Here is a 57,671-nt window from a genome sequence, read left to right on the forward strand (position 1 = left end):
GCGCTGATTTACGTGTTTTTCAATAGATTGACTAATACCATTAGCTTCATTACCTAACACTAAAATACCTTGGTCTGGTAAATTAGAAGCGTATACATTTTCTCCATCCATAAAAGCACCAAAAACAGGCTGTTTGGTTTCTTCTAAATAATGATTTAAATCTATGTAAAACACGTTAACACGCGTTAAACTTCCCATAGTTGCTTGCACAACTTTTGGGTTAAAACAATCTACAGTTTCTTTACTACACAATAATTGTTTTACACCAAACCAATCGCAAAGTCTAATGATTGTTCCAAGATTTCCTGGGTCTCTTACAGCATCTAAAGCGACTATCAATCCTTTGTTTTCTATTAAGGAAAGTTTAGGGATTTCAAAAACCGCTAAAGCTGTGTTTGGTGTTTTTAAAGCACTTATTTTTTTTAGTTCTGCTTCTGAAACTAGTGTTTCGTTTTCAACATTAAAAGTTTCGGTAGTAAATAAATCGACTAACTTAAATGTCGAATTTAAAAACTCATTAATCACTTTTACACCTTCAGCAATAAATAATCCATCTTGCTGTCTACATTTTTTTTGCTGTAAACGCGTTATATTTTTAATCTGATTTTTAGAAATCACTTTTATCTTAATTTTTTTATAAAGTAACAGAAAAAAAAGGAGTTTAGGGATTTACACCTAAGCTTTATTCAATATTTAATGTATTTTTGAATTAGCTTTAAATAAGAGGCACAACTTTTGATCAAAATTGCTTAGCTTTTTAAAACATCATTGAAAACATTTCAACCAAAAATAGTCGTTTTTTTATTAATTGTTACGCTGTTTAACAGCTGTAATTCGGTTAAACGTGTTAGCGAAAATCAACATCTTTTAACCGAAAACAATTTAATTGTCAATGATGAGAAAGTTGTAAACGACACCATTTCTAACACTATCGTACAAAAACCAAACACGCGTATTCCTTTTATAAAAATGCCTTTACGCTTGTTTATTTATAACATTGCTAGACCTAATATAGATTCTATTTTAATGGAGAAGTATTACAACAATCCAGAAAAAATGGAACGCAAATCAAAACTACTTTCTAGAAAACAATTAGATAAACTTATAGAAAGTAAATCTAATTTTAATAAGTGGATTAAAAAAACAGGAGAAGCACCTGTAATTATTGATGAAGAATTAACAAAAAAGTCTACAAAAAACCTTGAAAATTATTACAAATCTAACGGTTGGTTTAATGTAAAAACCGATTACGAAATAAACAGAAAAGACAATAAAAGAGGAACTATAGATTATAAAGTTGAAACAGGAAGTCCTTTTATTATTGATACAGTATCTGCAACAATAGCTTCACCTTCTGTTCAGAAAATTTACGAAGAACATAAAAACGAAAGCTTTATAAAAGCTGGCAAACAGTTTAAAGACAATGATCTTTACAACGAAGAAGACCGCATAACAAATCTTATGCGTAATAATGGTGTATATCATTTTTCTCAAGATTATGTACGCTATGTCTCTGATACTTTAAGAGGAAATAGCACAATGACACTAGAAACTGTTATAGACAACCGTTTAATTAGAGAAGAAGACGAATCTAGGCGTGAACCTTTTAAAGTGTTTACTATTAAAGACGTAAATATTTACACCAATAGCTCTTTTAAGAATAGAAATGCAACTTTAACAGATTCTACTAATTACGAAGGTTACAATATTTATAGCGTTGGTAAATTAAGATACAAGCCAAAAGCAATTACAAACGCGGTATTTATTTCGCCAAACACCATTTTTAAAGATCAAGCTAGACCATTAACATCAAGATTAATAAGCAATCTACGTACGTTTAAATACCCAAATATTGAATATGTAGAAAATCAAGACACTACGCTAACCGCCAATATTTATCTAACACCATTAAAAAAGTTTGAATTAGGTATTAGCGCAGAAACATTTCAAAGTAACATACAAACAGTCGGATTCTCTTTTAATCCAAGTCTATTAATTAGAAACGTATTTAGAGGAGCTGAAACCTTAGAACTTTCTGGGTTTGCCTCTATCGGTGCTTCAAAAGATGCTAATAATGGCAACGATCAGTTTTTTGATATTAATGAACTTGGTGCTAATTTAAAACTAAGTTTCCCAAGGATTTTCTTCCCAATTAATACCGAAAAGATTATTCCTAAATCCATGTTTCCTAGCACAAAAATTTCTCTTTCGGCGTCAAGCCAAACAAATATTGGTCTAGATAGACAAACGTTTACAGGAATTTTTAATTACAAATGGTACCCTAGCAGAAAGGTGACAAACAGATTAGATTTTTTCAACATTCAATTTGTAAAAAACCTTAATACAGCTAATTATTTTAATGTGTATCAAAACTCTTTTGATGCTTTAAATGAAATTGCTCAAACCAGTGGTTTTATTGCGCCAAACCAAACCTTAGGTATTCCTACTCAAGCCGATAATTTTTTAAATGAAATTAGAAACGGAACTTACAATGGTGTTCTACCTGAAGACGATATAAGAGCCGCTAATGCAATTGCCGAAAGAAAGGTAAGACTAACCGAAGACAACTTAATTTTTTCTACAAATTTCAACTATGTTAAAGACCGAAGAGACAATTTATTAGATGAAGATTTCTCTATCCTAAGACTTAAGTTAGAATTAGCAGGTAACTTCTTATCAACCATATCTTCTTTAATTGGTGTAGAAAAAAATGATAGTGGTAAATACGAGCTTTTTAATGTTGCTTTTTCTCAATACGTAAAAACCGAATTTGATTACATTAAACATTGGCGCTTAGGTTACAAAAACGTGTTTGCGGTTAGAAGTTTTGTTGGTATTGCAATCCCATACGGTAACTCAACCAACATACCGTTTTCTAAAAGTTTTTTTGCTGGTGGTGCTAATGATAACAGAGCATGGACAGCTTATAATTTAGGTCCGGGTAGCTTAAACACGACTAACGAGTTTAATGAAGCTAACTTTAAAATTGCCCTTAGTGCAGAACAACGTTTTAATTTGTTTGGTGATTTAAATGGTGCTTTGTTTGTTGATGCAGGAAACATTTGGAATGTTTTTGATGACATTGAAGATGATCGCGCTACATTTTCAGGTTTTGATTCCTTAAGAGACATAGCTGTTGGTTCTGGATTTGGGCTAAGATATGATTTTGGTTTCTTCGTACTTCGAGGAGATATTGGATTTAAAACATATAATCCTGCTTATTCAGAAGGCAACCGATGGTTTAAAGATTATAACTTCTCTAACGCCGTTTATAATATTGGTATAAACTATCCATTTTAAGCGTAAAACACACAAAAACAACGATAACGTTTGCGTGTTTTTATTGCTATTTCTTAAAAAATACGGTCAATTTTCACTACTTTTGAAACATTACTAATACAACAAATTTTTATAAAAATGGCTCATAACATAAAACCTGGAGTTGCAACCGGAAAAGAAGTTCAAGAAATTTTCAAACTAGCTAAAGAAAAAGGCTTTGCATTACCTGCGGTTAACGTAATTGGTTCTAACACAATCAATGGTGTTTTAGAAACTGCAGCAGAATTAAACGCTCCTGTTATTATTCAATTTTCAAATGGAGGCGCACAATTTAACGCCGGAAAAGGTTTAAATAACGACGGACAAAAAGCTGCTATAGCTGGTAGTATTGCAGGTGCAAAACATGTACACCAAATGGCAGAAGCTTATGGTGTTCCTGTAATTTTACATACAGACCACTGCGCAAAAAAATTATTACCTTGGATTGATGGTTTATTAGACGCTAGCGAGCAACATTTTAAAGAAACAGGTAAACCTCTTTACAGCTCTCATATGATTGATTTAAGTGAAGAGCCTCTTGAAGAAAACATAGAAATCTGTAAAACTTACCTTGAGCGTATGAGCAAAATGGGTATGACTCTAGAAATAGAATTAGGTATAACAGGTGGTGAAGAAGATGGTGTAGATAATAGCGATGTAGATGAGTCTAAATTATACACACAACCAGAAGAAGTAGCTTATGCTTATGAAGAGTTAAGCAAAGTAAGTGACCAATTTACAATTGCAGCTGCTTTTGGTAACGTACATGGAGTTTACAAACCAGGAAATGTAAAGTTAACACCAAAAATCCTTAAAAACTCTCAAGAGTATATCACAAAAAAATATGGTGTAGATAATAACCATATTGATTTTGTATTCCACGGTGGATCAGGTTCTACTTTAGAAGAAATTAGAGAAGCTATTGGTTACGGTGTTATTAAAATGAATATCGATACAGATATGCAATACGCATTTATGTCTGGTATTAGAGATTATATGGGCGAAAAAGCAGATTATTTAAAATCTCAAATTGGTAGTCCAGATGGACCAGATTCACCTAACAAAAAATACTACGATCCACGTGTTTGGTTACGTAAAGGTGAACAAACTTTTGTAGAGCGTCTTAAAAAAGCATTTGAAGACTTAAATAACGTTAACACACTATAAACGTTAAATTTTAAAACTAATAAATCCTGCTTATTTACTATTATCATTTAGTTAAGCAGGATTTTTTATGCTTACAAGATTAAAATTAACAGTTAATCATTTCAATTTTTTGAGAATGAATAATAAATACTGTAATTTTGTACGCTTGATTACTTAAAAACTAACTAATAGCAAAAGCGGTTTTTCAAGCAAAAAACTTAAAACTGCAAACTAAAATCGTAAATCAATATGGCTTGGTTTAAAAGAAAGGAAAAAGGTATACAAACCTCTACAGAACAAAAAAAAGACACTCCTAAAGGCTTATGGTATAAGTCTCCAACTGGTAAAATAGTAGACTCTAAAGAATTAGAGAAAAATTTCTATGTAAGTCCAGAGGATGGATACCACGTAAGAATAGGAAGTAAAGAATATTTTGAAATTTTATTTGATGATAACAAGTTTAAAGAGCTAGATGCTAACCTAACATCTAAAGACCCTTTAAAATTTGAAGACACAAAAAAGTATCCAGACCGTTTAAAAGCTGCTGAAAAGAAAACAAATTTAAAAGACGCTGTACGTTGCGCTGTTGGTAAATCTAAAGGAAAAGATTTAGTAATTGCTTGTATGGATTTTGCTTTTATAGGTGGATCTATGGGTAGTGTTGTTGGAGAAAAAATTGCTCGTGCTGCAGATTATGCATTAAAGAAAAAACTTCCATTTATGATTATATCCAAATCTGGTGGTGCACGTATGATGGAAGCTGCTTTATCATTAATGCAGTTAGCAAAAACATCTGCTAAATTAGGACAACTTGCAGATGCAGGTTTACCTTACATCTCTTTATGTACAGACCCAACAACTGGAGGTACTACTGCTTCTTTTGCGATGTTAGGAGATATAAACATTGCAGAACCAGGTGCTTTAATAGGATTTGCTGGACCACGTGTTGTACGTGATACTACAGGACAAGAGTTACCTGAAGGCTTCCAAACCTCAGAGTTTTTATTAGAGCATGGTTTCTTAGATTTTATTACACATCGTAAAGATTTAAAAAACAAAGTTAATAAGTACATAGACTTAATAACTAATCAGCCTTTAAGAGCTTAATTAGAAAATAATTTTTAACACAAAAAAGTCCTTTAAATCTAGATTTAAAGGACTTTTTTAATTTATTCTGCATCTTTTACTTCTTGATTTAGATGATCTAGGTACAATATCCCATTTAAATGATCTATTTCATGTTGAAAAATTACAGCTGTAAAATCTGATATTGTATCGGTTTTATGCTCTTCTTTCATTGTATCATATTCAATTACAATAGTTTTAGACCTGCTATCTAAGACTTCTGTTCTATTGGGTATTGACAAACAACCTTCACGATAAGTTTGTTTTTCTGTTGAATAATCAATGATTTTCGGATTCAAATAAACTTCAAAAGGTAAATTTTCTTTATCAAATCTTTGCACCCAAATTATATTTTTTAAAATACCTACTTGTGGTGCTGCAATACCAACACCTAAAGACATACTATCTCTAACTGTTGCATACAATCTATTAACAAATCTTTGTAAAACTACATCTGTACTATCTGGTTTCACAAAAGTACTTTGTGTCCTTAAAAGAATAGAGTCTGTTTTATTGGTGATTTTGTATACACGCATAGGTGTATCATCTACATCTTTTAAAATAAGAGCAATCTGCTCCTTATTAAAATTAGACTTCTTTTTTGTTTTACCACTTGAGCAACTGTATAGACAAACTAGAAGTAATAAAAAGGTAACGCTATTTTTCATCTTTAATAATTTAAACAAGTTTCTAAATTAATCATTTGTTTTCAATAAAAATAACTATATTTGCCGCTCGAAAGAAAGGCTTTCGTGTACATAACAATCATTTACAATAATATTAGCATGTATTTATCAAAAGAAAAAAAAGAAGAAATCTTCTCAAAACACGGTAAAGGAGCAAACGATACTGGTTCTGCAGAAGGACAAATTGCGTTATTCACTTACAGAATTAACCACTTAACAGAACACTTAAAAAAGAATCGTAAAGATTTTAACTCAGAGCGTTCTCTTGTAAAAATGGTAGGTAAGCGTCGTGCGCTTTTAGACTATTTAACTAAGAAAGATATCATGAGATATCGTGCAATAGTGAAAGAATTAGGATTAAGAAAATAATTAAAAAGAGGCTTCGCGCCTCTTTTTTTCATTATATAACTCGCTTTCGAACGAGTATAACTATCGGAATTGAAGAAGCTAATTATAGTTTTTCATTGGTCACACAACAACTACACAACAACACAACGACCATTGTTTAATTAGAATTAAAAAATTTATGATTCCAAAAACTTACAAAGAGGTCATTGACCTTGGGGACGGTAGAGAAATATCTATCGAAACCGGAAAACTTGCAAAACAGGCTCATGGTTCTGTTGTTGTGCAATCAGGAAAATGTATGTTACTATGTACAGTTGTTTCCAACTATAAAGCTGCAGACGTAGACTTCTTACCATTAACAGTAGATTACCGTGAGAAATTTGCTGCTGCTGGTCGTTATCCTGGTGGTTTCTTTAAGAGAGAAGCAAGACCAAGCGACGGAGAAGTTTTAACTATGCGTCTTGTAGACCGTGTTTTACGTCCATTATTCCCAAAAGATTACCACAGCGAAACTCAGGTAATGATTCAATTAATGTCTCATGATCCAGAAGTTATGCCGGATGCTATGGCTGGTTTAGCTGCATCTGCTGCTATACAATTGTCAGACATTCCTTTTGAAACTCCAATCTCAGAAGTAAGAGTTGGACGTATTAATGGAGAATTTATCATTAACCCAACATTATCGCAATTAGCAGAATCTGATATCGACATGATGATTGGAGCATCTGCAGACTCAGTAATGATGGTTGAAGGTGAAATGGATGAGATTTCTGAAGAAGAAATGACAGAAGCTATCAAAGCTGCTCATGAAGCTATCAAAGTGCAATGTGAAGCGCAAGTAAAATTAGCTGAAGCTTTTGGTAAAAAAGAAACTAGAGAATACGAACCAGAAAGAGCAGATGAAGATTTAGCTAAAAAGATCCACGATATGGCATACGACAAAGTATATGCTGTAGCAAAAGCAGGATCTTCTAAGCACGAACGTGGTGCGGCATTTGCTGAAATTAAAGAAGAAATAATAGCATCTTTCTCTGAAGAAGAAGTTGAAGATTTTGGTGATTTAATTTCAAAATATTACAGTAAAGCAGAAAAAGCTGCTGTACGTGACTTAACTTTAAACGAAGGATTACGTTTAGATGGTCGTAAAACAACCGAGATTAGACCAATTTGGTGTGAGGTAGATTATTTACCATCAACACACGGTTCTTCTATCTTTACACGTGGAGAAACTCAAGCATTAGCAACCGTTACTTTAGGTACAAGTAGAGAAGCTAATCAAATAGACATGCCATCTTTTGAAGGTGAAGAGCGTTTCTATTTACACTATAACTTCCCTCCATTTTCAACAGGTGAAGCAAGACCAATTAGAGGTACTTCTAGACGTGAAGTTGGACATGGTAACTTAGCGCAACGTGCTTTAAAAGGTATGGTACCAGAAGATTGTCCTTATACAGTACGTGTAGTATCAGAAGTGTTAGAATCTAACGGTTCTTCTTCTATGGCAACAGTTTGTGCTGGTACTATGGCGCTTATGGATGCTGGTGTACAATTAAAAAAGCCTGTTTCTGGTATTGCAATGGGATTAATCACCGATACAGAATCTGGTAAATACGCTGTATTATCTGATATATTAGGTGATGAAGATCACTTAGGAGATATGGACTTTAAAGTAACTGGTACCGAAGATGGTATTACAGCTTGCCAAATGGATATTAAAGTAAAAGGATTATCATATGAGATTTTAGTAAATGCACTAAAACAAGCTCGTGAGGGTCGTTTACATATCTTAAGCAAATTAACAGATACTATTTCTGAACCAAATGCAGACGTTAAAGATCACGCACCAAAAATGGTAACAAGACGTATTCCTAACGAGTTTATCGGAGCACTTATTGGTCCTGGCGGAAAGAATATTCAAGAATTACAAAAAGAAACAGAAACAACCATCGTTATCAATGAAGATCCTGTTACTGAAGAAGGGATTGTTGAAATCTTAGGTGTTGGTTCACAAGGTATAGATGCCGTTTTAGCTCGTATTGACGCCATGTTATTCAAACCAGAAGTTGGTAGTATTTACGAAGTTAAAGTAATTAAAATGTTAGATTTTGGAGCTGTAGTAGAATATACTGAAGCACCAGGAAACGAAGTTCTATTACACGTAAGCGAATTAGCTTGGGAACGCACAGAAAACGTATCTGATGTTGTAAACATGGGAGATGTTTTTGATGTAAAATACTTTGGAGTAGACCCAAGAACTAAAAAAGATAAAGTGTCTAGAAAAGCACTTTTACCAAAACCTGAAGGTTGGCAAGACAGACCAAAACGTGATAATAATAAAGGTGGAAATCGTGATCGTAATAACAAACGAGATGACAGAAAACCTAGAAATGATAAAAGAGATTAATTCTTTTAATTAATAATTTTAGAAAAAGCCTATCTAACCGATAGGCTTTTTTTTGGCATAAACCATATTTTTAACTGACAAAACCTCACTTTTCCGACAGTCTGTCAGTTTTTATTTTTGTTGATTTTTCAAAATACACTAAGGATTTTATTCAATAATTGAGAAACCTTCAAACTTTATAAAGATAATTTTCATATATAACAATTCTCAAAATTAATTCCTTTTTTCGGGTGTTCCGTACAATCCTTGTGCAATAAAGAGTGTATAATATTTAAAACCAACACTTTAAAAAAACATGAAAGTATTAGTTATTGGAGCAGGAAATATGGGATTAACATACTCTGAAGGTATGGCAAGTTCGCCACTTTTAGGTAAGCATAATCTTAAGATATATGATACTGATCCAAAAAAAATCGAAACTTTAAGTAAAGAGCCTCATTTTGATGTGTATGATAATTTAGACGACTGTCTACCAAAAGCAGATATCGTTTTTGTAGCTGTAAAGCCATATCATAGTGAAGACTTATTTAAAGAAATGAAGTCGAAAATGAACAGCCAACAAATTGTTGTGTCGTTGATGGCTGGTGTAACTATAGACACTATTAAGGAACAATTAGACGCTAAAAAAGTAGTAAGAGCAATGCCCAACTTACCCGCAAAAGTTGGTAAAGGAGTAACTTCTTACACAGAATCTGAAGCTGTTTCTAAAATTGAGTTAATCATGGTTAGAAACCTTTTAGATACTACAGGTACTTCTATACATGTTAATACCGAAAAATTTATCGATGCTTCTACTGGTATTTCTGGTAGTGGACCAGCATATGTATTTTATTTTATGCAGTCTATGTTAGAAGCCGCATTAAAAATGGGCTTCTCTGATTACGATTCTAAAGTATTAGTAAGTAATACTTTTGAAGGCGCTATAGAACTTTTTAATCAATCTGATTTATCACCAAAATCTTGGATAAACAGAGTTGCTTCAAAAGGAGGAACAACACAAGCCGCTATAGATAGCATGGAAGATAATAATGTAAAACAGTTAATACAAGATGCTGCATATGCTGCTTTTGATAGAGCTGTAGAATTAGGAAAAGACAAATAAAATGGAAGACGATATTAAAAAGATTGTAGTTAAAGTAGGTACCAACGTACTTACCAATAAAGACAACAGAATTTTAGGTCCAGTATTAAGAGAATTGGTGCGTCAAATCTCTGTTTTAAATGAAAGAGATATAGATGTAGTTTTAGTATCATCAGGATCAGCAATTGCTGGTAAAGAGGTATTAGGAGAAATTAAAGCAACGGATAAATCTACACGACGTCAAATTTATTCTTCAGTTGGACAACCACGATTAATGCGTCATTACTATAGCATTTTTCATGATTATGGTATGCGTTGCGCTCAGGTTTTAGCAACCAAAAGAGATTTTGACGCTGGTAAACACCGCGAAAATATGATTAATTGTTATCAAGGCTTATTAGCCGAAGGTGTTACACCAATTGCTAATGAGGATGATGCTGTTTCACTAAGCATGTCTATGTTTTCAGATAATGATGAATTAGCAAGTTTAGTTGCAGAATTGATTGATGCTGATAGATTAATTATTTTATCAGATACCGATGGATTATATACTGGTCATCCAGATGATGAAGGTTCAGAAAAAATTACTGAAGTCACTGTCGATCAAAATGTAGAAAAATACGTAAAAGCTTCTGGTAAAAAAGAAGGTGAAGGTCGTGGTGGCATGGCTTCAAAATTAAAAATAGCCAAAGGAACCGCAAAAAAAGACATTCCTACATACATCGCCAATGGTAAAAGAGAAAATGTAATTGTAGATATAGTAGACGATAAAGAAATAGGAACAAAGTTTATTCACTAAAAAAATTGAAAATGAAATTATTAGATAAAAACATAAAAAATAAAGTTCTAGACTCAATGATTAATATTATTGATAAAGAACGACATCAAATTATAGCCGAAAATAAAAAAGATTTAGACGCTTTTGATAAAGAAGACCAAGCATTATATGACCGTTTAGTAGTTGATAATGCAAAGGTTGACGGAATGATAAAAGCTATAAAAGAAGTTAGAGATCAAGAAGATCCGGTTGGACAAACAATCTCTGATTTAACTTTAGATAGTGGACTAAAAGTCACCAACAAAACAGCGCCATTTGGTACTATTCTTATCATTTATGAGTCTAGACCAGATGTAACTATTGAAGCTGCAGTTTTAGCCTTTAAAGCCAACAATAAAATCTTATTAAAAGGTGGTAAAGAAGCTGTTAATAGTAATATTATTTTAGAAAAATGCTGGCACCAAGCTTTAGAAGAAAACGGATTATCAAAAGATTGGATTAAGCTTTTACATTTAAAAAGAGAAGAAACACAAGACTTCTTAAAAAATCCACCAGAAAAAATAGATCTAATCGTACCACGTGGTGGAGAACGCTTAATTAAATTTGTTAAAGACAATGCAACTTGCGCTGTGTTAATTAGCGGAAGAGGTAACAACTTTTTATACGTCGCAGAAGACGCAGATTGGTTAAAAGCAGTAAAAGTAATTGTTAATGCTAAAACCGATAAAATTTCAGGATGTAACGCACTTGATAAAGTATTAATTGACAAAAATATTCCTGAATACGAAAAGAAAGTACACGAACTAGAAATCATGTTGCACAAACTAGGCGTAGATATTTTAGTTGATAAAAATGTAAGTGAAATTCTTCCAAATGAAACCCAAGTAAAAGATAACAACGTATGGTTTGAAGAGTTTTTAGCAATGAAAATTATGCTAGCCGAAGTTAATAATGAAGACAGCGCTATCGAAATGATAAATACATATTCTGGTGGTCACTCGGCAGCAATTATAACAGAAGATAAAGAATTAGCCGAAAAATTTATGCAGCAAGTAGATAGTGCAGCCGTATACCATAATGCCTCTACCCGATTTACAGATGGCGGACAAATGGGTGTTGGTGCAGAACTTGCTATTAGTACAGATAAGCTACACCATCGTGGTCCATTAGGGTTAAAGCAATTAGTTACAAATAAGTACTATGTATTTGGTGATGGACATGTAAGAATTTAATTGAACATATTTTGATTAGACTCTTAATCATTATTATTAACAAGAATCAAAAAACAATTAAAAAGCCGTTTCTTTATTCTAAGAGACGGTTTTTTGGATTTTAGACGCAACCTTTTCATAGTTTAGAAGACTATAGGAAAAACAACATTTATGAAAACTAATATAACTTTACTCATTTCAGTCTTAATGATTCTATTATCATGTTCTACAGATTTAGATGACAATTTAAATTTAAAACCTAATATAAACACTGTTGATGTCATTAGAAGTGACTCTGATTTATTTGATAATTTATTAGAAATCACAAATAATGAAGATAGACCTGATAAAAGTATAGCGTGTATTGATTTTATATATCCTCTTACCATTTTCATTTTCGACAATAACGATGAGTATGTATCTACAAACTTAGTAAATAGTGATACTGAATTTAGTAATTTACTAAATAATTTAGATCTTGAATATTCAGTTAGTATAAGTTTTCCTATCACAAGTAATTTATCATCTGGAGAAACCTTCATTATAAACACAAAAGAAGAATTAAAAATTGCTATTGACAATTGTTTAGAGGAAGAGTTAATACTAGAGTGTACAGGTGTAATTCAAAATTGTGTTTTAAAAGTGGGATATAGTTACAATTATGACAATACTTATTTAGGCGGTATTTTTGAAGAATCAAATGGAATTACGACACTATTAATTGACGACAATTCACACAATGGTTCTTGGTCAGTTTTTTATATTGAAAATGAATTGCATATTAATATAAGCTTAAATGATGGTAATTCAGAAGTAACTGAGTTTTTTAACTATGATTGGAAAGTGGAATTCTTAGATGAAAACTCATTATTACTTACAAATGATGAAAGAGAATTAGTCTTAAACCAAAGATGTGATGATGATTTTACCGATTGTGGTAACTTTATTTTTGAAGAATGTGAAACAGAAATTGATAGCGGTATTTCAGAGTTTATTTTAGATGATTATTCTACTTGTATTTTTGAAACCTTAGAGCTTGACGATGAATTTCAAATTTTCTATTTTGAAACAGAAGAAGATGCAACAAATTTAGAAAACCCAATTACATCTAATGAACCTTTTAATAACACCGAAAATGAACAAACTATTTATGTCAAAATTATAGATGCTGATAATGATATGGAATATAATATTTTAATTACATTATCTTCCATAAGTTGTTAAAACATTAATCATAAAAATTTGACACTAAAACAGCTCATAAAAGCCTGTAAAAAAAACAATATACAAGCACAAAGAGATTTGTATTTGAAATATAAAGACGACTTATATGTACTATGTCTAAAGTACTGTAAGAATGTAGATGAAGCTCAAGATAATCTTCAGGATTCATTTATTGAAATTTTTAAAAACATCGACAAATACAATTATGATGGGTCTTTTGAAGGTTGGATGAAACGTATTACAATTAATAAAGCAATTGACAAATACAAAAGTGAGAGTTTTATAAATATTATAATCAATGATGATATTTTAGAGGACACATCTATTGACTCTAACGAGTTTCAATTACCATTACATATCCTTTTAGATTTGATTCAAAATTTACCTGATAGATATAGACTTGTATTTAATCTTTTTGAATTAGATAATTATTCTCATAAAGAAATTTCAAATTTACTATCTATATCTGAAGGTACTTCAAAATCTAATTTACACAGAGCAAAATTAATTTTGAAAGAAAAAATAAATGAGATTAATACGTCTCAAAATACATTAAAAAATCATGGATACTAGAAAAGATATAGGACAAGCATTTAAAGAACGTCTTTCTGAGTTTAAAGATTCTCCTAAAAATTTAGTTTGGGAAAATATTGAAACCGAGCTCAAAAAGGATAAAAATGATTCCAAAATTTTTCCTTTATGGTTTAACTACTCAAAAATTGGCATTTTACTTTTGTTGTTATTCTTTATAAATAAAGAATCCTTAATTAATTCAAGCGATGATGAAAAACAGTCATTTAATAAGCATAAAAATGATACTCTAATTAAAAATAGTGTAACTAAAAATAAAGAGTCTTACAATAATTATCAATTAAAATATGATTCAAAAAACAATGAAGATAATACAATAAACAAAGAAGAAAGTTATTCATTAAACTCTAAAAAAGACCAAACAAATAACAAACCTGTAAATACTATTAAAGCAAACAAAACATCCAAAAGAAACAGCAATACTTGGTCAAAAAACTCTAAAAAACACAGTAAAAATAGCATTACAAATTCAGAAGAAAATAGTAATAAAATTGAAAAAACCTCTAAAACAGATTCGAAACAAATTTCAGGTATAAATTCTGAAATAAATGATTCTATTCAAACTAATACTCTAGAAGAAAAAGTCTTAACACAAAACTTGCTTAAAGATAAAAACGAAGAAAAAACAAATGACTCTATTTTAAAAACCAAAGAGAAACGATGGAGCATATACCCTAACATTTCACTTATTCTTTATGGAGGATTCAACTCATCTTTAAGCAAACAAACATCAATTAACTATGGAATGTATTTAAATTTCATAGCTACAAAAAAAGCATCTATTAGACTTGGTGTAAACAAGCTTGATTTAAGCTACACCTTTAAAAAATCTAATAATGAAATTATCATCCAAAATGTAGAATATATAGAATTACCTTTAGAGATTAAATATACTTTAACAAATGCCAAAATAAAGACCTATGCCATCGGTGGTTTTAGCTACTTGATTTTAGATGAAAGCTCTAGGTCTACTCAAAACACATTTAACTCTTATAATCATCATCTAGAATCAACATTTTCATTAAATGCAGGAATAGGATTTCAAACTAAAATTATAAAAAACCTCTATTTTAATTTAGAACCTATGTTTAAATATCTCTTTACTCCCAAAAATAACTTACCAGAATTCAAGCCTTACACCATTTCAATTATAAGTGGTTTAGAATATCATTTTTAATACTATTTTACATTGCTATAATAAATATAAATTTCAAAAAACTAAAATTAATAAAATCAAAACAGCTCATTTATTAAAACACTTAACGTCTTAAAATCATATTGTTTCAAGCTTTAAAACTAATAATAATCATTACAAATTAAGCGATGAGATATCGGAATAAATTATCCTTAATGATAAAAAATTAATTATTTTTTTTATTTTTTTTGTAACAAAAAGTAATTGTCTTACGTATAACTATTGATAGCAAATTATTCACATTAAATAAATCACTCTATTTTTAGATGAGACAACTTAAAATTACGAAGCAGGTTACTAACAGAGAAACTGCTTCTTTAGACAAGTATCTTCAAGAAATTGGTAAGGTAGACCTTATTACAGCAGATGAAGAGGTAGAGTTAGCACAACGTATTAAAGCAGGAGACCAAGTAGCATTAGAAAAATTAACTAAAGCTAACTTACGTTTTGTTGTATCGGTTGCTAAACAATACCAAAACCAAGGTTTAACATTACCAGATTTAATAAACGAAGGTAACTTAGGTCTTATCAAAGCTGCGCAACGTTTTGACGAAACTCGTGGTTTTAAATTTATCTCTTACGCCGTTTGGTGGATTAGACAATCTATCTTACAAGCGTTAGCAGAGCAATCTAGAATTGTACGTTTACCATTAAACAAAATTGGTTCTATTAACAAGATTAATAAAACCTTTGCATTTTTAGAGCAAGCTCACGAGCGTCCACCAAGCGCAGAAGAAATTGCAAAAGAGTTAGACATGACTATTAACGATGTTAAAGAGTCTATGAAAAACTCTGGTCGTCACGTAAGTATGGATGCACCTTTAGTAGAAGGTGAAGATTCTAACTTATATGACGTATTAAACTCTGGTGAATCACCAAACCCAGATAGAGAATTATTACACGAATCTTTACGTACAGAAATTGAACGTGCTTTAGAAACGTTAACACCACGTGAAGCAGATGTAATAAGACTTTACTTTGGTTTAGGCAACCAACATCCAATGACATTAGAAGAAATTGGAGAAACTTTTGACCTTACCAGAGAACGTGTAAGACAAATTAAAGAAAAAGCTATACGTAGATTAAAACATACGTCTAGAAGTAAAATATTAAAAACTTACTTAGGATAATAAGTACGTTTTTTACCCCAACAAACAGTTAATCATAACTGTTCGTTTTTTGATTGATGAAAGAACCCGAAGCTGATTACTTCGGGTTCATTTTTTATACCTATTTTTGCCAAAACAACAACACAATAAAATAAAAAAATGTCTTCAAAACTAATTGCGCCATCATTGCTAGCAGCAGATTTTGGCAACTTACAACGTGATATAGAAATGGTTAATTCTAGTGATGCCGATTGGTTTCATATAGATATAATGGATGGTGTTTTTGTACCAAACATTTCTTACGGAATGCCTGTTTTAAAAACTATATCTAAACACGCCACAAAAACTATAGATGTACATTTAATGATTGTAGATCCTGATAGATATATAAAAACCTTTGCCGATTTAGGTAGCGATATCTTAACCGTTCACTACGAAGCTTGTACACATTTACACAGAACCATTCAAGCTATTAAAGCAGAAGGAATGAAAGCTGGTGTTGCTCTAAACCCGCATACCAACATAAATGTGTTAGAAGATATTATTAACGATATTGATTTAGTATTAATCATGAGTGTTAATCCTGGTTTTGGCGGACAAAGTTTTATAGAAAACACATACAACAAAGTAAAGCAACTAAAACAGCTTATAAACGATAAAAAAGCCAACGTCATTATTGAAATTGATGGAGGCGTAACTAATAAAAATGCAAAACAGTTAGTAGATGCTGGTGCAGATGCACTAGTAGCTGGTAGCTATGTATTTAAAAGTGATAATCAAATAGAAACAATTAAAGATTTAAAAGCTTTAGCTAACTCATAAAAACAGATAAAGGCTACCAAAAGGTAGCCTTTATCCTTTATTAACCCTCAAACAAATTTTAGTACTGATCAATTAGATATTTAATCAAATCAGTAGTGGTTACTATACCAACTAAAATTTCGTTATCTACTACTGGTAAGGCATGAAACTCTTTTTCTGCTAAAATTTCTGCAACCTCTTTAATGGTTGTATCACTAGAAACTGTAATCAATTTCTTAGCCATTACCTGTTCTATTGTAAACATATTATACACAACAGTATCTACTTCATCTGCAAAATCGTCTATTGCATCTGCAAAACTAATTCGTAATAAATCGGTATAACTAAGCATACCTATAACTTCTTTTCCTGATACTACCGGAATATGTCTAATATGGTGTTTTTTAAATAAGCCTTCTGCTTTTTCTAAATCATCGCTAGTTCTTAAAGCAATGACTTTTTTTGTCATTATATCTGAAACTGGAGTACGTTTTTTCATCTTTTAAGGGTTTTAAATTCTTTAATAAATTTAGAATTTTAAATCCTTAAAAATTATGACAAAAGTCAGCTAACTAATAATTTGCAAAATTGAAATTAAGCATTCGCTTTACAAGCGTGTACAACTCCGGAAATTGGCTTTTAAATTCATCTGGAGTTTCAATAAACGTTTCAATAATTACTGATAAAAACTCAAATTGATTAGTATAAGCATAGTCTCTAAAATATTTAGATGCTACCAAACGACTTTTGTAGTCTGGATGTGTTTCTAAAAAATGAGCAATATCTGAAAACCCATTAATAAAAATTGCAGCTTTTAATCCTTTTTGATTCAAACAATCTAAATGTATTGCATGCACAAACTCATGTATAGCCACATTAAAATTATCATTATCTATAGAATAGCCATGTAAAACATCTTCCCAAGATAATACAATAGCTTTATATGATGGATTAAATTCACCTTTATGCATGTTTTCGTTAAGCTTAGAATAAAATGCTTTAGGATATAACAAAACCTTATCCAGAAGTTTAATCCTATAGTTTCTAAATCCAAAATTAAGCAGTGTTGAAGTTGCTGCAATAATCACCTTCATTTGTTCTGTAACTTGCAGCTCTTGCTTTCCTATAAAAGTGGTTTCTTTTAAAAATGTAGCTACGCGATGCTCAAAATAAACTTGGTGTTTTGGTGATAGTTTTCTAAAAAAAGAATACTCGTTTTTTAAAATTGAAAGTTGTAATGGCGTTAACTTCTTTAATCTAAAATAAACATGATTAAACAACGGTTTTTTATAACGAGAAGCATAAAAAAACTGAAACGCTCTAACTACTTTATAAATCACAAAAATTGCAATTAAAACAACACCAATTGGTATGATGTATTCATAAATTAGTTGTCTTTCTAACTCTTCTTGTTGTTTAGTTTGTAGTAATAAGTACAACGACATTAATTAAATAGCGATTTTTTTAAATGAATTTGTGACTGCGACAGGAGTAATTACATTCGTCCTAACAACACTCCGTGTTGAACATCATAAAAAGCATCTTATTTTAACAGAAAAACAAAAGTAAACTTTGTTTTTCTTCATAAAAAAATCTGCACTTTTTTCTGATGTATTCGTGACTGCGACAGGAGTCGAACCTACAACCGCTGGAGCCGAAATCCAGTGCTCTATCCAATTGAGCTACGCAGCCTTTTTAGTTATGCTAATTTAGCTTTAACTATATTAGAAATGGTTTTACCATCTGCTCTACCAGCCAATTCTTTACTTGCCATACCCATAACTTTACCCATATCTTTCATGCCTTCAGCACCAGTTTTTGCAATAATATCTTCTACAACTTTAGCTATGTCTTCTTCACTCATTGCTTCTGGTAAAAATTGCTCGATAACCTTAGCTTCTGCTAATTCTGGTTCTGCTAAATCATCTCTTCCTTGATCTATGTAAACAGCTGCACTATCTTTACGTTGCTTAACTTGTTTTTGTAATAATTTAAGCTCTTGTTCTTCTGTTAATTCTTCTTTAGCACCACTTTCTGTTTGTGCTAAAAGAATAGCTGATTTTACTGCTCTCAAAGCCGTTAATGCCGTTTGATCTTTACTTTTCATTGCCTCTTTTAAGGCTGTCATTACTTTTGCTGATAAGCTCATTTTATTTTGTTTTTTAAGAGTACGAAGATACTAAAAAGTGACTATTAATACTGAAAAACAAAACCCGAAAAGCTTGAGGGAACTTTTCGGGTTGTAGTTTTAATTAATGGACTAATTAAAAATCTTAATCTACATTATCATGTAAAAATGAATTGTTATTTCTTAATTGAATATCATCATTTTCATCTACACCTAATGTAGTTCTTGAAATATTTGTATCTGAAGAGTGTTGTCTATCATCCAACTCTAAACCTTGACGCTTGTACGCTGGTACTTTTTCGATATCATCAATTTTAGAATTATTAAATTTATAGTTGAAGTTTTTCATCTTCTGTCTACGCTCTTCTGCTCTACTTTTTAATAGTTCAGAAATTGGCGTATTCATTGGGTCTACTTCTCCTTCTACTTCTTCAGGTTTAGCTTCGGTTTCAACAGTTTTCTTTTCAAAAACTATCTCTTCTTCCTGCTTTACTTCGGTTTCAGGATTCATTGCAGATTCCATCACTTCGTAATCGTCTAAAGCGTAACGTTTTTCGCCTGTTTCAGAGTTTTCTGTCACAGGTATAACTTCAACAAAATCATTTACTTCTAAATCTGTTACACTATCAGACAAGTCCATTACTATCGGTCCTTCGTCTTCTTCTGTAACTGGTGCTGCTGTTGGCTCTTTTTCAGAAATTGGCATATCAAAACTTAGCATAATTTGTTGTTTATCTTGCTCTTCTTCTATTGGCGCTGGCGCTTCTTCTTTTGCTGTTGATGTGATATTAAATTCTTGATTTTCATCTAAATTAACATCTACTTCGTAATAAGTTACGTTTAAGTTTTTGATAAACTCACTTGTCGGAATCATATCACGCTCATCTACCGATTGCTTTTTGATTTGATCCATTTCAAAAGAAGATAAAGTTTCATTGGTAACTTCTTCCTCTTCTTCAATCTCTAAAGTGTGTTTTACAATTGGTGTTTCTTTCTTCTCTTCTAACTCAATATTTGGTAAGATTATAGCAGGGTTTACTTGGTCACCGCTTAAATCTTGTTCCATATTTTGATCGTCTTCTAATGCATGAATTACTTTTTTAGCTTCAGTATTAGAAATTTCGTTTTGTTGCTCTACATCAAAACCTGTTGCAATTACAGTAACCGCAATAGATTCTTCTAAGCTTTCATCTTCACCAACACCCATAATGATGTTAGCGCCATGACCTGCTTCATTTTGAATGTGATCGTTGATTTCTCCAATCTCGTCAATAGTAATTTCTTGAGCTCCAGAAACGATAAGCAACAATACGTTTTTGGCTCCAGTAATCTTATTATCATTAAGTAATGGCGAATCTAATGCTTTTGAAATTGCCTCATGCGCACGGTTTTGCCCAGACGCAGCTGCAGATCCCATAATAGCGGTACCACTATTGCTTAACACGGTTTTTGCATCACGCAAGTCAATGTTTTGTGTATAGTGATGTGTTATAACCTCTGCAATACCACGTGCTGCAGTTGCTAAAACCTCGTCTGCTTTAGAAAAACCTGCTTTAAAGCCTAAATTACCGTAGACTTCGCGAAGCTTGTTGTTATTAATTACTACTAACGAGTCTACTTCTGAACGTAATTTTTCTATACCTATTTGAGCTTGCTCATTACGCATTTTTCCTTCAAACTGAAATGGCATGGTTACAATTCCAACGGTTAAAATATCTAAATCTTTAGCCATTTTTGCAATGATTGGTGCTGCTCCTGTACCGGTTCCTCCACCCATTCCTGCAGTGATAAATACCATTTTTGTATTGGTATCTAACATCATTTGGATGTCTTCAAAACTTTCTACAGCTGCTTGCTCACCAACGTTTGGATTTGCTCCTGCACCTAATCCTTCGGTTAGATTAACACCTAACTGAATTTTGTTTGGTACACCACTGTTTTGTAGTGCTTGCGCATCCGTATTACAAATGACAAAATCTACACCTTTAATACCTTGTTGAAACATGTGATTGATGGCATTACTACCACCGCCACCAACACCAATTACTTTAATGACGTTAGATTGGTTTTTTGGCAAATCAAATGCTATGCTTTCGAATTCGTTGTTGCTCATAAATTCTATTTTTACTGGATCAATTCTTATTTAATAGCGATTCTATACTTTCGCTGTATATTCTTTTTATTATTCTGCGTTATCTAAAAAGTCTTTTACTTTTTCAGTTAACTTATCTAAAAACGACTTGCGTTGTTTTTTTGGTACTTCTACTTGTTCTTCCTCTGGCTTTTCTTCGTTTTCTTCTATTACTGCTTGAATTTCTTCTTCAATAATAGCTTCTGCTTTTTTACGGTCTTGACGTTTTAATCCGTCCATAACTAAACCTACTGCTGTTGCAAATAATGGGCTCGTTATAACATCATCACTATCGCCAGCCAAATGCTCGTTAGGATAACCTATTCTGGTATCCATTCCTGTGATATATTCTACCAACTGCTTTAAGTGTTTTAATTGGCTACCACCACCAGTTAAAACAATACCTGCTATTAGTTTCTTTTTTTGTTCTTCGTGACCGTAATTTTTTATTTCGACATATACTTGCTCAATGATTTCTACTACTCGAGCATGAATAATTTTCGATAAATTTTTAAGGGTAATTTCTTTTGGGTCTCGACCTCTTAAGCCTGGTATTGAAACAATTTCGTTATCCTTATTTTCTCCTGGCCAAGCACTACCAAATTTTATTTTCAGCAATTCGGCTTGCTTTTCTATGATAGAGCAACCTTCTTTTATATCTTCTGTAATTACGTTACCTCCAAAAGGTATAACTGCTGTGTGACGGATTATTCCATCTCTAAATATTGCTAAATCTGTTGTTCCTCCTCCTATATCGATTAATGCTACTCCTGCTTCTTTTTCTTCTTGACTTAACACTGCATTAGCACTTGCTAACGGTTCTAAAGTGATGCCTTCTAAATTTAAATCTGCACTTTGTACACAACGACCAATGTTTCTTATAGAAGATACTTGACCTACTACTACATGAAAGTTAGCTTCTAATCTACCTCCATACATACCTATTGGTTCTTTGATTTCGGCTTGACCGTCAACTTTATATTCTTGAGGTAATACATGGATTATTTCTTCTCCTGGAAGCATTACCAACTTATGTACTTGGTTTATTAATCGTTCTATATCATCTTCATCTATAACAGTCTCACTATTTGGACGTGTTATATAATCGCTATGTTGTAAACTTCTAATATGCTGTCCCGCTATACCTACAGTTACTCCTTCTATTTTTGTAGCTGCTGCAGCTTCTGCTTCTTGTATTGCTATTTGTATAGATTGTATGGTTTGCGTAATATTATTGACAACACCACGATGCACACCCAAGCTTTTGGATTTACCTATACCCAAAATTTCTACTTTGCCATATTCGTTTTTACGACCAATCATGGCTACTATTTTAGTAGTCCCTATATCTAACCCTACTGCAATGTTTTGCTCCATAACTTATGCTTTTGTACAAACAACTTGGTTGCCAAATTGCAAGTTTACTTTACTGTATTTATCTAAAACTTTATCTTTTGTAGCTTTTATGTAAAAGGCTTTTAGATTACTTATCTTTTTTTCTAATTGTTTTATCTGCCCCAAATGCACTACAAATTTGGTTTGTCTTAATTTTAAGTCTATGCTGTTATTTTTATTTTGATGAATTTCTATCACGTTTTGTTTTAAAAATTCATCCTTTAATACGTAATCTGCTACTTTATAAACAATATCTAGATTACTTTTTTTTACAAAACCTGTTACAAAAGGAACACGTTCTGTATAATTTTTTGAAAGCGGCATAACACCACCATTACTATCTATATAATAACTATTATTACCTAAAACTCTAGCTATAGGTGTTTTTTGTTTAACCTTTGCTGTTAACTTACCTTCTACATTTACGTAAACTTCTGCAAACTCGATAATTGGGTTTTTATTTAGCGTCGACTCTAAACCATTCAAATCTAAAGTTTCTTTAGGCACATTTGTAATACCTTGTTGATTTTGTATTAACAATTTACTAACAGCTTCTTGGGTGATAAACAGGTTTTTATTGCCTATAAATTGAATATTAGGTTGAGATACTAAACGTTTTGAATTTCTTGCTGAAGAAAACGCATACAAAAACACTACTAAAATTAGCAGAACTATCATTTTTATGTAATTCCAATTAATTTTCATTTCCCAAAAGTGCTTCTTTTATTTTTAAAACTTGAGCTCCTATATCTCCTGCGCCAATAGTTAAAATTACATCGGCGTTACTTTGCTTTATTTGTGATATTAGATCTTCTTTATTAACTAATTTTTTATTACTATTTTCTATCAAACTTAACAGCCAACTTGAGGTTACACCTTCTATTGGCAACTCTCTTGCTGGATATATATCTAACAATATAATTTGATCAAACTGTGACAAGCTTTTAGCAAATTCTGTTGCAAAATCTTGTGTTCTAGAAAACAAATGTGGCTGAAATACTGCCAACACTTTCTTTTCTGGATACATCTCTCTTACCGCTTGGTGTACAGCATTTATCTCTTCTGGATGGTGTGCATAATCATCTATAAACACTATTTTATCGGTTTTAATATGATAACTAAACCTACGCTTTACACCTTTGTAAGATGCTAATGCTTTGGCGAGCTGTTTGGTAGGGAGACCATATTCTACAGACATCGCCAGAGCAACTAAAGCGTTTGACAAATTATGTCTACCGGGTAGGTTAAATTCTATATTTTTAAGCGTTGTATTTGGCGTTTTCACATCGAATACATACGTGCCGTTTTCTATTTTTATATGTTGAATGGAATAATCTGCGTCATCTTCAATTCCATAAGTTATTCCTTGAATTGGCAAACCATTTTTAACAAATAGCTTTCCGTTAGGTTTTAGTTTTTTAGTGAAATCTTTAAACGATTCTACCAATTGCGAAGCATCTCCATAAATATCTAAATGATCTGCATCCATTGAAGTGATTGCAGCCATATCTGGACTTAAGGTTAAAAACGAACGATCAAACTCGTCTGCTTCTACTACCGAAACTTCACTTCCGTTTAGGATTAAATTAGAATTATAATTCTCACTAATTCCACCTAAAAATGCCGTTAATTCAACATCACAAGATTTTAATAAATGACCTAAAATACTTGTTGTTGTGGTTTTACCGTGCGTACCTGCAACTGCTAAACAAAACGTGTTTACTGTTATGATCCCTAAAATTTCTGAACGTTTTAAAATTTTAAATCCGTTAGATTTAAAATAGTTAAGCTGTTTGTGGTCTTTAGGAATTGCTGGTGTGTAAACAACTAAAGTGTTTTCTTTATTTAAATATGAATTTTCAACAGATGCCATTTTATCTTTAAAATGAACTGAAATACCCAACGCTTCTAAGCTATCAGTAATTTCGGTTTGGGTTTTATCGTATCCTGCAACATTTTTATTTTGAGACTTAAAAAAACGCGCAATTGCTGACATACCAATACCTCCGATACCAATAAAATAGATGTTATGTATGTGATTTAAATTCATTATTTATTTAAAAGTTTTTCAACTTCGTCTACTATATCTTTTGTTGCGTTTGTTAACGCTAGTTTTTTAATATTTTCACTAAACTGCTCTTGCTTTTCTGGGTTAGCAACTAGCTGACCGAATTTGTTTTTAAAATCTACTTTAAGATCTTCTTGAGCAATCATCATCGCAGCATTTTTGCTAACTATTGCATCTGCATTTTTAGTTTGATGGTCTTCTGCCACATATGGTGATGGTACAAAAACAACTGGTTTACCTACAATACACAATTCACTTACCGAACCAGCACCAGCGCGAGAGATTATAAAGTCTGCTGCTGCATAAGCATAATCCATATTATTAATAAACTGATGTACTTGAACATGTTTAGTATGACCATACAATTTGTATGTTTGATAGTACAGCTTACCACATTGCCAAATAATTTGCAGGTTTAAGGTTTGTAGATAATCTAGCTCACGCTCTATAAGCTCGTTTATCGCTTTAGCACCTAAACTTCCACCTAAAACCAACAATGTTTTTTTACCTTCAACTAAATCAAAATGCTTAATTGCCTCTTCTCTTTTTGAAGTTATATCTAATAAGTCTTGTCTTACTGGATTACCTGTTTTAATAATTTTTTCGGCAGGAAAAAAGCGTTCTAAATTATCGTAAGCCACACAAATTTTATCTACTTTTTTTGACAATAATTTGTTAGTTATTCCTGGATATGAATTTTGTTCTTGTATTAAACACGGTATTCCTTTTGAAGCTGCAACTTGTAATAATGGTCCGCTAGCAAAACCACCTGTACCAATTGCTACATCTGGTTTAAACTGTTTTACAATTTTTCTAGCATTCCATAAACTACTGATTAACTTAAAAGGAAATGACAGATTTTTAAGTGTTAATTTTCTTTGTATACCTGAAATCCAAAGTCCTTTTATATCGTAACCCGCTTGTGGCACTTTCTCCATTTCCATGCGGTCTTTTGCGCCTACAAATAAAAACTGTGCATTTGGGTAACGTTGCTTAAGCTCGTTAGCAATTGCAACTGCTGGATAAATATGCCCACCAGTGCCGCCACCGCTTAAAATAATTTTATATGTTTTATCTGTTTTACTCACTTTTCTTAAATCGTTTCCGAAAGAATTTCTAATGGATTTTCACCTTCGTCTTGTGATTCTTTTTCTTTTATTTCTTCGCGCTTTGCGCTAACACTTAATATAATACCTATTGCCATACAAGTCATCCAAATACTTGTTCCTCCACTACTAATTAATGGCAATGTTTGTCCCGTTACCGGGAAAAGCTCTACCGCTACCGCCATATTAATCATGGCTTGAAATATGATTGGTAACCCAACACCAAGCACCACTAATTTTCCAAAAATGGTATCTGCTTTTTGTGATACTATGACAATTCTAAATAACAACCAGAGGTATAACACCATTAAAAACAAACCACCTATTAGACCATATTCTTCAATAATTATTGCAAAGATGAAATCTGATGAAGATTGTGGTAAAAAGTTTTTCTGAATACTTTTACCAGAACCCAATCCAACAACACCACCAGAAGCGATTGCTATTTTAGCTTTTTCTATTTGGTAATCTTCTTCTGTGTCTTCACCGTTTGCAAAATTTTCTACTCTACTCATCCATGTATCAACACGGTTTGGCATAGCTTCTGGAAATGCTTTTGCTATTAAAATAAAAAACGTTAATCCTACTAGACCAGCTGCCCCCATAGCCAACAAATAACGTATTGGATAACCACCTAAAAACAGTAACATCATTGACATAACAAAAATAATTGCTGTTGTTGAGAAATTTGATGGTAGTATTAACGCCAAGACAATAAATAAAGGAATCCACAATGGTAAAATAGACTCTTTAAAAGTGATGCTTTTATCTTTTATTTTAGATAAATACCTAGCGATATAAACCATCAATACGACCGATGCTAACGTAGACGTCTGAAAAGACATATTTACAAATGGAATACGTATCCATCTACTTGCATTTGCGCCTTCTATAGTTGTGCCTTGTAAAATGGTTACAATAAGCAACACAAAAACTAAAGGCATCATGACCATAGACAAGCCTCTAAAGTAACGGTACGGCAATTTATGCACACCATACATTATTGCAAAACCTAAAAACAAGTGCATAAAATGTTTTACTAAAAACGCAAATGTATTACCGCTACCACCAATATATGCCAAATTACTAGCAGCGCTGTATACAGGTAAAAAGGAAAAAATAGCCAATAGCGCTACAATAGCCCAAATTAGCTTATCTCCTTTAATGTTATTTAGTATTGCGTTTTGCATTATTCTTTAAAAGAAAGTTTTATAAATTTCTAACCGCTTCTTTAAATTGTCTTCCTCTATCTTCGTAATTTTCAAATAAATCAAAACTTGCACATGCTGGTGATAACAATACATTATCTCCAGATTCAGCAATTTTGTAGGCTATTTTTACCGCTTCGCTCATAAACTGAGTTTCTACAATAACATCAACCATATTTCCAAAGCTTTGCATTAACTTTTCATTATCCACACCTAGACAGATAATTGCTTTTACTTTTTCGTTTACAAACGAAAACAACTCGGTATAATCATTTCCTTTATCAACACCACCAACAATCCAAACTGTAGGCGCATCCATACTTTCTAATGCAAAATAAGTTGCATTAACATTGGTTGCTTTAGAGTCGTTTATGTATTGTACTTTATTAATTTTAAGTACTTGTTCTAAACGATGCTCTACACCTTGAAAGTTTTCTAAGCTCTCACGAATAGTTTGTTTTCTAATTTTTAATAAATGCGAAACGGTTGAAGCCGCCATAGCATTTTTAATATTGTGCTTGCCTTCTAAAGCAATGTTTTTTGTTGGCATAATTATCTTGTTGTTATCTATTGTTATTATTATATTTTCGTTGTCCAAATACGCACCATTTTCAATTGTTTTTGTTAATGAAAATGGTAATAATGTAGATTGAATTGGATGCTTTTTTAGGTGTTCTGAAATCACTTCATCATCTGCATCATAAATCAAATAATCATCTTTAGTTTGATTTTGAGCTATTCTGAATTTTGATGCGATATAGTTTTCAAATTTGTAATCGTAACGATCTAAATGATCCGGAACAATATTGGTGATTACCGCAATTTTTGGATTAAAATTGAAACAACCATCCAACTGAAAACTACTTATCTCTAGCACATAATTATCATAATTATGCTCTAAAACTTGCTTAGCAAAACTGTCGCCAATATTACCAGCCAACCCAACATTAAGTTGTTGTTTTAACAAGTGATGTGTTAGCATAGACGTTGTTGTCTTACCGTTACTACCAGTAATTGCAATTATTGTTGCATCTGTAAACTGGCTTGCAAATTCTATTTCAGAAATTACGGAAATACCTTTCTCTAAAAGTGCTTTTACCATTGGCACTTTATCTGGTATTCCTGGGCTTTTCATAACTACATCTGCATTTAGTATTTTAGCTTCAGTATGTTGTTGATCTTCCCATTCAATCTCATTATGTATAAGAACTTCTTTATATTTTTCTTTAATTTTTCCCTTATCGGAAACAAAAACCTCATAGCCTTTTTCTTTTCCTAAAAGCGCTGTTCCTACACCGCTTTCTCCTCCACCTAATACAACTAATCGTTTCATTTTTCTATCTCAACTTCAGTGTAACTATCGAAATAATCGCTAGGAAAATTCCAACAATCCAAAATCGTGTTACTATTTTACTTTCGTGATAGTTTTTCTTCTGATAATGATGATGTAAAGGCGACATTAAAAAAATGCGTCGACCTTCGCCATATTTCTTTTTGGTATACTTAAACCAGCTTACTTGCAGGATTACTGATAAGGATTCTGCGAAGAAAATTCCGCATAACACAGGTATCAATAATTCTTTACGCACCGCAATAGCAATTACAGCAATAACACCACCAATAGTCAAACTTCCTGTATCACCCATAAATACTTGGGCTGGATAAGTGTTATACCACAAAAAGCCTATTAACGCACCAACAAAAGCAGAGGTAAAAATTACCAACTCACCCAACCTTGGTATGTACATGACATTTAAGTAATCTGAAAAAACAATATTACCAGAGATAAACGCAAAAATGGCTAGCGCAAAAACTATTATTGCACTACTTCCTGCTGCCAAACCATCTATACCATCTGTTAGATTTGCACCGTTAGACACTGCTGTTATGATAAAAATTACGATTGGTATAAAAATTAACCACGCGTACTTTGCATAATCATCGCCAAGCCATGTAATTAATTTTGAGTAATCAAACTCATTGTCTTTTACAAACGGAATGGTTGTTAAAAGCGATTGTTCCTCTGGATTGAATTCTCGCGGTGAATTTTGAGTGATTTTTTCGGTTTCAAATTGCGGGTTAATTTTTTCTTGTTTAATTGTAACTCCTGGATGAAAGTACATTACAGCTCCAACAAATAAACCTAAGCCAACTTGCCCCATTACTTTAAACTTTCCACTCAAACCTGCTTTGTCTTTTTTAAAGACTTTTATATAATCATCTGTAAAACCAACTGCGCCCATCCAAAGTGTTGTAACTATTAACATGATTACATAAATATTATCTAATCTTGCTAATAATAACACAGGAATTAAAGTGGCTAAAATGATAATTATTCCACCCATAGTTGGTGTACCAGCTTTTTGAATTTGACCTTGTAAACCTAAATCCCTTACCGATTCTCCAACCTGCTTTTTTTGAAGCATTAGAATTATTTTTTTTCCGAAAATTGTAGAAAATAACAAGGATAAAATAATAGCCAATGCTGCTCTAAATGTGATAAATTGAAACACACTTGCGCCTGGCATTTGGTATTGTTCTTCTAAAAATTCGAATAAATAGTATAACATTCTTTAATCTTTTTTTTCTGCTTCTACTCCGCTCAGCGTTTTCTATTTTTGTAACTGTTTTAAAAATTCTTTTACAATTTTGAAATCGTCAAAATCTGACCTAACACCATTTACCTCTTGATAGGTTTCATGTCCTTTTCCTGCTATTAAAATAATATCATTAGGATTTGCTAATTGACATGCTGTTTTAATGGCTTGTTTTCTATCTACAATAGACATTGTTTTTTTAAAATTTTGAGCTTCTACGCCTTTTTCAATGTCATCAATAATGGTTTCTGGCACTTCTGTTCGTGGATTATCACTAGTAAAAATCACCTTTGTACTTAAAGCCGAAGCGATATGTCCCATTTTTGGACGCTTGGTTTTATCCCTATCTCCACCACAACCTACAACTGTAATTAATTCTTCGTTTTTGGTACGAATATCATTTATGGTTTCTAACACATTTTCCAGCGCATCTGGCGTATGTGCATAATCCACAATTGCGGTAATTTTTTCATCAGAAATTAAGAATTGAAATCTTCCGCTTACACTTTCTAACTCGCTAATAAATCTTAACAATTCATCTTTTTCAAGACCTAATAATTCCGCGCAAGCGAAAATTGCCAAAATATTATATGCGTTAAATGTGCCGATTAATCGTACCCAAACCTCGTTATCATTCAGCTTTAGCAGCAATCCGTTAAATTGATTTTCTAAAATTTGAGCTTTATAATCTGCATAGCTTTTTAAGGCATAGCTATACTGTTTTGCTTTTGTATTTTGAAGCATGATGCTTCCGTTTTTATCATCTATGTTTGTTAGCGCAAAAGCAGTGTTTGGCAACTCATCAAAAAAGCGTTTTTTAACATCTCTGTATTCTGCAAAAGAATTGTGATAATCTAAATGATCGTGTGACAGATTGGTGAAAATTCCGCCTTCAAACTTTAAGCCTAATGTTCTGTTTTGGTCGATTCCGTGTGAGCTGACTTCCATAAAACAAAACTCTACACCTTCATCATTCATTTGCTTTAAATACGCATTGATAGTTAATGAGTCTGGCGTTGTATGCGTTGCTGAAAACTCTTTATTATCTACCATGATTTTTACAGTAGATAATAAACCTACTTTAAAACCGGCTTTTTTAAATAATTGGTATAATAGTGAAGCTATAGTTGTTTTTCCGTTTGTACCTGTTACACCTACTAACTTTAAATTTTCTGAAGGATTACCATAAAAGTTAGATGCCATTACTGCCAAAGCACGACTTGAGTCATCTACTTTAATATAGGTTACTTCTTTTTTTGTTATTGCAGGAATCACCTCACAAACTACAGCAATTGCTCCTTGACTTACAGCTGCATCTATATAGTTATGCCCATCTACAACAGTTCCCTTAACAGCTACAAACACATCATTAATTGCCACACTACGTGAATTAAAATGAATGTTACGCACCATAACATTTGTACTACCTACAACTGCATCTAAAGTAACTTTGTATAATATGTCTTTTAATGTAATCACTATGCTTTTAAAACTACTGTTTGATCTTTTTTAACTTTTGTTCCTTTGCTAATAGATTGGTTTTCTACTACACCAACGCCTTCAATTTTCACTTTTAAACCCATATTTTCTAACAATGCAACCGCATCCATAACAGGTAAACCCGTTACGTCTGGCATGATTGTTTTATACGTATTCGCTATATTGTAATAGGTTTTGTATTCCTTTTCTACATTAGCCGTTTTAGCTTCTAAACTCTCAACTTTATCAATAATTGGCGTGTCTGTAAATATCTTTTGAGCCACTTTTTTAAATACCGGACCAGATACATCTGCACCATAAAACCCTTTTTTTACACTAGGTTTATGAATAACAACAATGCAAGAATACTTAGGATTATCTGCTGGAAAATAACCTGCAAAAGATGAAATATATCTTGGGTTTTCTGCCCAATCTTTCATCCAATATTCTACACGAGCCGTACCTGTTTTTCCGCTCATAGAGAAATAATCTGAATATAAAGATGTACCTGTACCACGCTTTACCACGTTTTCCAACATGGTTTTTGCTTTTTGAAGTGTCTGATCTGAACAGATTTTTTCATTAATGATTTCCTTTTCAAACACTTCTATTTTTTCATCTAAACTCCTTACTTCTCTTATAAATCTTGGTTTAACCATTACACCATTATTAGCAACAGCATTGTAAAATGTTAATGTTTGCAACGGAGTAATTTTTAAGTTGTAGCCATAAGCAATAGATGGCAATGCATTACGACTCCATCTATCATCACCAGGTTTTGGTATCATTGGCTCGCCTTCACCTTTTATTGAAATATTTAGCTTTTTATCTAAATTCCATTTACTTAGGATATCCAAGAAGCGTTTTGGATCTTTTGCATACGCATTATCCACAATAGTTGCCAAACCAATATTTGAAGACACTTCTAAAGCTCTAGCTGCCGAAATTTTTCCGTGACCATGAGAATCTTTAATTCCGCGACCATAAAACACTTTGTAACCATTACCAGTATCTATCACATCTGAAGTGTCTACTTTTTTATCTTCTAAAGTCGCCATTAACGCCATTAACTTAAATGTAGAACCAGGTTCATGCGCTTCGTAAACTGCGTAATTTCTTTTTTCGTAATAGGTGTTTTTTGATGTTCTACCAAGGTTTGAAATGGCTCTAATTTCACCAGTTTTCACTTCCATAACCACTACAGTTCCATGCTCTGCTTCATATTTTTCTAATTGCTCTAACAAAGCATGATGTGCAATATCTTGAATGTTTACATCTATAGTTGTGTAGACATCGTATCCATCTTTTGGCTCAACTTCGTTATCAACTGTAATAGGTTTCCATTGTCCTTTTCCTATTTTTTGTTTGATCCGCTTTCCGTCGATTCCTCTTAAATAATCACTTCCAAAAGCACCATCTATTCCTGCTCTTGTTATATTTCCTTCGTCATCAACACGCTCGTAACCAATGGTACGTTGTGCCACTTCACCTAAAGGATGCTCTCGTTTTACATATTGCTCCACAATTAAACCACCTTTATACGGACCTAATTCTAAAAGCGGAAAACTTCTAAATTTCAAGTAGTCTGAATACCCTATGTTCCTTGCTAATAAGAAATATCTGTTCTTATTTTCTCGTGCTTTTTGTAATTCTTTTTTGTAATAAGAAACTGACTTACCAGAGTATTTTGAAAGCGCTTCACTTAACGGTGTTAAGTACTCTTTAAATCGTTTGTCGGTTGGCGTAATTGCATCAAACCTGATATCGTATTTTGGAATTGAAGTTGCTAAAAGACTTCCGTCTGCCGAGTACACATTTCCACGATTTGCAGGAATTGAAATGGTATCTATAAGTTTTTCTTCAGATAATGCTCTGTATTTTTCACCTTGCACAAACTGAATACTTAATAATTTAACCACAACAGCAATAGCGAAGATGAACATACATCCCGCTACAAAATACAATCTGTTTAATATGTTCTTTTCGTTAACTGCCACGATTGAGAACTTAATTTTGTGGTTTTACAATTATTTTAGTTGGCGGTATTACAGAAGGCGCCAAACCTTTTTCTTTCATTTTTTTCACAACAGAAGATTCCATTTTTAACTGCATCAATCTGGTTCTTCCGTCGTAAAGTGCCGATCGCAATTCTTTTACTTCATTATTAAGTCTTGCTATCTCGTACACTTTTTTATCTGCGCTATGCGAACTTGCTATCATTATTATTGCCAACACAGAAATAAACAAGATGACGCGCCAGTTTTTAAACGAGTCTTCGCTAACTAAAAACGTTCCTCTTAATATGCTATAGATACTTTTTTTCACTTTTATAGTTTTTCTGCTATTCTAAGTTTTGCACTTCTAGCTCTATTGTTTTCTTTTATCTCTTGTGCTGTTGGCACTATTAATTTTCCTACTTTTTTAAACGGAACTTCAAATCTTCCAAAAACATCACGTTCTGGCTCTCCTTCAAACAGTCCGTTTCGCATAAAGCGTTTTACTAACCTATCTTCTAAAGAGTGATAAGAAATTAGGCTTAATCTTCCTCCAGACTTTAAAACTTCTGGTGTTTGCTGTAAAAACTCTTTTAAAGCTTCAATTTCTTGATTCACTTCTATCCTTATCGCTTGATAGATTTGGGCTAAAATTTTATTTTCATGCTTTGGAGATAAAAACTTTTTTAAAGCAAATTTTAACTGCTCTGATGTTTTTATTTCGCCATTCATTCTTGTTTCTACAATCACTCTTGCCATAGCTGGCGCAGCTCTTAACTCGCCATACTGCAACAACACATCACGCAAATCTTCTTGACTATACTCGTTAACCACATGATAGGCTGATAACTGATTACTTTGATTCATCCTCATATCTAAATCTGCTTCAAAACGCGTAGAAAAACCACGTTCTGCTACATCAAATTGATGTGAAGACACACCAAAATCTCCTAAGATTCCATCTACTTCTTTTACACCGTAAAACCTTAAAAATCGTTTTATATATCTAAAGTTTTCATTGATTAGTGTAAAGCGACTATCGTCTATTTTATTTTTAAGAGCGTCTTTATCTTGATCAAAAGCGTATAGTTTTCCGTTTTCACCTAAACGACTTAAGATTTCTTTACTGTGTCCGCCACCACCAAAAGTGACATCTACATAAATTCCATCTTCTTTTATTGCTAAGCCGTCAACGGTTTCTTTTAATAAAACTGGGTTATGATATTCCATCGTCGTCGTCTTGTCCCATCACTTCTTCAGCTAAATCGGCAAAATCTACAGTTGCATCATCAATAGCTTTTTCATACTTCGTTTTATCCCAAATCTCAATAATATTAACCGCAGAAGACATTACTATATCCTTTGAAATAGACGCAAACACCACTAAATCTTTCGGGATCAACAATCTTCCGTTAGCATCAACCTCAACCATTTTCACACCAGCAGTAAACCTTCTAATAAAATCGTTGTTCTTTTTTTTGAAACGATTAAGCTTATTTACCTTCTGCATTAAAGCATCCCATTCGGTCATTGGATACAACTCCAAACACTCCTGAAATACTGCGCGTTTAACCACAAACCCATCTTGCAACACACCATCCATCTGCTTCTTTAAAGCAGCTGGTAGCATTAGCCTTCCTTTGGCATCTACTTTGCATTCGTATGTTCCTATAAATGAGTTCACAACAGCTTGAGACTGGGTTATATATTTAAAAACCAAATATATTGAAAATTTTACCACATTTTACCACATTTTACCACATTGTTAATAAATTATGTTATTTTAACACTTTCAAAGCGCTAAAACCTAAGCAAAATCAAGCCATAACCAACTTGTTAAGAAGTGGGAAAATGATGAAGGAAATTTCATTATTTAAATTTTGAAGTAAATACTTATTTTCAGTTTCATTTTAAATGAAATACCTATATTTGTTGCTAAGCAAAGACTAACCGTTTAATGACGCACAAACTAAAAAAAGAAGGAAAATTTAATTATATAGAAGTTGGCAATGGACAGCCAATTATTATACTTCATGGATTAATGGGTGGACTAAGCAACTTTGATGCTGTCACCTCTTATTTTAGTGATAATGGCTATAAAATTATTATTCCAGAACTACCTGTTTACACCATGTCTTTACTTAAAACTAACGTAAAGGCTTTTGCAAATTATCTTCATGAATTTATAGATTTTAAAGGATTAGAAGATGTTATTTTATTAGGAAACTCACTTGGTGGACATATCGGATTATATCACACAAAATTATACCCAGAAAAAGTAAAAGCTTTAGTGATCACTGGAAGCTCTGGACTTTATGAAAGCGCTATGGGAAGTGGCTACACAAAACGTAGTGATTACGAGGTTATAAAGAAAAAAGCACAAGACGTTTTTTATGATCCAGAAGTAGCAACTAAAGAGATTGTAGACGAAGTTTACAAAACCGTAAACGACCGTAATAAGCTTATAAAAACATTAGCTATTGCAAAAAGTGCCATAAGACATAATATGGCAAAAGATTTACCTAAAATGCAAACACCTACCTGCATTATTTGGGGAAAAAATGACACTGTAACTCCGCCAGAAGTTGCAGATGAATTTAACAGTCTTTTACCAGACTCTGAGCTGTTTTGGATTGACAAATGCGGTCATGCTGCAATGATGGAGCATCCAAATACTTTTAATGAAATTTTACACGCTTGGTTAAAAAAGCGTGAGTTTTAATTTATCGCTTTCGCGGAAATAAAAACAAATCTAATGCATATTAAATCTGCCACATTTGTAATGAGCAACTCTGATGTTGCTAAATGCCCAAAAGAAAAGCTAGCAGAATACGCTTTTATTGGTCGTAGTAATGTTGGTAAATCTTCATTAATTAATATGCTTACCAACCGAAAAAGCTTAGCAAAAACCTCTGGAAGACCAGGAAAAACTCAGCTAATAAATCATTTTTTAATTAATGATAATTGGTTTTTAGTAGACCTACCAGGTTATGGTTATGCTCGTGTTTCTAAAAGCACAAAAAAAGTATTTCAAAAGTTTATAACTGAATATTTTGAAAAGCGAAGACAACTAATTACCGCTTTTGTTTTAGTAGACATTAGACACAAACCTCAACCAATAGATTTAGAGTTTATGGAATACTTAGGCTTAAACGGTATACCATTTTCTATTGTGTTTACCAAAGCAGACAAACTTAAACCAAAAGCTATAGAAAGACATATAGAAGATTATAAAAACATACTTCTTGAAACCTGGCAAGACATGCCAAATTACTTCGTAACGTCTTCAAGTAAAAATATTGGTAAAGACGAGTTACTTGGCTATATTGACCATTTAAATAACACTATAGAAGTTGAACAGTAAAATAAAAAAGACCGCGTATAATAGCGGTCTTTTTTTTAAATAGATTGTACAATTACTGATTTAAAACTAAGTCTGTAATTGTTAAAACTTCTACTTCTTCTTCATTACCATCTTCGTCTTCTACTATTTCTGTAGAAGTTTCATAGGTAATTGTAAAATCTTCACCTATATAATCATCTGTGTCTAAATCGTAGTTTTCTAATACTTCATCTGAAGCGTATTGAAACTCCATTGTTTGTTTTTCTCCTTTTACTGTTACTGTAAATACGTAGTTAAATTCTTCTGTTCCTTCATAAGTACCACTTACTATGTTTTTGGTTAACGGAGTTACAAAAGCTGTTGACAAAAAAGCAACTAATGCTAAAGCTAAAACGATAAGTTTAGTTTTCATTTTAAAAAAAATTAAAGTTAAGTTTGATTGTTTTTGCTCGGAAGTTTGCCACCTCAAGTCCGATTACTTTTAGTATTACAATACCTTGTAAGTACGTGTGGTAAAATAAATTATATGCGTTTGTAAAATCTTATTGGACTACCAAAATTTAGCCACAAAAAGATCAAAGACTTCAATTACGATTAGTATGATTATGATCCACTCTAAAGTACTACTTTCTCTGTGATCCATAATATCTTTAAAAAGCTCTAAGTTTTCTTTTATAATTTCGATTCTATCATGTATTAATCGGTAACGTGCATGCAAATCAAAAGACTGTTTTAGGTCTGTATTTAACTTGTTAAGTTGCTCTTTTTCCCAAGTTATTTCTGGTGAATCAAAAATGTATAGGTTTTCAGAGATTTTATTTTTTATGTTTAACGTCTTCCCAATAAAGCGTTTTAACTTATGTCCTGAAATATCTAGTTTTCCTTTTTTTTCTAAGTATAACGTATGCTGATGGGTTTGTTCTAGCAATTCTTCTGTAATTTCAGAATATCTATCTAATGCTACACTTTGCGATGCGTACAACATTACCAATCTTATCATTTCTTGATCAAGAGTTGGTAATTCTATATGGTTAAACTGAACTTTAAGTGTGTTTGGTTTGATTAAAACTTCTGTTGCTTCAGAAAGTTTTTCGGAGAAATAATTATTGGTATGCGGTTTTAGGGTTTTTAATACTTCTTCAATTTGACTATCTGTCATATTAAAAAAACTAACCATACCGTATTGAAAAACATAAACAAATGCATGTTGATCAATTTCGTAAAATAGCTCGTCACTATCTTGAAACAGCAATTGCCAAGACAATTGCTGTTTGCAAGTTTTTATATTAATGCTACTAGCTATTTGATAAGCTACAACTTTGTACATTTTTAAAAGTCATCGTCCTGCTCTTCGCTAGGCTCTATCTCTGGATCTTGTATAGCATCTGGATCATCATTATCATAATCTTCATAATCATCTTCGTCATAATTCTCCATTGTTTGTACCAACTTCGTACTTACTTTTACTAAGTACTTAGTATCTTCTGTTGTAACTTCTACTGCTTCTACCAATTCGTTTTTAGCATTTCTAAACTCGATAATATGATCTTCATCATATCCATCAGGATATTTTTCAACTAAAAGCTTTAAAATTTCTGGCGTTAGCTTTTTGAAGTCTACAATAACACGTTTTAGGTTGTCGGGTTTTCTCATGGGATAATTTTACTTTTTCGGTTGTGTTTTTTCAATTTTAAATTTAATAGAATTTTTTACCAACCCAAAAGATATGCGAAAATTAATGGCGCAACTATTGTGGCATCACTTTCTACAATAAATTTTGGTGTATTTATGTCTAATTTTCCCCATGTAATTTTCTCATTTGGTACTGCACCAGAATAAGATCCGTAACTGGTTGTAGAGTCACTTATTTGACAGAAATAGCTCCAGAATGGTGTATCTGTACGCTCCATATCTTGATATAACATTGGCACAACACAGATAGGAAAATCTCCTGCAATACCACCTCCTATTTGGAAGAAGCCGATACCGTTTTGTGAATTATCTGTATACCAATCTGCTAAAAACGTCATGTATTCTATACCAGATTTCATAGTGCTTGCCTTAAGCTCTCCTTTTAATACGTAGCTAGCAAAAATGTTACCCATAGTACTATCTTCCCAACCAGGAACAACTATTGGTAAATTCCTTTCTGCTGCTGCATACATCCATGAGTCTTTTAAATCTATTTCGTAATATTCTTCTAAAACTCCAGAAAGTAACATTTTGTACATATATTCATGAGGAAAATAGCGTTCGCCATTAGCTTCTGCGTCTTTCCATATTTTATAGATATGCTCTTGTAATCTTCTAAAAGCTTCTTCTTCTGGAATACAAGTATCTGTTACTCTGTTTAATCCTTTTTCTAATAAATCCCACTCGTCTTGCGGTGTTAAATCACGGTAATTTGGCACACGTTTGTAATGTGAATGCGCCACAAGATTCATAATATCTTCTTCAAGGTTGGCACCTGTACAGCTTATTATTTGAACCTTGTCTTGACGGATCATCTCTGCAAAACTTTTACCTAACTCGGCTGTACTCATAGCACCTGCAAGAGATACTAACATTTTTGCACCGTTGTCTAACTGTGCTTCGTACCCTTTTGCTGCGTCTACAAGAGCTGCAGAATTAAAGTGTAAATAATGATGTTGAATAAATTGAGAAATTGGTCCTTTAGTACTCATCGTCTTCGTTATATTTTGAGCTGTTATTTTTTTGTTTGCTTTCGTAATTATTATCGTATTCGTCGTCTATATCTTGATCTAAAAACTTATAGCTTAACATTTTGTAATATAATTTTGCAGCTAAAAAGTCTGAAGATTTTTCATCTTTATTTGGGCAAAGTTCTACAATATCAAAACCTACTACATTTTTTTCTTCAAATATTTGTCTTAAAAAATCTAGAGTTTCGTACCATAGTAATCCACCTGGTTCTGGCGTACCAGTGCTTGGCATAATAGAAGGATCAAACACATCTAAATCTATTGTAATAAATACATTGTCTGTCATTTGATCTATTGCGCTATCCATCCAAGTGCTATCTTCTACCATCTCATGAGCAAAGTATGTTTTTTCTTCATCCATTACTGTTTTTTCGATAGCATCCATAGATCTAATTCCCACTTGAATTAAATTAGTAGTTTGACTTGCTTCGTAAACTGCGCAAGCGTGATTACATTTAGATCCTTCATACTCTTTACGTAAATCTGCATGCGCATCTAATTGTAATACTGTTAAGTTTGGATACATCTCGTTAAACGCACGAATGGTTCCTATTGATATTGAGTGCTCGCCACCAAAAATGGTTACAAACTTATTCTTTTTAATATACTTTTTTGTTGCTTCATGCACTGCCTCTACCATTGCTTCTGGACTACTGTTTTCTGTAACAGCGTCTGCCAAAAACACACCTTGCTGATATACTTCTGTATCAGTTTCAATGTCGTATAATTCCATGTTTTCAGATGCATCTAAAAAGGCTTGTGGACCTTTATCTGCACCTTTTTGCCAAGTACTTGTACCATCATAAGGCACAGGAATTAACACTACTTTTGCTTGTTCTAATTTTGCGAATTCTTCTGGAATTCCTGCATACGTTTTAGTTTGCATAACCTAAAATTTTAAGTAAGTCTTCACTTTTTTGTTGTTCAGAAAATAATTGTGTTTTGATGTTTCCATCGTCATCTTTACTTATTAAGATGTGTTTTGGGCTTGGTATTAAACAGTGTTGTAAACCGCCAAATCCTCCAATGGTTTCTTGGTATGCTCCTGTATTAAAAAAGCCTATGTATAAAGGTTTATCTACATTATATTTTGGTAGATATATTGCATTCATATGTTGTTCGCTATTGTAATAATCATCACTATCACAAGTTAAACCACCTAACAGAACACGCTCATAACTATCATGCCAACGGTTAATTGGCAGCATGATAAATCTTTTATTTATAGCCCATGTATCTGGTAACGTTGTAATAAAAGAAGAGTTGATCATATTCCATTTTTCACGATCGTTTTGTTGTTTTTGATATAGTACTTTATAGATTGCTCCTCCACTTTCACCTACAGTAAAACTCCCAAATTCTGTAAAAATATTAGGCACATCTACACCTTCTAAATCGCATATGGTTTGTATCTGGTTGATGATTTCGTCTATCATATATTCATAATCAAACTCAAATGCTAAAGAGTTTTTTATAGGAAATCCACCACCAATATTTAAACTATCTAATGTTGGGCATATCTTTTTTAAACTTACGTATACGCGCAAACATTTTAATAATTCGTTCCAGTAATACGCATTATCTCTAATACCTGTATTGATAAAAAAGTGAAGCATTTTAAGCTCTACTTTTGGATTGTCTTTAATCTGACTTTTGTAAAAAGGTACAATATTTTTGTAACCGATACCTAAACGCGAGGTATAAAACTCAAATTTTGGCTCTTCTTCAGAAGCAATCCTAATACCTACTTTAAATTTATCATTAATTTCTTCTGAAAGCAAATCGATTTCTTCATAATTATCGATTATTGGTATACAGTTATGATGTCCGTTATTGATTAATCTTGCAATGTTAGTTACGTATTGTTCACGTTTAAAACCATTACTAACCACAAAAGTATCATTAGTTATTTTGCCTTCTTTTTTAAGGTTTTCTACAATATCAATATCAAATGCAGACGATGTTTCTATGTGTATATCATTTTTTAAAGCTTCATTTAAAACATGTTTAAAATGAGAACTTTTTGTACAATAACAATAGTTGTATTTACCCTTATAATTGTGAGTTTTTATAGCATTTGCAAACCATTGTTTAGCACGTTGAATGTTATTAGAAATTTGAGGTAAATAGGTGAATTTTAATGGCGCGCCATATTCTTCTATTAACTTCATTAAATCTACATCGTGAAATTGTAAAGTCTTATCTTTTAAATCAAATTCTTCTTGAGGAAAATCAAAAGTTTGATTTATTAAATCTATGTATTTAGTGTTCATTATTATTTTTGAAAAAATTTATGCAATATTTAAGTAACACAGTGTTTAATAACTGTTAAAAAAATAATAAGAAATTATCAGATTTGAATTTTCAAGTCATAAGTTGGCACAAAGCCAAGCTCATGCTGACTAGCATAAATTGAAGTAAATGCGGAAGTTAGCTTTAAAATTCGGTCGCTTAATCTGTAAGCTGCTTTTGAGTATGACTTCCTAATTTTCAAAAGCCCGAACGTAGAAACAGTTTTCAAAATGTTCAGCTAAATGCGTGGCAAATGTAATTTTTTTTTTGACACGCAAAACTTTTTTTTAATTTTTTTAAAATTAGTTTAATTGTAACAAAAATCACAAAAAACAGCTGTAAGATTTAGTATTTTGCACGACTAATTTTTTAGTTTCATAATTAATAAATGGAAAAATATTTAGACGCTTTTATAAATTCTTTTTTGGGCACAGTTAATTGGACTTATAAATCTATAATTTTTGAAGTCCCTTGGTACACCAATTATTTTTGGGGATTAATCATTATATCTTTGATCGTTTGGGGATTAGAAATTGCTTTTCCTTGGCGAAAAAATCAAGCAATCATTAGAAAAGATTTTTGGTTGGATGCTTTTTATATGTTTTTCAACTTTTTTGTGTTTGCTATTGTTATTAGCGGATTTTATAAAATACTAAGTTTATTTTTTGCTGAATTCAACATAACTGCAAAAAGTCTAGCTTTAATAAATATCTCTAACTGGTCTCCTTGGTTACAATTGCTTGTATTCTTTTTAATATTAGATTTTGTACAATGGTTTACTCATGTGCTACTACACAGATATGAAGTGCTTTGGAATTTTCATAAAGTACATCACAGCGTTAAAGAAATGGGTTTTGCAGCACATTTACGTTATCATTGGATGGAAAACGTTTTATACAAACCTCTAAAAGTTTTTGGCGTTATGATTCTTGGTGGTTTTGAGCCAGAACAAGCCTATATTGTTCATTTTGCAGCAATCACAATTGGGCATTTAAATCATTCTAATATTAAGTTGACTTACGGTCCATTTAAATACATTTTTAACAATCCTGTCATGCATCTTTATCATCATGCTTATACCATACCAGAAGGTAGGCATGGTATTAACTACGGAATTAGCTTAAGCTTATGGGATTATATTTTTAAAACTAATTATGTACCAGAAGATAGTGGTACTATTGAAATTGGTTTTGAAGGTGACGACCAATTTCCTAAAGATTTTATTGGTCAAAACACTTACGGATTTAAGAAAGAGAAATAAAAAAAAGCCAACTGTAAAAGTTGGTTTTTTTGTTATAACATTTTTAATGTGTTTACTTCTTGTTCTGTTAAGATTTTCCAGTTACCACGCGGAATGTCCTTTTTGGTAAGATGTGCTATTGCTACACAATCAATCTTGACTATATCGTATTTAAAGTGATCAAAAATAGTTCTTAAAACGGTATTACCAGTATTTTTAATTTTGATACCAATTTCTTTTTTAGGAGAACCATCGATATAACTAATCTCTTCAACGGTGATTAACTTATCATCTACTTTAAATCCTTCTTGAATTTTCTTTAAGTCTTCAAGTTTTAGATTTTTATCTAATTCTACATGAAATAATCTTGAAACTCCGTTTTTAGAATTTGTAAACTTTTTTACAATTTTCTCATCATTTGTAAATAGTAATAATCCTGTTGAGTTTCGACCTAAACGACCAATAGGTTTAATTCTAGAATTTGTTGCATTTGCAACCAAATCCATAACTGTACGACCTTTATCTGTACTTGTTGTGGTAGCAAACCCTTTTGGTTTGTTTAATAAAACGTATGCCTTTTTCTCTGGACTTATTCTTGCGCCATCGTAACGTACTTCATCATCCAACTGTACTTTGTAACCCATTTCGGTTACTACGCTACCATTTACTGTAACTAATCCCATTGCAATATGTTGGTCTGCCTCACGACGTGAGCAAATACCTGCATTTGCAATGTATTTATTTAACCTGATTAAGTCAGAATCTGAAGACGCCTGTTTAGAAACCTTTTTGGTTTTTACTGGCGCGTTACCTCTTGCATAAGTTTTGCTTTTAGAGTTACCTCTTCCTCTACCGGAATTTTTCCTCTTATCATTTGCACCTTGATGTCTACTCATAATTTATTTTTTTGCAAAGCTACAACGAATTTTTTACAAAATACGCTCTACTACCACATTATAGTCTATTAATATAATGCTTAAAACACCTGCCAATAAAATGAATTTCAAGATATTGTGAAGCCATAAATAATGCGTTTTTGTTTTAGATTTCCATAGTAGAAATAAATAAACGATCAATAAGATTTCGCAGATGTAGAAATAGAAATTCATCTTACCTATATTAAATTGAGTGATTAAAAAATAGGAAGGAATTAATGTTAACGCTACCAAAATACTAATCATCTTTTTTGAAGTAGATTCACCATAAACTATCGGAATTGTTCTATAGTTTAGCGTTAAATCGCCTTTAATATTTTCTAAATCTTTGGTGAGTTCTCTAATTGAAAGTATTAAAAACAAAAACGAAGCATGTACAAAAATAACGTTGTCAAAATTTTTGTAATACACAAAGATGACAAAGAAAGGTGTTATGGTTAAAATTGCAGAAACTAAATTACCAATTATTGGCATTTTCTTTAGTTTATGTGAGTAAAACCAAATACCAAAAATATACACCGAAAAGAATAATACAGGCTTAAAAGACACATAACTAGCCATTATTATTGCTGAAAAATTTAACACAAAATAAAAAGACAATTTTGTGTTTTGACTTACCAATCTATCTAACATAGACTTGTTTGGTCGGTTGATTAAGTCTTTTTCTGAGTCGTAAAAATTATTGATAATATAGCCGCCTGCAATAACCGCTGCAGACGCTAAAACCAACATTAATAAATTTAAATCTAAAAGAACAGATTTTACAGATTTATTATGCGCAAAAATAAAAAGCGAAGCTAAATATTGCGCTACAATCACCACTAAAATATTGTAGCCTCTTACCACAGAAAACATACTAAAAAACTTAATTAGCAGATGTTTTTGTTTTCTGGACAGCATATGAATAAAATGAAATTCTGCTTACGCAGGAATTTTAGAAATTATAAACAACTTCTAATTTATAGTCTTTTAAAGCTTCTTCTGCTTTTTTAAAGTCTGGAGCAAACCCTAAAATATATCCGCCGCCACCAGAACCGCAAAGTTTTAAGTAATAATCATTTGTCTCGAGACCTTTCTTCCAAAGTTCATGGAATTGTGCCGGAATCATAGGTTTAAAATGATTAAAAACTACTTTAGATAATTGCTTAGTGTTTTTAAATAAAGATTTAATATCTCCTTTCAAGAAGTCTTCAACACAAGCATCAGTATGTTTTATAAATTGGTCTTTTAGCATATTTCTAAAGCCTTCTTGTTTCATATTTTCCATAAAAATAGAAACCATAGGTGCAGTTTCGCCAACAACACCAGAATCTAATAAAAACACAGCACCTTTACCATCTGTACTTTGAGTTGGTATGCCTGTTGCTTCAATATTTTCTTTAGAATTAATAAGAATTGGCAAGCTTAAATAACTGTTTAATGGATCTAATCCTGAAGATTTTCCGTGGAAAAAAGATTCCATTTCAGAAAAAATAGCTTTCAACTTTAATAGCTTATCTCTAGTTAAATTTTCTAAAACCGTAATTTTTTCATCTGCATATTTATCATAAATAGCAGCTACCAAAGCACCACTACTTCCTACTCCATAACCTTGTGGTATTGAAGAATCAAAGAACATACCTTGATCAATATCTTGGTTAAGTGCTTCTATATCAAAAGTCACTAAATCTTTGTTGATATTTGATAAATATTCTGCAAAACGCTTAAGACTAGCATTAGATGCTTTTGCTTGATCAGATAAGTTTTTATCCTTTTTTAATGCGCCGTTATAGAAATTGTAAGGTATAGATAATCCTTTAGAATCTTTGATGATTCCGTACTCACCAAAGAGTAAAATTTTAGAATAAAATAAGGGACCTTTCATAAGCTATTAATGCAATGGTTATATAAAATTACAGCTTTTTAGCGCCAAAACCAATTTTATCGCAAATATAATGACCGTTTTGGCAATACGCAACTAACTCTGTGTTAATGAATTTTAATATTTTTTCTTCGTCTTTTTCAGGATATAAAACGTGAACGTTAGCACCAGCATCTAAAGTAAAACAAATTGGCAAACCTGTTTCATTTCTAAATTGCCATATTTTATTAATTATTTCAAGTGTATTTGGTTTCATTAATATAAAGTATGGCAAACTTGTCATCATCATAGCATGCAATGTAAGTGCTTCGCTTTCTACAAGTTCTACAAATGCATTTAAATCTCCTGACGCTAAAATTGATTTTAGTTTAGAGATATTTTCTTCTGCTTGAATAAATCTATTTTTTGCAAATGGATGTCCATGCATTAAATTATGACCAACAGTACTGCTTACTTGTTTCTCGCCTTTATCTACAAGTAAAATTGTGTCGTTAAAATTACTAAAATTATCATGTACTTTATGTGGATATTTAACACCAAAAAGCTCGCTACTTTCTTCAATTTCTGGATGATTACCCCAAACTACAATTGGTCCTTCAATACTCCTGCTGGCACTGCCAGAACCTAATCTTGCTAAAAATGACGCTTTTTTATTAAAGTAATCTTGTGTCATTTGTGGATTATGTAATTTTTCGACATCCATTAAACATAAAGCTAAAGCACTCATCCCAGAAGCTGAGGAAGCGATACCCGAACTATGAGGAAATGTGTTTTTAGTTTTTATGACAAAATGATAGTGTTTTAAAAAAGGTAAATATGCTTCTATACGCTTGAAAAACGTAGAAATCTTCGGTTGAAAATCTGGTTTAGGTTTTTCATCTAAAAAGACTTGAAAAGAGAAATTTTCTGTTAATTTTTTCTTAGTAAATGTTAAAGTTGTAATTGTTTTACACTCATTTAAAGTGAAACTTATGGATGTATTTTCTGGAATTTGATGCTCTTTTTTTCCCCAATATTTGATTAAAGCAATATTGCTAGGAGATTCCCAAATCACGCTTCCTTCCTTAAGTTTACTAACATCTAATGAAAAACAAAACTGATCTATCAACATTTATTATTTATTTTTTGACAAAGATAGTTTTTATTATTCTATAATTTTAGTAGTTTTACAATGAATAGGCATTCAATTTAATTAATTGATTTATTTATTCACTTTGTGTAAATTTAAATGTTTAATTAACTAACTTAAGGTGGAAGTACTCCCAAAATTAACCAAAAACTTCTTTCACCTTATCAAATTTTTTGTATCCAAATGGATAAAAGACAACGAATAATTTTTACCATGCTAGAATTGGTGGTAAAACAAGGTGTTTATGCTACACCTATGTCACAAGTAGCAAAAGAGGCTAATGTTGCAGTTGGTACTATTTACCACTATTTTGACAACAAACAAGAAATCTTAGAGGAAATTTACAAAATGATTAATCAAGATTACGGTGTTGTTTTAATGGCTAATTTACCGGATGCTGATTTCAAAACGCAATTTGAAGCAATTTGCCAAAACTTATTTAACTATTACATTGGTAATCCATTAGCTTTTAAGTTTATGGAGTTTGTAGCTGTACCACCTTTAATGCCTAAAGACTTAGTTGAAGCTGTTAGAGAATACACTGCTGGTTTAAGAGATTTTTTCCAAAAAGGAATTGATGAAGACCATCTTAGAAACGATGTAGAGTTAAGATTATTAATGCAAACAGCTTCTGGTTGTATTACAACTGCTGTAAAGCTTAAAGAAATGGGTGCAATAGAATTATCAGAAAAAGAAATTAAGCAAGTTACAGAAATGGCTTGGGACAGTATTAGAAAGCACTAATCATCCTTACCAATTTCTATCACTTTATTTAAGGTTTTATAATTTCTGGCAGTTGTAATTACATTAAGTTTTTTCTCAAAAAACACGTTATTACATTTTGCATTGCCATACCCTTTCTTACAATAAAGATAAACAACTTTGCTAGTTACAAAAAACTCTTCATCGGGATAATGTATTGACTGTATTTGCTCAATATTTTGACTTGATGGAGAGTTTTTTATAAAATAAAATAAGCTTTTTCGGTTGTTGATTGATCAAAAGGTGAATTATCTAAAATAGCTTGAATATCTTGAGGTTGTTTTACAACAACATCAATATTGTAATTGTATTTATCTTTTATAATATTTAGAATTTTTTCTTCTAAAAGTGAATTATTTTCAACATCACTTTTAAAAATAACATTACCACTTTGGATGTATGTTTTTACATCTTTAAAACCGATACTATTTAATAATTCTCTTAGGTCTTTCATTAATATTTTATGATGACCACCAACGTTTATTCCTCTTAAAAATGCTACGTAAGTTTTCATCTTAAATTAAAAGGTTTTTAGATAAAATATATGCAGCAGTCCAAGCATTTTGAAAATTAAATCCTCCTGTAATAGCATCTACATTAATAACTTCGCCCGCAAAATATAAGTTATCAAAAAGTTTACTTTGATAATTTTTAAAATTTACTTCTTTTAAATCTATTCCTCCTGCGGTAACAAATTCTTCTTTAAAAGTACTTTTTCCTGTCACATTAAAAATAGCTTTAGTTAATTGACCAGATAAATTTTCTAACTGAGATTTATTAACATCTGCCCATCTTATATCTTGATTAATATCTGATGCTAACACCAATTGATTCCATAAGCGTTTTGGTAAATCAAACATTGAATAATTAGCAACTACTTTCTTCGCTAAGTCAATTTTAGCTTGCTTTAATTGTGATATTACATTTTCAAAATCTTGATTTATAAAATTGATTTCTATTTGAAAATTATATTTTTTTTCGGCCAATTCTACAGCACCAAAAGCTGATAGTTTTAGTATAGCAGGAGCACTCATTCCCCAGTGTGTAATCAATAAAGGTCCATGACTTTCAAGGTTGGTCTCTAAAACTTTTACAGTTACATTTTGAGCAACAACACCAGGAATTTCTTTAATTCTAGAATCATTAATATTGAACGTAAATAATGATGGTACTGGTTGCACAATACTATGACCAAGCTGTTCTAATTGTTCCCAAATTTTAGTACTACTTCCTGTTGCTATTATTAGTTTTTCACACGAAAATTGATCTGCTTTTGTTTTGACCTGCCAAAATTCATCTTTATTAAACTCTGTAACAACTTGCTGTTTGATAACCTCAACACCAAGTTTGTTTGCTTCGTATAAAAAACAATCTATGATAGTTTGAGAACTGTTAGACTCCGGAAAAATGCGTCCATCGTCTTCTATTTTAAGTGGTACGCCTCTTTTTTCAAACCATTCCATAGTATCTCCTGTCATAAATGCATGAAAAGGACCAAGTAATTCCTTTTCTCCTCGTGGATAATTTTTAACTAGTTCCTGAGGAATAAACTCGGCATGTGTTACATTACAACGTCCGCCACCAGAGACTTTTACCTTAGATAAAACCTCTTTACTTTTTTCTAAAATTGCAACAGTTAAATCTGGGTATTGCTCTGCAATGTTAATAGCTGCAAAAAAACCAGCTGCGCCACCACCAACAATTATAACATCAAAATATTTCATATTCTATCAGGAAAATCACTAATTATTGCATCAACTCCGTAAGATTTGATACGCTCTATAGACTCAAAATCGTTAACTGTCCAAGCATTTACTTTAAAACCTTCGTCTTGAGCTTCTTTCACATTATTCTTACTTAAAAGTGCAAAGTTAGGATGAATTGCAACAGCATTTATCGTTTTTGCAAATCTAATAGATGCGTTTACACTTGCTTTTGTTAATACACCTAAAGACATTCTTTCATCAAAATTATAGACAGCTTCTAACTCTTTTCTTTGAAAACTACTTATTAAAACATTATTGTAAGTCCAAGTTCCTTTATCAAAATATTGATGTAGCAACTTTACTGTTGGTAGCGCTGTTTTTTCTCCTTTTAACTCGATATTAAGCAAACATTTTGCATGTATCAAGTCTAAAACTTCAGTTAACGTTGGGATTTTATATTTACCATCTACCAATAAGTTTTGTAACTGACTAAGGGTTTGTTTTCCGATTTCGCCAGTACCATTTGTCATTCTGTCTAAGGTAAAATCATGAAACACAACCAGTTCTCCAGATGCACAAAGATGCACATCTATTTCAATTCCATCTACATTTAAATCCAATGCTTTTTGTATTGAAGGTAACGTGTTTTCTGATATGTAACCCTTTGCGCCTCTGTGTCCCACTTTTAAGGTGCTTTTCATTAATTTATAATTTTTTTATGAGTCTATTTTTTAATATAAATACAACAATACTTATATTCTATTCTCATTAAATAATGTACAATTTATGATTTTTAAGTTAAAACCTATTGCCTTTTTAATATTACTTTTTATGTCTTGTCAAAGCGGAAAACTAACTGTTTTAGGCTCCATTGACAGTGATTTAGAAGAAGCTTCTGCTGCAGAAATAGTCAACAACACAAACATTGTTTGGACTATTGAAGATGCAGGAAATAAAAACAATGTTTACGGTATGGACTTTAAAGGAAGTATTGTAAAAGATATTGATGTTAGTAATGTTAAAAATGAAGACTGGGAAGATCTAACCAGTGATGATGACGGCAATCTATACATTGGTGATTTTGGAAATAACAGCAGAAAAAGAGAACATTTTTTTATCTATAAAATTGAAGATATAAATTCGGTTAAAGATAAAGTTACTGCAGATACCATTCATTTTACTTTACCAAAAAATGTAAAATCTGAAGATTTTGAATCTTTCTTTTTATACAATGATAACTTTTACATTTTTACTAAAGAAACCAAGAACTTTAAAGTTTTAAAAGTCCCAAACACAATAGGGACTCATATAGCAGAACTTGCTATAGAATATAATTTAGACGGAAAACATAACAAAATTACATCTGCAGACATTAGCAAAGACGGCAAAACCATAGTACTGCTTAACCACGATAAATTATGGAAACTTACAAACTTTAAAGATGATAACTTTTTTGAAGGAAACGTTGAAGCGGTAGATTTTGAACATGACTCTCAAAAAGAAGGTATTTGTTTTAAAGACAACAACACTGTGATTATTACAGATGAAGATTCTGGCAAGGAAGACAATAATATTTACGCCTTAAAACTTTAAAAAAGCGTCTTCTAATTTTGCTAAATCTGTTTCGCTTTTAATAGCTTCTTTTGCGTCTTTATATAAAGTTTTAGCTTCTTGTTTTATAGTTTTAGAATAAGAATTGTTTTTTGACTTATGATTAAGCTGCTCTAACAGTGTAAACAGTTTTAAAACCACGACAATATCATGTTTAGAATATGTTCTTATTGGTGTAATCACAGAATATAAAAGCGATTTAAAGTCTACAGCATTGACTTTTACAAAACCTACATCTTCTTTACATAAAACAATCTGGTCTTTTTTATGCAGCCTGATTTTAAATAATTGGGTTAAATAATCTATACAAATTAATGCTGTACCAGGATCGTTTATACCTGGCGACATCGATTTTACAGCAATTTCGGTCATTTGCTTAAAAGCTAACACATAATTATCTTCTATGCGTTGACTGCTTGAAAAACTAAAAAACGAATGCACTTCTTCTAATTGTTCTTCGTTAAGTTGCTTATTACATTTAAAGAGAATTTCATCTTTGAAAACAAAATTTCCTTTGATAGAAACTATTTCAAACTTGCAATCATTCTCTTTTGCAAAATCAAGAAAAACACCTAACACAACATCTTGCATGTAACCAGACGTTTTTGTTTTGTAGCAATTCCAATCTTCAGTGTCAGGAAAATTTTGATTGTTATTTTTTTCTGAATCTATAAGCTTTTCTAATCTATTTTTGGCTTTTTTATAGATATTTAAAACAATGTTATTCACTTGAATTTCTTGTGAAATAGAATGAATAAAATAAATAAAAGCACCTAAACAAACAGTCATAAATCCAATTGCTAATAACACCGAAAATCCTGGAAGCTGAAATTTTTCTTGGTTAGGTTCTATTTGTACCAAAGTAAAAATACAATACAGCAAAGTAGCATTATAAATACCTAATATTTTTTGATGCCTTTTATTAGAAATTAAGCCAGGTAAAACTCTTGGCGAAAAGTTGCTTGAAGCTTGATTAAGCAACACCATCACCATTGAAAAACTAAACACCATAATTGAAATTAAACCAGCAATAAAAGTGGTTAAAATGTTTAGTGCAGTATCCGTACTATTAATGATTAACTGTGGAAGATTTTCATATAAATACTGAGAAAAACCTAAGCTTTCGGCACGATAAGTTAAAAATGAAAAAGCAAGACCTATTACACTATAAAAAGTTGGGTAAAACGCAATTTTACCTTCTAACTTATAGACATATTTTAATAAACTTGCTAAATAGTTTTTCATTGAATCTGATTAAAAGCTTAAACCAAATCCGAAAGAAAATCGCCAACCTTCAACACTATTAAAAAAGTTAAAAGTACCAGCTACAGTTTCGGCAGCAGCAACAGTAAATCCTCCACCGTAATCGTTATGCCATTTTTTGGAATCATCATTTTTAAGCCATACACGACCAACGTCTCCTCCAGCAAAAAGTCCAATTTGCAATGGTAACGTTTTTGTTTTAAAAGACCCTAATCTGTAATGCACATCTGCACTTCCTGCTAAACTATGATTACCTGTAAAACGTTGTAATCTAAAACCTCTTAAACCTGTTTGACCTCCTAAATTTGCTGCTTGATAAAACACTAAATCATCACCAAAACGTATTTGTGTTCTTACATCTGTTTTAAGCACTAACTTTCTATCTGTAGTTAACGCATTGTAAAATCCTAGATTACTATCTATAAAACCGTAGGTATATTTACTGTTATTTACTTCTGTTTTTGCTCCTGCAGAAATATCAAAAGTCATACCGCGAGTTGGTGTGATTTTACTATCAAAACTTTCGTATTCAAAATCACCTTGTAAACCTGCGAAGAAACGTCTTCCGTAAAAGTCTTCTGAAATGTTTTGTGGTTGTAAAACTTCTATAAATCTGTCTGGAGTTTCTTCTACTTCTATAGCTTCAGCAAGAATACTTACACCATAATCACTACCAAAGTTACCACGTTTTGACAACCCAAAACTTGCTGCGTAAGTGCTTGTTTTTACTCGGTTGTAATCTAAACCTAAATCGTCATCAAGATTTATAGTTTCATTACCGTAACCAAAGAAATTATTTGTGAAGTTTTCACTAGTTACTTTACCCGTAACATGCAAATTCCATTCGTTAGTAAAGTTTGCAAAATCACCTCTATAATCTAAGCTAAAACCACTTGTTGCAAAGTAATATCCTGCTTTAAACTTATGTCTTTGTGTGTACGGATTTCTACTAAAACCTTTAACGGTATATGTGTCTTGAATTCCTAATAAAATTCCATCATCAGGATTATAACCAATACTTGGCGCTAAGATATTTGACTTTACAATATTTCGTTGAAAATCGAATAAATTGTTGTTATAAATATCTGTCAAACTAATTTTTGCACCTTTATTTTCTACAATTTCATTTGGTTTAGATTTGTGATCATAAACATGCACACGTCTTCCATTTTTGATGATGTACTTATCGTTGTTTTGCCCACCAATAATACGTGTAAAAATAAGGTTATTAGCTTTTCCTTTTACTTCAATAATATCATCATCATCAAGTGCGTAAATCCATAACTCTTTAGTTACCGATTTATCAAAAACTCTGTCTACGATAACGTCTGCTTTTTCGCCACCTTTATTTCTCCAAATAGTAACTTTAGTTTGACCATCTGAAATACGGTTGATTTCAATAAAATCATCTTTATCAGTTCCTGTTAGGATCACTAATTCGTTTAGGTAATTGTAGTAACGCTCTGCAATGTCTTTTAAGTTTTCTCTTCTTCCTTTTAAATGGCTTTTAATTTCATCTAAAGACTCATTCTTAGACGCTTCAGGTAATTTTGAAAATGCTTTTTCAATTACCTCATCTGTTACATTTTCTTGAATAAACGCTGCTTGCTTTAACCAAACATCTTTACCAGATTGCTGTATTAAAACTTTATCTAGTTTAACACCAGCACTATTCATCCATTTTACATCTTTTAACTTGTCATCATACACTTGTAATTGTTTTGATGCTCCTGACAAAAACCGAGTTATATCAAGAATTGCTCCATCAAAATTAGAAAACACCTGATCTCTATCTCTTGGTATTGGCTTAAACAATTTATCACCATTAGGTTGATCAAACTGTGCCCATCTCCATTGGTCTTGGTGTCTATCCCAATCACCAATTAACATATCAAAAAGCCTTGCTCTTACAAAAGCATTTTCGTCTATTTTGTACTCTTCATCTTCTCTTACTTTTGCTATGATATCATGTGTGCTTTCAATATCATCTGCATATCCAAAATTACGTTCGTGAGTGTAATTTTCTTCTGGACGTTCTTCAATCATATATAATTCACCTCCATAGTTTTTATTATAATCGCCAAGATGTTTATGTTTAGGGATAAAATAAAGTTTAGGGTTAGTGTGATATATTTTTGCTGCATCTGCCAAATCTGGCACCGCTAAAAATGCATAAGGATGTGCTGCTGTGTAGAAATCTAATATTAGTTTTTCTACCATTGTCTTATCAAAATCATCTTCTAAATAATTATCCTTAAACAGCACTGTTTGCAGGTACTGAGTGGCACTTTTGCGCAGTGCACGCATATTTAATTCTCTTCCGTCTTTAGTCTTTAATCTTATAGATCTGGTTTGATGTCCTCCTCCTTCTCTAACAATCTCTAAGCCGCCATAAAGCGTATCTAGTGTTGCTACAGGAACGTCAATTTTTGTACTGTATAAATCACGGTAACGATCACCAAAAAATGCCTCATAAACTCCTGATTTATCTGTTTCTTCTTTGGTATAAACCGAAGCTTTTATGGTTTGAGGGAAACTATCTGGCAAGGTTGAAATATCAAATTCAGGTTCACGTTTTTCAAAAATTTGATGTGTATACAATAGCTTTGGCTGCTCATTTTCTTCACCATAATAACTTACCCATGCTTCACCATCTTTATAAACTGTTAATGTTGCAAAACCTTGTCTTCCGTAAGAAAATAAACCATTTCTGCTTAATGCTGCACCAGATTCTTTTGCTCCAGAACCTGAAACAATTTGCTTAATTCCGTTGTTTTCTATGTATTGCAATGTATGCTCGTGTCCCGATGCAAAAACAATATTATCGTATTCTAACGCAAGTGTTTCTACACGACTCATCAACTCATTATACCTTTCGTTATAACGATCTTGAATAGAAACACCACCTTGTGTTCTTACTTGCACTAAAAATGATGCTAAAATTGGAACGGGTATTTTACTTTGTGTTGGATATAAATGCTTTGATTTTTCATAAAAACCACCATGTGTTCCGTTAGTATACATTGGATGATGCATCGCTACTATAACACGTCTGTTTTGTGCTTTTTTAAACTCGCCTTCCAATTCTAAAAAGAAACGTTGTCTGGTTTTAATTTCACACTCATCATTTATGGTAGGATTGTCATTCCAGTTTTCTAAGTACCATTGTGTATCAATAATAATAAGCTTTGTATTATCACCAACATCATAATCTTCTAACGGACAACCATTTTCTGGCTGAAAGGTATTCTTCCCTAAAGCATCCTCAATAAATTTCTCTTCTCGTTTTACTCCTTTAACACCATCTGCATACCAATCATGATTACCAGGTATAAAAACCATCTCTCCTTCAAAACCATCAAGACTATTAACTTGTGCTTGCAGATTGTTTTTTGCTTCAAAATAATCTTCGTCATCTTCATCTGGTAAACCAGCAGGGTAAATATTATCACCTAAAAAAACAGCGTAAGCATCTTTTGTATCTTTATTTTTGATGAAATTTTTAAACGCTTTCAGCCCTTTAGAATAACCGTCAATAGGAGACTTCCCTGCATCACCAATAAGATAAAAAGTTTGATCAATAGGCTTATCTGGAAGTGATTGAATCTTATTATCTTCATCTTTATACTGCGCTTTATATGAAGCACAACTAGCTAATAAAAATGTAATTAAAAACGTTAGAATTATGTTATTTTTTGACATAAAAAGTATTTGTGGTTAATTTTTTTGGTTATTTTAGGTTAGATTAAAAAAATTTATGAATGACTAAACTTGTTGAAAAAACAGAATCCTTTGTATTTGAACTTCTTAAAAATGAACTACCAAACACGATAGTTTATCATAACCATACCCATACAAAGCGTGTTTTTAAAAGTACAAAAGAAATAATTGAAAATTCTGAAATTAATGTTAATGATGCCGAAATTTTGATGCTTGCGGCGTTATTACATGACACTGGCTACACAAAAACTAGGGATGATCATGAAGAAGAAAGTGCAAAAATTGCAGAAGAATTTTTAAAAAATGAAGGTGCTGATCAAAAGATAATTGATGATGTTAAAGATTGCATAATGGCTACAAAAATGGTTAATGAGCCTAAGACGCAATTGGACAAAATTTTACGTGATGCAGATGCGTCTCATTTTGGAAAAAAATATTTTAATGAAGCAAGTGAATTTTTAAGAAAAGAGCTTGAAATTAATGGTATCGCTACATTTACTCCTAGCGAATGGCTTGATGAAAACATAAAAATGCTATCAAAAAAGCATCGATTTTATACAGATTATGCTTTAAAGAATTGGCAACCAAGAAAAGAGAAAAATCTTGCTAAGCTTATTAAAACTAAAAAGAAGCACAAAAGAAAAATTAAAAAGGAAAAAATTAAGGCAAAATATAAAGCACAATATAAAAACGAAAGCCCAGAACGAGGTATACAAACATTTTATAGAGTTGCTTTAAGAAACCATATTAAATTAAGTGACATTGCAGATACAAAAGCTAATATTTTGCTGTCTGTAAATGCCATTATCATATCGGTAGTTTTGGCTAATTTAATTTCTAAATTAGATACTAATCCTTACCTGACTTGGCCTACAGTGATTTTTACTGTTTTCAGTGTGATTTCTATGGTAATGTCGATAATAGCTACTCGTCCTAACGTTACTAGCGGAGAATTTACCAAAGAAGATGTCGCTAATAAAGAAGTAAACTTAACCTTTTTTGGTAACTTCCATAAAATGGATTTAAAAGAATACGAATGGGCTATAGAAGAGCTTTTAAAAGATAAAAACTACGTTTATAAATCCCTTACTAAAGACTTATATTTTTTAGGTAAAGTGTTAGAGAGAAAATATAGATTACTACGTATAACTTATACTGTATTTATGATCGGAATAATTACGTCTTTAATTGCTTTTGGAATTGCTGTAAAGAACAATCCTGGAACTAACATAGAAGACGTTTTAGACACAACTTCTGTTATTAAATCAGATATGCTTAAAGATAAAAAATCTACTTTTTATCTTTAAGCATATCTTTATAAGTAAAGTAAACATCTTCTGCTTTATCGTTATAAAGAATATCTACTCGTATTGCTTTTAAACCAGTAACACCTTGCAAATCATCTAACTCTAATATTTCTAAATTATTTGCTAAACGTTTTTTTGCTTGTAAAAACTTAACGTATTGTAAATATTCTTTTTCATCTTCTTTTTGAGAGTATACAATTGTTAACTTTCCTTTTTGGGTAATTCTCTCGTCAGTACCTTTTATATTAGCTTTATCCACTCGCTTTTTTACTACTTCATATCTTGCATTGTATGTACCATCTACATCAAAATGCTTTTCATCTGTTCTAAAACGAATAGATAACGGTTGGTTAAACACCAATATCATTGATGCTACGTCTAAAGCTTTTGGGTATTCATGCTGATAGTTGTAATACGCATTTTCCATCTCGCACATGACTTGCATTTGCCATAACCTTAGGTTATAAAGATAAATTTCGTTAAAAGAATTTTCCTTTGTAATTGACTCGCCAATGTACATGTTATGTTCTACACCATCAGTTTTAAAACGCTCAAAAAAGTGAGGATACATGCTTTGAGCTTCAATTTGCTTTCTATCTATGATAGACGCCATGTTTTTGTTGATTAAGCTAATGGTATCATCAAAGTTTTTGCGA

General features: G+C 31.8%; 53 protein-coding genes and 1 tRNA gene (2 of these 54 running past the window's edge). 19 read left to right on the top strand and 35 right to left on the bottom strand.

The window, feature by feature from the left end; all coding sequences use genetic code 11:
* Window positions 1-618, bottom strand: the 5' portion of a protein-coding gene (locus tag WA327_RS05185; protein WP_336067203.1) for an RNA methyltransferase. It extends 99 nt beyond the left edge of the window; only the first 618 of its 717 coding nucleotides appear in the window; its start codon is at window positions 616-618; its stop codon lies off the left edge, out of view.
* Between the two features lie 150 nt (window positions 619-768).
* On the opposite strand from WA327_RS05185, the gene WA327_RS05190 reads away from it, so the two are divergent.
* From WA327_RS05190 to accD, 3 genes are all read left to right on the top strand, one after another.
* Window positions 769-3,300 (top strand): BamA/TamA family outer membrane protein, encoded by a 2,532-nt coding sequence (locus tag WA327_RS05190; protein WP_336067205.1) that lies wholly within the window; start codon window positions 769-771, stop codon window positions 3,298-3,300.
* 117 nt (window positions 3,301-3,417) lie between these two features.
* Complete coding sequence (gene fbaA, locus WA327_RS05195) at window positions 3,418-4,485, top strand: class II fructose-bisphosphate aldolase (RefSeq protein WP_336067207.1); 1,068 nt, start codon at window positions 3,418-3,420, stop codon at window positions 4,483-4,485.
* Window positions 4,486-4,713: 228 nt separating this feature from the next.
* On the top strand, window positions 4,714-5,571 hold the full coding sequence (gene accD, locus WA327_RS05200; protein ID WP_027881042.1) for an acetyl-CoA carboxylase, carboxyltransferase subunit beta: 858 nt from the start codon (window positions 4,714-4,716) through the stop codon (window positions 5,569-5,571).
* A gap of 62 nt (window positions 5,572-5,633) precedes the next feature.
* Here the strand turns inward: accD and def are convergent, their stop codons facing one another.
* A complete protein-coding gene (gene def / locus WA327_RS05205) occupies window positions 5,634-6,257 on the bottom strand; it encodes a peptide deformylase (protein WP_336067209.1) in 624 nt (207 codons plus the stop codon).
* Window positions 6,258-6,374: 117 nt separating this feature from the next.
* On the opposite strand from def, the gene rpsO reads away from it, so the two are divergent.
* The 10 genes from rpsO (at window position 6,375) to rpe (ending at window position 17,038) form a co-directional block, all read left to right on the top strand.
* A complete protein-coding gene (gene rpsO / locus WA327_RS05210) occupies window positions 6,375-6,644 on the top strand; it encodes a 30S ribosomal protein S15 (RefSeq protein WP_336067212.1) in 270 nt (89 codons plus the stop codon).
* 157 nt (window positions 6,645-6,801) lie between these two features.
* Window positions 6,802-9,027, top strand: a complete 2,226-nt coding sequence (locus WA327_RS05215; protein ID WP_336067215.1) for a polyribonucleotide nucleotidyltransferase — start codon at window positions 6,802-6,804, stop codon at window positions 9,025-9,027.
* Window positions 9,028-9,322: 295 nt separating this feature from the next.
* Window positions 9,323-10,129, top strand: coding sequence for a pyrroline-5-carboxylate reductase (proC, locus tag WA327_RS05220; RefSeq protein ID WP_336067218.1), 807 nt, complete (start codon window positions 9,323-9,325; stop codon window positions 10,127-10,129).
* Window position 10,130: 1 nt separating this feature from the next.
* A complete protein-coding gene (gene proB / locus WA327_RS05225) occupies window positions 10,131-10,907 on the top strand; it encodes a glutamate 5-kinase (RefSeq protein WP_336067220.1) in 777 nt (258 codons plus the stop codon).
* Between the two features lie 11 nt (window positions 10,908-10,918).
* Complete coding sequence (locus WA327_RS05230) at window positions 10,919-12,118, top strand: glutamate-5-semialdehyde dehydrogenase (protein ID WP_336067223.1); 1,200 nt, start codon at window positions 10,919-10,921, stop codon at window positions 12,116-12,118.
* A gap of 150 nt (window positions 12,119-12,268) precedes the next feature.
* Entirely contained in the window at window positions 12,269-13,321 is a 1,053-nt protein-coding gene (locus WA327_RS05235; RefSeq protein ID WP_336067226.1) for a hypothetical protein, read from the top strand.
* A gap of 18 nt (window positions 13,322-13,339) precedes the next feature.
* Window positions 13,340-13,894, top strand: a complete 555-nt coding sequence (locus tag WA327_RS05240) for an RNA polymerase sigma factor (protein ID WP_336067229.1) — start codon at window positions 13,340-13,342, stop codon at window positions 13,892-13,894.
* Window positions 13,884-15,089 carry a hypothetical protein gene (locus tag WA327_RS05245; protein WP_336067231.1) on the top strand — a complete coding sequence of 402 codons (1,206 nt, stop codon included), beginning with the start codon at window positions 13,884-13,886 and terminating at the stop codon, window positions 15,087-15,089. The genes WA327_RS05240 and WA327_RS05245 overlap by 11 nt, the downstream gene beginning before the upstream one ends.
* A gap of 284 nt (window positions 15,090-15,373) precedes the next feature.
* A complete protein-coding gene (locus tag WA327_RS05250; RefSeq protein ID WP_013869172.1) occupies window positions 15,374-16,237 on the top strand; it encodes an RNA polymerase sigma factor RpoD/SigA in 864 nt (287 codons plus the stop codon).
* 138 nt (window positions 16,238-16,375) lie between these two features.
* Window positions 16,376-17,038 (top strand): ribulose-phosphate 3-epimerase, encoded by a 663-nt coding sequence (gene rpe, locus WA327_RS05255; protein ID WP_336067237.1) that lies wholly within the window; start codon window positions 16,376-16,378, stop codon window positions 17,036-17,038.
* Between the two features lie 58 nt (window positions 17,039-17,096).
* Here rpe and WA327_RS05260 read toward each other — a convergent pair whose 3' ends face one another.
* The 17 genes from WA327_RS05260 to mraZ all read right to left on the bottom strand — a co-directional run bounded on the left by WA327_RS05260 (window position 17,097) and on the right by mraZ (window position 34,807).
* Entirely contained in the window at window positions 17,097-17,516 is a 420-nt protein-coding gene (locus WA327_RS05260; RefSeq protein WP_336067240.1) for a CBS domain-containing protein, read from the bottom strand.
* Window positions 17,517-17,589: 73 nt separating this feature from the next.
* Window positions 17,590-18,462, bottom strand: coding sequence for a zinc-dependent peptidase (locus WA327_RS05265; protein WP_336067244.1), 873 nt, complete (start codon window positions 18,460-18,462; stop codon window positions 17,590-17,592).
* Window positions 18,463-18,635: 173 nt separating this feature from the next.
* Window positions 18,636-18,709, bottom strand: a tRNA-Arg gene (locus tag WA327_RS05270).
* 7 nt (window positions 18,710-18,716) lie between these two features.
* Window positions 18,717-19,166, bottom strand: coding sequence for a GatB/YqeY domain-containing protein (locus tag WA327_RS05275; RefSeq protein ID WP_336067247.1), 450 nt, complete (start codon window positions 19,164-19,166; stop codon window positions 18,717-18,719).
* 124 nt (window positions 19,167-19,290) lie between these two features.
* Entirely contained in the window at window positions 19,291-21,258 is a 1,968-nt protein-coding gene (ftsZ, locus tag WA327_RS05280; RefSeq protein ID WP_336067250.1) for a cell division protein FtsZ, read from the bottom strand.
* A 69-nt stretch (window positions 21,259-21,327) separates the two neighbouring features.
* Window positions 21,328-22,653 carry a cell division protein FtsA gene (ftsA, locus tag WA327_RS05285; protein WP_336067253.1) on the bottom strand — a complete coding sequence of 442 codons (1,326 nt, stop codon included), beginning with the start codon at window positions 22,651-22,653 and terminating at the stop codon, window positions 21,328-21,330.
* Window positions 22,654-22,656: 3 nt separating this feature from the next.
* A complete protein-coding gene (locus WA327_RS05290) occupies window positions 22,657-23,349 on the bottom strand; it encodes a cell division protein FtsQ/DivIB (protein WP_336067256.1) in 693 nt (230 codons plus the stop codon).
* A 16-nt stretch (window positions 23,350-23,365) separates the two neighbouring features.
* Window positions 23,366-24,721 carry a UDP-N-acetylmuramate--L-alanine ligase gene (gene murC / locus WA327_RS05295; protein WP_336067259.1) on the bottom strand — a complete coding sequence of 452 codons (1,356 nt, stop codon included), beginning with the start codon at window positions 24,719-24,721 and terminating at the stop codon, window positions 23,366-23,368.
* Window positions 24,721-25,827 carry an undecaprenyldiphospho-muramoylpentapeptide beta-N-acetylglucosaminyltransferase gene (murG, locus tag WA327_RS05300; RefSeq protein ID WP_336067262.1) on the bottom strand — a complete coding sequence of 369 codons (1,107 nt, stop codon included), beginning with the start codon at window positions 25,825-25,827 and terminating at the stop codon, window positions 24,721-24,723. The genes murC and murG overlap by 1 nt, the downstream gene beginning before the upstream one ends.
* 5 nt (window positions 25,828-25,832) lie before the next feature.
* A complete protein-coding gene (locus WA327_RS05305) occupies window positions 25,833-27,035 on the bottom strand; it encodes an FtsW/RodA/SpoVE family cell cycle protein (RefSeq protein ID WP_336067265.1) in 1,203 nt (400 codons plus the stop codon).
* A gap of 19 nt (window positions 27,036-27,054) precedes the next feature.
* Window positions 27,055-28,386 carry a UDP-N-acetylmuramoyl-L-alanine--D-glutamate ligase gene (gene murD, locus WA327_RS05310; protein ID WP_336067268.1) on the bottom strand — a complete coding sequence of 444 codons (1,332 nt, stop codon included), beginning with the start codon at window positions 28,384-28,386 and terminating at the stop codon, window positions 27,055-27,057.
* A 4-nt stretch (window positions 28,387-28,390) separates the two neighbouring features.
* On the bottom strand, window positions 28,391-29,623 hold the full coding sequence (mraY, locus tag WA327_RS05315) for a phospho-N-acetylmuramoyl-pentapeptide-transferase (RefSeq protein WP_336067270.1): 1,233 nt from the start codon (window positions 29,621-29,623) through the stop codon (window positions 28,391-28,393).
* A 42-nt stretch (window positions 29,624-29,665) separates the two neighbouring features.
* Window positions 29,666-31,129 (bottom strand): UDP-N-acetylmuramoyl-L-alanyl-D-glutamate--2,6-diaminopimelate ligase, encoded by a 1,464-nt coding sequence (locus WA327_RS05320; protein ID WP_336067274.1) that lies wholly within the window; start codon window positions 31,127-31,129, stop codon window positions 29,666-29,668.
* The gene (locus WA327_RS05325) at window positions 31,129-33,072 is read right to left on the bottom strand and encodes a penicillin-binding protein (RefSeq protein ID WP_336067597.1); all 1,944 of its coding nucleotides are present in this window, start codon (window positions 33,070-33,072) and stop codon (window positions 31,129-31,131) included. The genes WA327_RS05320 and WA327_RS05325 overlap by 1 nt, the downstream gene beginning before the upstream one ends.
* 64 nt (window positions 33,073-33,136) lie before the next feature.
* Window positions 33,137-33,454: an FtsL-like putative cell division protein gene (locus tag WA327_RS05330; protein WP_106686899.1), complete on the bottom strand. Its 318-nt coding sequence runs from the start codon at window positions 33,452-33,454 to the stop codon at window positions 33,137-33,139.
* Between the two features lie 2 nt (window positions 33,455-33,456).
* On the bottom strand, window positions 33,457-34,353 hold the full coding sequence (gene rsmH / locus WA327_RS05335) for a 16S rRNA (cytosine(1402)-N(4))-methyltransferase RsmH (protein ID WP_336067276.1): 897 nt from the start codon (window positions 34,351-34,353) through the stop codon (window positions 33,457-33,459).
* Complete coding sequence (mraZ, locus tag WA327_RS05340) at window positions 34,340-34,807, bottom strand: division/cell wall cluster transcriptional repressor MraZ (protein WP_336067278.1); 468 nt, start codon at window positions 34,805-34,807, stop codon at window positions 34,340-34,342. Before mraZ ends, rsmH begins: the two co-directional genes overlap by 14 nt.
* Window positions 34,808-35,080: 273 nt before the next feature.
* Here mraZ and WA327_RS05345 point away from each other — a divergent pair, with 273 nt between their 5' ends.
* The gene (locus WA327_RS05345; protein WP_336067281.1) at window positions 35,081-35,845 is read left to right on the top strand and encodes an alpha/beta hydrolase; all 765 of its coding nucleotides are present in this window, start codon (window positions 35,081-35,083) and stop codon (window positions 35,843-35,845) included.
* A gap of 33 nt (window positions 35,846-35,878) precedes the next feature.
* Window positions 35,879-36,487, top strand: a complete 609-nt coding sequence (yihA, locus tag WA327_RS05350) for a ribosome biogenesis GTP-binding protein YihA/YsxC (RefSeq protein WP_336067283.1) — start codon at window positions 35,879-35,881, stop codon at window positions 36,485-36,487.
* A gap of 52 nt (window positions 36,488-36,539) precedes the next feature.
* On the opposite strand, the gene WA327_RS05355 is transcribed toward yihA, so the two are convergent.
* The 6 genes from WA327_RS05355 to WA327_RS05380 all read right to left on the bottom strand — a co-directional run bounded on the left by WA327_RS05355 (window position 36,540) and on the right by WA327_RS05380 (window position 41,462).
* The gene (locus WA327_RS05355) at window positions 36,540-36,878 is read right to left on the bottom strand and encodes a hypothetical protein (RefSeq protein WP_336067286.1); all 339 of its coding nucleotides are present in this window, start codon (window positions 36,876-36,878) and stop codon (window positions 36,540-36,542) included.
* 138 nt (window positions 36,879-37,016) lie between these two features.
* Window positions 37,017-37,793 (bottom strand): RMD1 family protein, encoded by a 777-nt coding sequence (locus tag WA327_RS05360; RefSeq protein WP_336067289.1) that lies wholly within the window; start codon window positions 37,791-37,793, stop codon window positions 37,017-37,019.
* Window positions 37,794-37,795: 2 nt separating this feature from the next.
* Window positions 37,796-38,119, bottom strand: coding sequence for a hypothetical protein (locus WA327_RS05365; RefSeq protein ID WP_336067292.1), 324 nt, complete (start codon window positions 38,117-38,119; stop codon window positions 37,796-37,798).
* Window positions 38,120-38,175: 56 nt separating this feature from the next.
* Window positions 38,176-39,150 (bottom strand): deoxyhypusine synthase family protein, encoded by a 975-nt coding sequence (locus WA327_RS05370; protein ID WP_336067295.1) that lies wholly within the window; start codon window positions 39,148-39,150, stop codon window positions 38,176-38,178.
* A complete protein-coding gene (speB, locus tag WA327_RS05375) occupies window positions 39,140-40,075 on the bottom strand; it encodes an agmatinase (protein ID WP_336067297.1) in 936 nt (311 codons plus the stop codon). Before speB ends, WA327_RS05370 begins: the two co-directional genes overlap by 11 nt.
* Window positions 40,065-41,462, bottom strand: a complete 1,398-nt coding sequence (locus WA327_RS05380; RefSeq protein WP_336067300.1) for an arginine decarboxylase — start codon at window positions 41,460-41,462, stop codon at window positions 40,065-40,067. The genes speB and WA327_RS05380 overlap by 11 nt, the downstream gene beginning before the upstream one ends.
* Before the next feature lie 407 nt (window positions 41,463-41,869).
* Between WA327_RS05380 and WA327_RS05385 the strand changes: the two genes are divergently transcribed.
* Window positions 41,870-42,742, top strand: a complete 873-nt coding sequence (locus tag WA327_RS05385; RefSeq protein ID WP_336067302.1) for a sterol desaturase family protein — start codon at window positions 41,870-41,872, stop codon at window positions 42,740-42,742.
* A 32-nt stretch (window positions 42,743-42,774) separates the two neighbouring features.
* On the opposite strand, the gene WA327_RS05390 is transcribed toward WA327_RS05385, so the two are convergent.
* Genes WA327_RS05390 through WA327_RS05405 form a run of 4 tightly spaced genes read right to left on the bottom strand, consistent with a single transcriptional unit; the run spans window position 42,775 to window position 46,628 of the window.
* Window positions 42,775-43,617 (bottom strand): pseudouridine synthase, encoded by an 843-nt coding sequence (locus WA327_RS05390; protein ID WP_336067304.1) that lies wholly within the window; start codon window positions 43,615-43,617, stop codon window positions 42,775-42,777.
* Window positions 43,618-43,650: 33 nt separating this feature from the next.
* Complete coding sequence (locus tag WA327_RS05395; protein ID WP_336067307.1) at window positions 43,651-44,556, bottom strand: geranylgeranylglycerol-phosphate geranylgeranyltransferase; 906 nt, start codon at window positions 44,554-44,556, stop codon at window positions 43,651-43,653.
* 34 nt (window positions 44,557-44,590) lie between these two features.
* Window positions 44,591-45,520, bottom strand: coding sequence for a mevalonate kinase (locus WA327_RS05400; RefSeq protein ID WP_336067309.1), 930 nt, complete (start codon window positions 45,518-45,520; stop codon window positions 44,591-44,593).
* 28 nt (window positions 45,521-45,548) lie between these two features.
* The gene (locus WA327_RS05405) at window positions 45,549-46,628 is read right to left on the bottom strand and encodes a diphosphomevalonate decarboxylase (RefSeq protein WP_336067311.1); all 1,080 of its coding nucleotides are present in this window, start codon (window positions 46,626-46,628) and stop codon (window positions 45,549-45,551) included.
* A gap of 201 nt (window positions 46,629-46,829) precedes the next feature.
* On the opposite strand from WA327_RS05405, the gene WA327_RS05410 reads away from it, so the two are divergent.
* Entirely contained in the window at window positions 46,830-47,390 is a 561-nt protein-coding gene (locus tag WA327_RS05410; protein ID WP_336067312.1) for a TetR/AcrR family transcriptional regulator, read from the top strand.
* 217 nt (window positions 47,391-47,607) lie between these two features.
* On the opposite strand, the gene WA327_RS05415 is transcribed toward WA327_RS05410, so the two are convergent.
* From WA327_RS05415 to WA327_RS05425, 3 genes are read right to left on the bottom strand one after another with little or no spacing between them, the layout of a single operon-like run.
* Window positions 47,608-47,922, bottom strand: a complete 315-nt coding sequence (locus tag WA327_RS05415; RefSeq protein WP_336067315.1) for a DUF1697 domain-containing protein — start codon at window positions 47,920-47,922, stop codon at window positions 47,608-47,610.
* Between the two features lies 1 nt (window position 47,923).
* On the bottom strand, window positions 47,924-49,132 hold the full coding sequence (locus WA327_RS05420; protein WP_336067317.1) for an NAD(P)/FAD-dependent oxidoreductase: 1,209 nt from the start codon (window positions 49,130-49,132) through the stop codon (window positions 47,924-47,926).
* The gene (locus WA327_RS05425) at window positions 49,129-49,815 is read right to left on the bottom strand and encodes a glycerophosphodiester phosphodiesterase family protein (protein WP_336067319.1); all 687 of its coding nucleotides are present in this window, start codon (window positions 49,813-49,815) and stop codon (window positions 49,129-49,131) included. Before WA327_RS05425 ends, WA327_RS05420 begins: the two co-directional genes overlap by 4 nt.
* 85 nt (window positions 49,816-49,900) lie before the next feature.
* Here WA327_RS05425 and WA327_RS05430 point away from each other — a divergent pair, with 85 nt between their 5' ends.
* On the top strand, window positions 49,901-50,707 hold the full coding sequence (locus WA327_RS05430; RefSeq protein WP_336067321.1) for a hypothetical protein: 807 nt from the start codon (window positions 49,901-49,903) through the stop codon (window positions 50,705-50,707).
* On the opposite strand, the gene WA327_RS05435 is transcribed toward WA327_RS05430, so the two are convergent.
* Both WA327_RS05435 and WA327_RS05440 read right to left on the bottom strand, forming a co-directional pair.
* Window positions 50,696-51,970: a DUF2254 domain-containing protein gene (locus WA327_RS05435; RefSeq protein WP_336067323.1), complete on the bottom strand. Its 1,275-nt coding sequence runs from the start codon at window positions 51,968-51,970 to the stop codon at window positions 50,696-50,698. The two genes, WA327_RS05430 and WA327_RS05435, sit on opposite strands and share 12 nt — an antisense overlap.
* Before the next feature lie 9 nt (window positions 51,971-51,979).
* A complete protein-coding gene (locus WA327_RS05440) occupies window positions 51,980-55,690 on the bottom strand; it encodes a metallophosphoesterase (protein ID WP_336067326.1) in 3,711 nt (1,236 codons plus the stop codon).
* A gap of 59 nt (window positions 55,691-55,749) precedes the next feature.
* Between WA327_RS05440 and WA327_RS05445 the strand changes: the two genes are divergently transcribed.
* Entirely contained in the window at window positions 55,750-57,015 is a 1,266-nt protein-coding gene (locus tag WA327_RS05445) for a Pycsar system effector family protein (RefSeq protein ID WP_304145163.1), read from the top strand.
* Here the strand turns inward: WA327_RS05445 and WA327_RS05450 are convergent.
* On the bottom strand, window positions 56,999-57,671 hold the 3' portion of the coding sequence (locus tag WA327_RS05450) for a GAF domain-containing protein (protein ID WP_336067331.1). The gene runs 1,706 nt beyond the window's last position; 673 of the gene's 2,379 nt are visible here — the last part of the coding sequence; its start codon lies beyond the right edge, outside the window; it ends in the stop codon at window positions 56,999-57,001. The genes WA327_RS05445 and WA327_RS05450 overlap by 17 nt on opposite strands.

The sequence above is a fragment of the Mesoflavibacter sp. CH_XMU1404-2 genome, assembly GCF_037029465.1.
In the GTDB taxonomy this organism is placed as follows: Bacteria; Bacteroidota; Bacteroidia; order Flavobacteriales; family Flavobacteriaceae; genus Mesoflavibacter.

Coding starts and splice junctions, on each gene's coding strand:
- WA327_RS05290 (WP_336067256.1), bottom strand. CDS start 23,349: ATGATAGTTCTGCTAATTTTAGTAGTGTTTTTGTATGCGTTTTCTTCA.
- rsmH (WP_336067276.1), bottom strand. CDS start 34,353: ATGGAATATCATAACCCAGTTTTATTAAAAGAAACCGTTGACGGCTTA.
- ftsZ (WP_336067250.1), bottom strand. CDS start 21,258: ATGAGCAACAACGAATTCGAAAGCATAGCATTTGATTTGCCAAAAAAC.
- WA327_RS05420 (WP_336067317.1), bottom strand. CDS start 49,132: ATGAAATATTTTGATGTTATAATTGTTGGTGGTGGCGCAGCTGGTTTT.
- WA327_RS05410 (WP_336067312.1), top strand. CDS start 46,830: ATGGATAAAAGACAACGAATAATTTTTACCATGCTAGAATTGGTGGTA.
- mraY (WP_336067270.1), bottom strand. CDS start 29,623: ATGTTATACTATTTATTCGAATTTTTAGAAGAACAATACCAAATGCCA.
- speB (WP_336067297.1), bottom strand. CDS start 40,075: ATGCAAACTAAAACGTATGCAGGAATTCCAGAAGAATTCGCAAAATTA.
- WA327_RS05370 (WP_336067295.1), bottom strand. CDS start 39,150: ATGAGTACTAAAGGACCAATTTCTCAATTTATTCAACATCATTATTTA.
- yihA (WP_336067283.1), top strand. CDS start 35,879: ATGCATATTAAATCTGCCACATTTGTAATGAGCAACTCTGATGTTGCT.
- WA327_RS05245 (WP_336067231.1), top strand. CDS start 13,884: ATGGATACTAGAAAAGATATAGGACAAGCATTTAAAGAACGTCTTTCT.
- WA327_RS05405 (WP_336067311.1), bottom strand. CDS start 46,628: ATGTTGATAGATCAGTTTTGTTTTTCATTAGATGTTAGTAAACTTAAG.
- WA327_RS05305 (WP_336067265.1), bottom strand. CDS start 27,035: ATGCAAAACGCAATACTAAATAACATTAAAGGAGATAAGCTAATTTGG.
- WA327_RS05250 (WP_013869172.1), top strand. CDS start 15,374: ATGAGACAACTTAAAATTACGAAGCAGGTTACTAACAGAGAAACTGCT.
- WA327_RS05395 (WP_336067307.1), bottom strand. CDS start 44,556: ATGCTGTCCAGAAAACAAAAACATCTGCTAATTAAGTTTTTTAGTATG.
- ftsA (WP_336067253.1), bottom strand. CDS start 22,653: ATGGAGCAAAACATTGCAGTAGGGTTAGATATAGGGACTACTAAAATA.
- fbaA (WP_336067207.1), top strand. CDS start 3,418: ATGGCTCATAACATAAAACCTGGAGTTGCAACCGGAAAAGAAGTTCAA.
- WA327_RS05230 (WP_336067223.1), top strand. CDS start 10,919: ATGAAATTATTAGATAAAAACATAAAAAATAAAGTTCTAGACTCAATG.
- WA327_RS05440 (WP_336067326.1), bottom strand. CDS start 55,690: ATGTCAAAAAATAACATAATTCTAACGTTTTTAATTACATTTTTATTA.
- WA327_RS05425 (WP_336067319.1), bottom strand. CDS start 49,815: ATGAAAAGCACCTTAAAAGTGGGACACAGAGGCGCAAAGGGTTACATA.
- WA327_RS05415 (WP_336067315.1), bottom strand. CDS start 47,922: ATGAAAACTTACGTAGCATTTTTAAGAGGAATAAACGTTGGTGGTCAT.
- WA327_RS05355 (WP_336067286.1), bottom strand. CDS start 36,878: ATGAAAACTAAACTTATCGTTTTAGCTTTAGCATTAGTTGCTTTTTTG.
- WA327_RS05260 (WP_336067240.1), bottom strand. CDS start 17,516: ATGAAAAAACGTACTCCAGTTTCAGATATAATGACAAAAAAAGTCATT.
- WA327_RS05325 (WP_336067597.1), bottom strand. CDS start 33,072: ATGTTCATCTTCGCTATTGCTGTTGTGGTTAAATTATTAAGTATTCAG.
- WA327_RS05385 (WP_336067302.1), top strand. CDS start 41,870: ATGGAAAAATATTTAGACGCTTTTATAAATTCTTTTTTGGGCACAGTT.
- rpe (WP_336067237.1), top strand. CDS start 16,376: ATGTCTTCAAAACTAATTGCGCCATCATTGCTAGCAGCAGATTTTGGC.
- WA327_RS05430 (WP_336067321.1), top strand. CDS start 49,901: ATGATTTTTAAGTTAAAACCTATTGCCTTTTTAATATTACTTTTTATG.
- WA327_RS05445 (WP_304145163.1), top strand. CDS start 55,750: ATGACTAAACTTGTTGAAAAAACAGAATCCTTTGTATTTGAACTTCTT.
- proC (WP_336067218.1), top strand. CDS start 9,323: ATGAAAGTATTAGTTATTGGAGCAGGAAATATGGGATTAACATACTCT.
- WA327_RS05380 (WP_336067300.1), bottom strand. CDS start 41,462: ATGAACACTAAATACATAGATTTAATAAATCAAACTTTTGATTTTCCT.
- murD (WP_336067268.1), bottom strand. CDS start 28,386: ATGAAACGATTAGTTGTATTAGGTGGAGGAGAAAGCGGTGTAGGAACA.
- accD (WP_027881042.1), top strand. CDS start 4,714: ATGGCTTGGTTTAAAAGAAAGGAAAAAGGTATACAAACCTCTACAGAA.
- proB (WP_336067220.1), top strand. CDS start 10,131: ATGGAAGACGATATTAAAAAGATTGTAGTTAAAGTAGGTACCAACGTA.
- WA327_RS05265 (WP_336067244.1), bottom strand. CDS start 18,462: ATGTCGTTGTACTTATTACTACAAACTAAACAACAAGAAGAGTTAGAA.
- WA327_RS05400 (WP_336067309.1), bottom strand. CDS start 45,520: ATGAAAGGTCCCTTATTTTATTCTAAAATTTTACTCTTTGGTGAGTAC.
- rpsO (WP_336067212.1), top strand. CDS start 6,375: ATGTATTTATCAAAAGAAAAAAAAGAAGAAATCTTCTCAAAACACGGT.
- WA327_RS05435 (WP_336067323.1), bottom strand. CDS start 51,970: ATGAAAAACTATTTAGCAAGTTTATTAAAATATGTCTATAAGTTAGAA.
- WA327_RS05275 (WP_336067247.1), bottom strand. CDS start 19,166: ATGAGCTTATCAGCAAAAGTAATGACAGCCTTAAAAGAGGCAATGAAA.
- WA327_RS05235 (WP_336067226.1), top strand. CDS start 12,269: ATGAAAACTAATATAACTTTACTCATTTCAGTCTTAATGATTCTATTA.
- def (WP_336067209.1), bottom strand. CDS start 6,257: ATGAAAAATAGCGTTACCTTTTTATTACTTCTAGTTTGTCTATACAGT.
- WA327_RS05215 (WP_336067215.1), top strand. CDS start 6,802: ATGATTCCAAAAACTTACAAAGAGGTCATTGACCTTGGGGACGGTAGA.
- WA327_RS05390 (WP_336067304.1), bottom strand. CDS start 43,617: ATGAGTAGACATCAAGGTGCAAATGATAAGAGGAAAAATTCCGGTAGA.
- WA327_RS05365 (WP_336067292.1), bottom strand. CDS start 38,119: ATGAGAAAACCCGACAACCTAAAACGTGTTATTGTAGACTTCAAAAAG.
- murC (WP_336067259.1), bottom strand. CDS start 24,721: ATGAATTTAAATCACATACATAACATCTATTTTATTGGTATCGGAGGT.
- WA327_RS05345 (WP_336067281.1), top strand. CDS start 35,081: ATGACGCACAAACTAAAAAAAGAAGGAAAATTTAATTATATAGAAGTT.
- WA327_RS05360 (WP_336067289.1), bottom strand. CDS start 37,793: ATGTACAAAGTTGTAGCTTATCAAATAGCTAGTAGCATTAATATAAAA.